The 57,671-nt window shown below is 29.4% G+C and carries 47 protein-coding genes (2 of these 47 cut by a window edge); 44 read left to right on the forward strand and 3 right to left on the reverse strand.

Features of this window, described 5'->3' with window-relative positions; all coding sequences use genetic code 11:
• From AC1XWJ_RS05010 to AC1XWJ_RS05140, 27 genes are all read left to right on the forward strand, one after another.
• On the forward strand, window positions 1-1,152 hold the 3' portion of the coding sequence (locus tag AC1XWJ_RS05010) for a phosphoglycerate kinase (RefSeq protein ID WP_483334788.1). Its footprint begins 45 nt before the window's first position; only the last 1,152 of its 1,197 coding nucleotides appear in the window; its start codon lies off the left edge, out of view; the stop codon is at window positions 1,150-1,152.
• Window positions 1,153-1,167: 15 nt separating this feature from the next.
• Complete coding sequence (gene tpiA / locus AC1XWJ_RS05015) at window positions 1,168-1,923, forward strand: triose-phosphate isomerase (RefSeq protein ID WP_483334789.1); 756 nt, start codon at window positions 1,168-1,170, stop codon at window positions 1,921-1,923.
• A 31-nt stretch (window positions 1,924-1,954) separates the two neighbouring features.
• Window positions 1,955-3,271 (forward strand): phosphopyruvate hydratase, encoded by a 1,317-nt coding sequence (eno, locus tag AC1XWJ_RS05020; RefSeq protein WP_483334790.1) that lies wholly within the window; start codon window positions 1,955-1,957, stop codon window positions 3,269-3,271.
• A 173-nt stretch (window positions 3,272-3,444) separates the two neighbouring features.
• Entirely contained in the window at window positions 3,445-5,358 is a 1,914-nt protein-coding gene (locus AC1XWJ_RS05025; RefSeq protein WP_483334791.1) for an ABC-F family ATP-binding cassette domain-containing protein, read from the forward strand.
• Window positions 5,358-5,738, forward strand: coding sequence for a DUF1934 family protein (locus AC1XWJ_RS05030; RefSeq protein ID WP_483334792.1), 381 nt, complete (start codon window positions 5,358-5,360; stop codon window positions 5,736-5,738). Before AC1XWJ_RS05025 ends, AC1XWJ_RS05030 begins: the two co-directional genes overlap by 1 nt.
• 11 nt (window positions 5,739-5,749) lie before the next feature.
• Window positions 5,750-7,387, forward strand: a complete 1,638-nt coding sequence (gene argS / locus AC1XWJ_RS05035) for an arginine--tRNA ligase (RefSeq protein WP_483334793.1) — start codon at window positions 5,750-5,752, stop codon at window positions 7,385-7,387.
• A 15-nt stretch (window positions 7,388-7,402) separates the two neighbouring features.
• Window positions 7,403-7,861, forward strand: a complete 459-nt coding sequence (gene rpoE / locus AC1XWJ_RS05040; RefSeq protein WP_483334794.1) for a DNA-directed RNA polymerase subunit delta — start codon at window positions 7,403-7,405, stop codon at window positions 7,859-7,861.
• Between the two features lie 292 nt (window positions 7,862-8,153).
• A complete protein-coding gene (gene purE / locus AC1XWJ_RS05045) occupies window positions 8,154-8,630 on the forward strand; it encodes a 5-(carboxyamino)imidazole ribonucleotide mutase (protein WP_483334795.1) in 477 nt (158 codons plus the stop codon).
• Window positions 8,627-9,670: a 5-(carboxyamino)imidazole ribonucleotide synthase gene (locus tag AC1XWJ_RS05050; RefSeq protein WP_483334796.1), complete on the forward strand. Its 1,044-nt coding sequence runs from the start codon at window positions 8,627-8,629 to the stop codon at window positions 9,668-9,670. The genes purE and AC1XWJ_RS05050 overlap by 4 nt, the downstream gene beginning before the upstream one ends.
• A complete protein-coding gene (locus AC1XWJ_RS05055) occupies window positions 9,663-13,337 on the forward strand; it encodes a phosphoribosylformylglycinamidine synthase (RefSeq protein WP_483334797.1) in 3,675 nt (1,224 codons plus the stop codon). Before AC1XWJ_RS05050 ends, AC1XWJ_RS05055 begins: the two co-directional genes overlap by 8 nt.
• 1 nt (window position 13,338) lies before the next feature.
• Complete coding sequence (gene purC, locus AC1XWJ_RS05060) at window positions 13,339-14,046, forward strand: phosphoribosylaminoimidazolesuccinocarboxamide synthase (RefSeq protein WP_483334798.1); 708 nt, start codon at window positions 13,339-13,341, stop codon at window positions 14,044-14,046.
• Window positions 14,033-15,499, forward strand: a complete 1,467-nt coding sequence (gene purF, locus AC1XWJ_RS05065; RefSeq protein WP_483334799.1) for an amidophosphoribosyltransferase — start codon at window positions 14,033-14,035, stop codon at window positions 15,497-15,499. The genes purC and purF overlap by 14 nt, the downstream gene beginning before the upstream one ends.
• Entirely contained in the window at window positions 15,483-16,487 is a 1,005-nt protein-coding gene (gene purM / locus AC1XWJ_RS05070; RefSeq protein ID WP_483334800.1) for a phosphoribosylformylglycinamidine cyclo-ligase, read from the forward strand. Before purF ends, purM begins: the two co-directional genes overlap by 17 nt.
• Complete coding sequence (gene purN / locus AC1XWJ_RS05075; RefSeq protein WP_483334801.1) at window positions 16,484-17,050, forward strand: phosphoribosylglycinamide formyltransferase; 567 nt, start codon at window positions 16,484-16,486, stop codon at window positions 17,048-17,050. The genes purM and purN overlap by 4 nt, the downstream gene beginning before the upstream one ends.
• Window positions 17,047-18,567 (forward strand): bifunctional phosphoribosylaminoimidazolecarboxamide formyltransferase/IMP cyclohydrolase, encoded by a 1,521-nt coding sequence (gene purH, locus AC1XWJ_RS05080; RefSeq protein WP_483334802.1) that lies wholly within the window; start codon window positions 17,047-17,049, stop codon window positions 18,565-18,567. Before purN ends, purH begins: the two co-directional genes overlap by 4 nt.
• Window positions 18,567-19,802 (forward strand): phosphoribosylamine--glycine ligase, encoded by a 1,236-nt coding sequence (purD, locus tag AC1XWJ_RS05085; RefSeq protein ID WP_483334803.1) that lies wholly within the window; start codon window positions 18,567-18,569, stop codon window positions 19,800-19,802. The genes purH and purD overlap by 1 nt, the downstream gene beginning before the upstream one ends.
• 79 nt (window positions 19,803-19,881) lie before the next feature.
• Window positions 19,882-21,186, forward strand: coding sequence for an adenylosuccinate lyase (gene purB, locus AC1XWJ_RS05090; protein WP_483334804.1), 1,305 nt, complete (start codon window positions 19,882-19,884; stop codon window positions 21,184-21,186).
• Window positions 21,187-21,244: 58 nt separating this feature from the next.
• A complete protein-coding gene (locus AC1XWJ_RS05095; protein WP_483334805.1) occupies window positions 21,245-22,900 on the forward strand; it encodes a formate--tetrahydrofolate ligase in 1,656 nt (551 codons plus the stop codon).
• Window positions 22,901-23,107: 207 nt separating this feature from the next.
• Window positions 23,108-24,550, forward strand: a complete 1,443-nt coding sequence (locus AC1XWJ_RS05100) for an amino acid permease (protein WP_483334806.1) — start codon at window positions 23,108-23,110, stop codon at window positions 24,548-24,550.
• Window positions 24,551-24,679: 129 nt separating this feature from the next.
• Window positions 24,680-26,119: an amino acid permease gene (locus tag AC1XWJ_RS05105; protein ID WP_483334807.1), complete on the forward strand. Its 1,440-nt coding sequence runs from the start codon at window positions 24,680-24,682 to the stop codon at window positions 26,117-26,119.
• Between the two features lie 189 nt (window positions 26,120-26,308).
• Window positions 26,309-27,085, forward strand: coding sequence for a 6-phosphogluconolactonase (locus AC1XWJ_RS05110; protein ID WP_483334808.1), 777 nt, complete (start codon window positions 26,309-26,311; stop codon window positions 27,083-27,085).
• Window positions 27,086-27,108: 23 nt separating this feature from the next.
• Entirely contained in the window at window positions 27,109-28,458 is a 1,350-nt protein-coding gene (locus tag AC1XWJ_RS05115; protein WP_483334809.1) for a hypothetical protein, read from the forward strand.
• A gap of 1 nt (window position 28,459) precedes the next feature.
• Window positions 28,460-29,350, forward strand: coding sequence for a DMT family transporter (locus tag AC1XWJ_RS05120; protein WP_483334810.1), 891 nt, complete (start codon window positions 28,460-28,462; stop codon window positions 29,348-29,350).
• Between the two features lie 27 nt (window positions 29,351-29,377).
• Complete coding sequence (gene rho, locus AC1XWJ_RS05125; RefSeq protein WP_483334811.1) at window positions 29,378-30,649, forward strand: transcription termination factor Rho; 1,272 nt, start codon at window positions 29,378-29,380, stop codon at window positions 30,647-30,649.
• Window positions 30,650-30,657: 8 nt separating this feature from the next.
• Window positions 30,658-31,251: a beta-class carbonic anhydrase gene (locus tag AC1XWJ_RS05130; protein ID WP_483334812.1), complete on the forward strand. Its 594-nt coding sequence runs from the start codon at window positions 30,658-30,660 to the stop codon at window positions 31,249-31,251.
• A 79-nt stretch (window positions 31,252-31,330) separates the two neighbouring features.
• The gene (gene leuS / locus AC1XWJ_RS05135; protein ID WP_483334813.1) at window positions 31,331-33,757 is read left to right on the forward strand and encodes a leucine--tRNA ligase; all 2,427 of its coding nucleotides are present in this window, start codon (window positions 31,331-31,333) and stop codon (window positions 33,755-33,757) included.
• An 11-nt stretch (window positions 33,758-33,768) separates the two neighbouring features.
• On the forward strand, window positions 33,769-33,993 hold the full coding sequence (locus AC1XWJ_RS05140) for a KH domain-containing protein (protein ID WP_483334814.1): 225 nt from the start codon (window positions 33,769-33,771) through the stop codon (window positions 33,991-33,993).
• Between the two features lie 34 nt (window positions 33,994-34,027).
• On the opposite strand, the gene AC1XWJ_RS05145 is transcribed toward AC1XWJ_RS05140, so the two are convergent.
• Complete coding sequence (locus AC1XWJ_RS05145; protein WP_483334815.1) at window positions 34,028-34,735, reverse strand: UTRA domain-containing protein; 708 nt, start codon at window positions 34,733-34,735, stop codon at window positions 34,028-34,030.
• Window positions 34,736-34,926: 191 nt separating this feature from the next.
• On the opposite strand from AC1XWJ_RS05145, the gene malQ reads away from it, so the two are divergent.
• Genes malQ through AC1XWJ_RS05165 form a run of 4 tightly spaced genes read left to right on the forward strand, consistent with a single transcriptional unit; the run spans window position 34,927 to window position 41,111 of the window.
• Complete coding sequence (malQ, locus tag AC1XWJ_RS05150; protein WP_483334816.1) at window positions 34,927-36,423, forward strand: 4-alpha-glucanotransferase; 1,497 nt, start codon at window positions 34,927-34,929, stop codon at window positions 36,421-36,423.
• Window positions 36,424-36,428: 5 nt separating this feature from the next.
• Entirely contained in the window at window positions 36,429-38,690 is a 2,262-nt protein-coding gene (glgP, locus tag AC1XWJ_RS05155; RefSeq protein WP_483334817.1) for a glycogen/starch/alpha-glucan family phosphorylase, read from the forward strand.
• A 26-nt stretch (window positions 38,691-38,716) separates the two neighbouring features.
• Window positions 38,717-39,508, forward strand: coding sequence for an endonuclease/exonuclease/phosphatase family protein (locus tag AC1XWJ_RS05160; protein ID WP_483334818.1), 792 nt, complete (start codon window positions 38,717-38,719; stop codon window positions 39,506-39,508).
• 13 nt (window positions 39,509-39,521) lie between these two features.
• Complete coding sequence (locus tag AC1XWJ_RS05165) at window positions 39,522-41,111, forward strand: alpha-glucoside-specific PTS transporter subunit IIBC (protein ID WP_483334819.1); 1,590 nt, start codon at window positions 39,522-39,524, stop codon at window positions 41,109-41,111.
• 61 nt (window positions 41,112-41,172) lie between these two features.
• On the opposite strand, the gene AC1XWJ_RS05170 is transcribed toward AC1XWJ_RS05165, so the two are convergent.
• Both AC1XWJ_RS05170 and AC1XWJ_RS05175 read right to left on the reverse strand, forming a co-directional pair.
• Complete coding sequence (locus AC1XWJ_RS05170; protein ID WP_483334820.1) at window positions 41,173-41,913, reverse strand: hypothetical protein; 741 nt, start codon at window positions 41,911-41,913, stop codon at window positions 41,173-41,175.
• On the reverse strand, window positions 41,906-42,760 hold the full coding sequence (locus AC1XWJ_RS05175; protein ID WP_483334821.1) for an ATP-binding cassette domain-containing protein: 855 nt from the start codon (window positions 42,758-42,760) through the stop codon (window positions 41,906-41,908). The genes AC1XWJ_RS05170 and AC1XWJ_RS05175 overlap by 8 nt, the downstream gene beginning before the upstream one ends.
• Window positions 42,761-43,116: 356 nt before the next feature.
• Between AC1XWJ_RS05175 and pyrR the strand changes: the two genes are divergently transcribed.
• The 13 genes from pyrR to AC1XWJ_RS05240 all read left to right on the forward strand — a co-directional run.
• A complete protein-coding gene (gene pyrR / locus AC1XWJ_RS05180) occupies window positions 43,117-43,644 on the forward strand; it encodes a bifunctional pyr operon transcriptional regulator/uracil phosphoribosyltransferase PyrR (RefSeq protein ID WP_483334822.1) in 528 nt (175 codons plus the stop codon).
• A gap of 152 nt (window positions 43,645-43,796) precedes the next feature.
• Window positions 43,797-44,678 (forward strand): aspartate carbamoyltransferase catalytic subunit, encoded by an 882-nt coding sequence (locus AC1XWJ_RS05185; RefSeq protein ID WP_483334823.1) that lies wholly within the window; start codon window positions 43,797-43,799, stop codon window positions 44,676-44,678.
• Between the two features lie 9 nt (window positions 44,679-44,687).
• Complete coding sequence (locus AC1XWJ_RS05190) at window positions 44,688-45,962, forward strand: dihydroorotase (protein ID WP_483334824.1); 1,275 nt, start codon at window positions 44,688-44,690, stop codon at window positions 45,960-45,962.
• A 29-nt stretch (window positions 45,963-45,991) separates the two neighbouring features.
• A complete protein-coding gene (gene carA, locus AC1XWJ_RS05195; protein WP_483334825.1) occupies window positions 45,992-47,071 on the forward strand; it encodes a glutamine-hydrolyzing carbamoyl-phosphate synthase small subunit in 1,080 nt (359 codons plus the stop codon).
• Between the two features lie 26 nt (window positions 47,072-47,097).
• Window positions 47,098-50,274 carry a carbamoyl-phosphate synthase large subunit gene (carB, locus tag AC1XWJ_RS05200; RefSeq protein ID WP_483334826.1) on the forward strand — a complete coding sequence of 1,059 codons (3,177 nt, stop codon included), beginning with the start codon at window positions 47,098-47,100 and terminating at the stop codon, window positions 50,272-50,274.
• A gap of 59 nt (window positions 50,275-50,333) precedes the next feature.
• Entirely contained in the window at window positions 50,334-51,098 is a 765-nt protein-coding gene (locus AC1XWJ_RS05205; RefSeq protein WP_483334827.1) for a dihydroorotate dehydrogenase electron transfer subunit, read from the forward strand.
• Between the two features lie 12 nt (window positions 51,099-51,110).
• Window positions 51,111-52,025: a dihydroorotate dehydrogenase gene (locus tag AC1XWJ_RS05210; protein ID WP_483334828.1), complete on the forward strand. Its 915-nt coding sequence runs from the start codon at window positions 51,111-51,113 to the stop codon at window positions 52,023-52,025.
• Window positions 52,026-52,045: 20 nt separating this feature from the next.
• Window positions 52,046-52,744, forward strand: coding sequence for an orotidine-5'-phosphate decarboxylase (gene pyrF, locus AC1XWJ_RS05215; protein ID WP_483334829.1), 699 nt, complete (start codon window positions 52,046-52,048; stop codon window positions 52,742-52,744).
• Window positions 52,745-52,766: 22 nt separating this feature from the next.
• Window positions 52,767-53,384, forward strand: coding sequence for an orotate phosphoribosyltransferase (gene pyrE, locus AC1XWJ_RS05220; protein ID WP_483334830.1), 618 nt, complete (start codon window positions 52,767-52,769; stop codon window positions 53,382-53,384).
• A gap of 293 nt (window positions 53,385-53,677) precedes the next feature.
• A complete protein-coding gene (ylqF, locus tag AC1XWJ_RS05225) occupies window positions 53,678-54,544 on the forward strand; it encodes a ribosome biogenesis GTPase YlqF (protein WP_483334831.1) in 867 nt (288 codons plus the stop codon).
• A complete protein-coding gene (locus AC1XWJ_RS05230) occupies window positions 54,534-55,319 on the forward strand; it encodes a ribonuclease HII (protein WP_483334832.1) in 786 nt (261 codons plus the stop codon). Before ylqF ends, AC1XWJ_RS05230 begins: the two co-directional genes overlap by 11 nt.
• A gap of 30 nt (window positions 55,320-55,349) precedes the next feature.
• Window positions 55,350-57,035 (forward strand): ribonuclease J, encoded by a 1,686-nt coding sequence (locus AC1XWJ_RS05235; protein WP_483334833.1) that lies wholly within the window; start codon window positions 55,350-55,352, stop codon window positions 57,033-57,035.
• 28 nt (window positions 57,036-57,063) lie between these two features.
• Window positions 57,064-57,671: the 5' portion of a DNA polymerase IV gene (locus AC1XWJ_RS05240; RefSeq protein ID WP_483334834.1), read on the forward strand. It continues 598 nt past the right edge of the window; 608 of the gene's 1,206 nt are visible here — the first part of the coding sequence; its start codon is at window positions 57,064-57,066; its stop codon lies off the right edge, out of view.

Consider the following 57,671-nt stretch of genomic DNA (forward strand, 5'->3'; position numbering starts at 1 on the left):
GTTTTGATGCGTGTAGATTTTAACGTTCCTCTAAAAGATGGGAATATAACTAACGATAATCGTATAACGGCTGCTTTACCTACAATAAATTATGCATTAGAACAAGGTGCTAAAGTTGTGGTATTTACACATTTAGGACGTGTAAAAGAAGAAGCTGATAAAGAATCAAAAACTGTAGCCCCAGTAGCTAAGAGATTATCGGAAGTACTAGGAAAGAATGTAACTTTTGTACCTGAAACAAGAGGAGAAAAATTAGAAAAAGCTATAAAAGATCTTCAAAATGGAGAAATCTTAATGTTTGAAAATACACGCTTTGAAGATGTTGACGGGAAAAAAGAATCTAAAAATGATGAAGAGTTAGGAAAATACTGGGCTTCATTAGGAGATTTATTTGTTAATGATGCTTTTGGAACAGCACATCGTGCTCATGCTTCTAATAAAGGTATCGCTTCTAATATAGGAGAAGGTAATTCTGCTTACGGATTTTTAATTGAAAAAGAAATTCAATTTATAGGAGAAGCTGTAGATAATCCTGTTAGACCATTAGTAGCTATTTTAGGAGGAGCTAAGGTTTCTGACAAAATAGCAGTAATAGAAAACCTGTTAACAAAAGCTGATAAAGTAATTATCGGTGGAGGAATGGCATATACGTTTTTGAAATCACAAGGTAAAGAAATAGGAAAATCACTTTGTGAGAATGATAAAGTTGATTATGCGCGTGAACTTCTAGAAAAAGCTGGGGATAAAATTGTACTTCCTGTCGATACAGTAGTGGCTAAGGAATTTTCTAACGATGCTCCTAGTCGTATAGCTACAAATGACATTCAAGCTGATGAAGAAGGTTTGGATATTGGACCTGCGTCTGTAGAGTTATTCAAAGAAGTATTACAAGGAGCAAAAACTGTAATTTGGAATGGACCTATGGGTGTATTTGAAATGCCAAACTTTGCTAAGGGAACTATAGGTGTTTGTGAAGCTATAGCTAATTTATCTGACGCTACTACAATTATCGGTGGTGGAGATAGTGCTACTGCCGCTATTCAATTAGGATATGCAGAAAAATTCTCTCATATATCTACTGGTGGAGGAGCTTCTTTAGAATATCTAGAAGGAAAAGTATTACCAGGAATAGATTCATTATCAAATAAATAAAAGGAGGCTCTATTTATGAGAAAACCAATTATTGCAGGAAACTGGAAAATGAATAAAACAGTAGCAGAAGCTATTGAATTTGTCAATGCTGTAAAAGATCGATTACCTTCAGAAGATGTAGTTGATTCAGTAATAGGAGCGCCAGCACTATTATTAAATGGGGTAAAGCATTTTAGTACAGGAAGTGTTTTAAAAACAGCGGCACAAAATTGTTATTTTGAGGATGAAGGTGCGTTTACTGGTGAAACTTCGCCTAAATCTTTAGCTGCTTTGGGAGTTGATTATGTAATTATAGGACATTCTGAGCGTCGTGATTATTTCCACGAAACAGATGAAGATATTAACAAAAAGGCTCATGCAATATTCCGTAATGAAATGTTACCAATAATTTGTTGTGGTGAAACTTTAGAACAATATGAATCAGGAAAAGCAGTAGATGTAGTATCTAATCAAGTTTCTAAAGCCTTAAAAGGACTAACAGCAGATCAGGTAGCTGTATCTGTAATAGCTTATGAACCAATTTGGGCAATAGGAACAGGAAAATCAGCAACTCAAGATGATGCACAAAAAATGTGTAAAGCTGTACGCGATGTAATAGCTAAAGATTTTGGTCAAGAAGTAGCTGATAAAGTTCGTGTACAATACGGTGGATCAGTTAAACCTGAAAATATTAAAGAATATATGGCTTGTCCAGATGTTGATGGAGCTTTAGTTGGTGGGGCATCATTACAACCAGATTCATTCATAGCCTTATTAGAAGGTTTAAAATAAAATAAATTACTCAAATAAAAGGAGAACTTAAATGTTACAAAAAACTTTCGATATTATTTCAGAAGTATATGCAAGAGAAGTGTTGGATTCACGTGGTAATCCAACTGTAGAAGTAGAAGTTACAACAGAAACGGGAGCATTTGGACGTGCGTTAGTACCATCTGGAGCTTCAACTGGACAATACGAAGCAGTAGAATTACGTGATGGAGAAAAAGATCGTTATTTAGGTAAAGGTGTATCTAAAGCAGTTGCTAATGTAAATGAAGAAATTGCACCTTTATTAGAAGGAAAATTTGATGTATTTGAACAAGTAGCAATTGACCGTGCTATGATAGAGTTAGATGGTACTGAAAATAAAGGACGTCTAGGAGCTAATGCAATATTAGGTGTATCTTTAGCAGTTGCACATGCAGCAGCTGACTCATTAGGAGTACCTTTATATCGTTATTTAGGGGGAGTTAATTCTAAAGAATTACCAGTTCCAATGATGAACATCGTAAACGGTGGATCACACTCTGATGCTCCAATAGCTTTCCAAGAATTTATGATTTTACCAGTAGGAGCACCATCATTTAAAGAAGCACTACGTTGGGGAGCAGAAATATTCCACAATTTAGCTAAAATCTTAAAATCACGTGGATTAGCTACAGCAGTAGGTGATGAAGGAGGATTTGCTCCTAAATTTGAAGGAACAGAAGATGCTGTTGAAACTATCTTAGAAGCAATTAAAGCTGTGGGATTAGAACCAGGAAAAGATGTATTCTTAGGATTTGACTGTGCTTCTTCAGAATTTTATGTTGATGGAGTTTATGATTATTCTAAATTTGAAGGAGAAGGTGGAGCGAAACGTACTTCAGCTGAGCAAGTAGATTACTTAGAACAATTAGTAAATAAATATCCTATCTTAACAATAGAAGATGGTATGGACGAAAATGACTGGGACGGATGGGAATTATTAACTAAACGTATCGGTGATAGAGTTCAATTAGTAGGTGATGATCTATTCGTTACTAACACTACTAAACTATCTCAAGGTATCGAACGTGGAGTAGGTAATTCAATCTTAATTAAAGTTAACCAAATCGGTACTTTAACTGAAACATTAGAAGCTATAGAAATGGCAAAACGTGCTCGTTATACTGCAGTAATTTCTCACCGTTCAGGAGAAACAGAAGATTCAACAATTGCAGATATAGCAGTAGCAACTAATGCTGGACAAATCAAGACAGGATCTCTTAGCCGTACAGATCGTATTGCTAAATATAACCAATTATTACGTATAGCAGATGAGTTAGATGCAACTCAAGTTTATGCAGGATTAAACGTATTTTACAATGTAAAACGTTAATTAACGGTAATTAATACAAAAGATAAAGAAGATATAGTCTATTGACTGTATCTTTTTTTATGTAAATTTTATAATAAATAAATTTATAGTAATTTATTAACCACTAGTAAATCTTTAGCATTTTTGGTATAATACTAAGGTTATATTAAAAAATAATTAAGAAAGGAGAGGCAATGTTAATTCAATTAAATAATATAAGTAAATATTTTGTTGTTACAGAAGTTTTTTCTAATGTAAAGTTAGAAATAAATAACAATGATAAAATTGCTATAGTTGGACGTAACGGTGCAGGAAAGTCTACATTGTTGAAAATTATTGCTGGTATTGAAAGCTATGATTCTGGTGTAAGAACTGTTTCTAAAAATACGACAATAGGATATTTATCACAAGAATTTATTGTCAAAGAAGATAAATTAGTTTGGGATGAAATGATAAGCTGTTTTTGTGATATTATTAAATTAGAAAAAGATTTAGAAACTATGTCGGTAATGTTGACCGAAGAAAATATAAATAAAGATAATAATTTATTAGATAAATATGACAAACTGCAAAATAAAGTACTGACTCATAAGGACTATCACTATAAAAGCAAGATAAGAAGTGTTTTATTTGGATTAAATTTTTCTGAAGAAGATTTTTATAAGAGTATAAGTAATTTTTCTGGTGGAGAAAAAACTAGATTGTCTATGGCGAAACTATTGCTTAGTGAACCAGATGTTCTTATTCTTGACGAACCTACTAACCATCTTGATATGAAGAACGTTGCTTGGCTTGAGAATTATTTGAATTCGTATGCTGGAGCAGTAGTTATAGTCAGTCACGATCGTTATTTTATAGATAAAATAGCTAATGTTGTCTATAATGTTGAATTTGGTCGAGTAAAAAAATATGTCGGTAACTATACTAAATTTATTAAGCAATATGAAGAAGATTTTGAAAAACAATTAAAAGACTACATAAGTCAGCAAAAAGATATAAAAAAATTAGAAGAGTTTGTCCAGAAAAATATTGCTAGATCTTCTACTAGTGGGCGGGCAAAAAGCAGACAGAAAATATTAGATAAAATGGAACGACTAGACAATCCAAGAAAAGACGATAAAACAGCTAATATTGAATTTAAAATTAAAGAACAAAGTGGACGTGATGTTCTTCGTGTTAATAACTTAAGTGTGGGTTACGATAATATTTCCATCGGAACAACATATAATTTTGATGTTTACAAAAAAGATAGGATAGCGATAATAGGGGAAAATGGAATAGGAAAATCTACTTTAATAAAAACTATAGCCAAAAAACAACGGGCATTAAACGGAGATATTTATTATGGTAGTAAAGTATCTTTAGGCTATTATGATCAGAAACAAGCAGAATTTGAATCATCAAAAACTATTTTAAATGAACTTTGGGATATGTATCCTACTATGAAAGAATCTGAAATTAGAATGATTCTCGGACGATTTTTATTCGTCGGTGAAGATGTTATGAAAATTGTTAGAGATTTATCTGGAGGAGAAAAAGCTAGATTACAACTTGCTAAACTTATGCTTGAAGAAAATAATCTTTTGATACTAGATGAACCTACTAACCATTTAGATATAGCTAGTAAACAAGTATTGGAAGAAGCTTTAGAAAATTATGAAGGAACTTTAGTGTTTGTCAGTCACGATAGATATTTTATTAATAAAATTGCTAATAAAGTTCTTGAGATAAATAACGACAGTTTCAATATATATTTAGGAAACTATGATTACTATTTTGAAAAAAAAGAACAAGAGAAAATTTTGTTATCACTAGAAAAAGAAGAAGTAATTGAAACAAAATTAAGAGAGAATAGCTATAAAGCAGATAAAGAAGAAAGAAAATTAATTAGAAAACTTGAAAGAGAACGTAATAATATTGTCGAGAAAATAGATGAATTGGAAGCTAACGTTAAAGAAATTAATGAAGAGTTAGTAAAAGAAGAAGTTTATACTGATTTTGAAAAAACGAAGTATTATAACGAAAAACTACAAAGTATTAATGAAGAATTAGATGAACTCAATAATAAATGGTTAGAATTAGAAGAAAAATTAGAAGAGGTAGAATAATGAATATAAATTTAACTACTTATATTGATAATAAAAAATTATTGAGTGAAAAATATGTTGGAACTTATGAAGAAAATTTAGAAAACTATATAATAAACTATTTCGATAAAAATAAAAAAAAATTTAAAATAATTGTTGACAAAAACAAAGATAATGTTAGTATATTAAAAGAAGGTACTACTATGAACATTTCTAAAAATAGAGGTTTGTCTGAATACATAACTGAATATGGGGTTATTAGTATAGAAACAAAACTTCTAAGTATAGAGAAGATGGAACGAAATAGTTTTGTCCGATTAGATATAATTTATAACTTATATTTTTCTAAATTTGATAGTCAAGAAAATAAGTTACAAATATTAATTAATATTAATTCTTAAAGGAGAAAATAATGAAATATAAAGTAATAGAACTACTAGAAAAATCCGTAGGTAAAGTTACAAATGAAGTAGTAAATATTTATGTAGAAACGCCTAAAGATTCGGGAAACGGTGATTTTTCTAGTAATATTGCTATGCAATTAACTAAGATTTTAAGAAAAAATCCCAGAACTATTGCAGAAGAAATAGTTGGAAATATAGAAGATAATGATTTTGTAGAAAAAATAGAAATAGCAGGTCCAGGATTTATTAACTTTTATGTTAAAAAAGCTAGTTTAGGAAATATTTTAACTGCAATTTTTGAATTAGGAGATAATTTCGGAGAAAATAATATAGGTAATAATGAGAAAGTATTGTTAGAATATGTATCGGCTAATCCAACAGGTGATCTTCATGTTGGTCATGCAAGAAATGGAGCTGTTGCAGATTCATTAGTAAGAATAATGAAAAAATCTGGCTATCAAGTTACAAGAGAATTTTATGTTAATGATGCAGGAAATCAGATTAATAATTTAACACTATCTGCAGATGCTAGATATAGACAAGCGTTAGGATTTAATGTAGAAATGCCAGAAGATGGATACAATGGTAAGGATATAGTAAAGTTAGGAGAGCTGCTTGCTAAAGAATACGGGAATAGTCTTTTGGATAAAACTAGAGATGAATATATGTTATTCTTGCGTGAATATTCTGTAAATTATCAATTAGAAAAATTAAAGAATGATTTATCTGATTTTCGTATAGAGTTTGATAATTTCTTTAGTGAAACTTCTTTATATAATGATGGTAAAATAATAGAAACGTTAGCTACATTAAAAGATTTAAATCATCTTTATGAATTAGATGGTGCTACGTGGTTAAGAACAACGGAATTAGCTACTGGCGATGATAAAGATAGAGTTCTAATAAAAGCTGATGGAAGCTACACTTATTTTACACCAGATATAGCCTATCATAAAGATAAATTAGATCGTGGCTACGATAAATTAATTAATTTGTTTGGTGCAGATCATCATGGATATGTTCCACGCTTAAAGGCTTCTATTGCAGCTTTAGGATATAGTCCAGACAAACTGAAAGTACTTATTATGCAATTAGTACGTCTTTTAGAAAATGGACAAGAAGTAAAAATGAGTAAAAGAACAGGTAAATCAATAACTTTACGTGATTTAATAGATGAAGTAGGCACAGATGCCGCACGTTACTTCTTAGTAATGAGAAGTGCGGATACACATTTAGATTTTGATTTTACACTAGCTAAAGAACAATCTAGTGATAATCCGCTATATTATGTTCAATATGCTCATGCTAGAATTTGTTCAATATTACGTCAAGTAAATAGTGATGAATACAATGATTTTGGATATAATCCTAATTTATTAACAGATGAATATAGTGTAGAAATATTGAAATCTTTAGCTTATTTTCCAGAAGTAGTTGCTCAAGCAGCTAAACATTATGAACCACATAGAATTTGTAATTATATGCAATCTTTGGCAACAACATTCCATAAATTTTACGGTAACAATAAGGTAATATCAGAAAATAAAGAACAAACAGAAAGTTATTTAGCATTAATAACAGCAGTAAAAATTACAATAAAAAATGCACTTGACTTAGTAGGAGTGAGTGCTCCAGAGAAAATGTAGATAGGAGATATATAAATGACAGAATTAAAACAAAATAGTTTATCAATAGTAGATCGCTGCTATCAGTATATGGTTGATAATAAAATAACAAATTTAAATGTATATGATTTTATAGATTATATAAAGCCACAAATTAATTTATCAGAAGATGAGTTTAACACTCAAATGTCTTATTTCTATACAGACTTAAATTTGGATGGACGTTTTGTATGTGTTGAAGATGGAAGTTGGACATTAAAGGATAAATTAACAGTAGAAGACTTTATGAACTTTGTAGAGCCAAGTATCCATAAATTTGAATTAGAAGATGAAGAAGAAATTAAATTGTTAGAAGACGAAGAAGATGTTACTGATGATGTTGACGAATTACTTGAGGATGAAGAAGGCGATGATTCAGAAGAGGATTATTATGAACTGAATGATGAAGGAATAGTATCTAAATATAAAATTAATCCGGAAGATGAAGAATTTTAATAGAATAAAGAATAAAAAAGGTAGATTATATTTTTTAATCTACCTTTTTTATTATAGGTGATAGTTTGTTTTTTAAGTTGTTATTGTGTTTAAATCATAAAAAAACAAGCAAAATATGAATGATATTAATTAAAAAATGTATATTTTACTGAAAAAATTCGATTTTTATTAGAATATTCCTTGATTTGTTTTTAATAAACAAGTATAATTTGAATATAAACGTATTTTATTTTTAATTTTATTATTATTTATGTTTTAAGACGAACTTTATGTGTAAAAAGGAGTTAATTTTATGAAAATTGCAGTTATTATGGGTTCAAATTCGGACTATAATACAATTATAGAAACTTGTAAGTTATTGGATAAATTTGAAATTTCATACGATAAAAAAGTTGTTAGTGCACATAGAACACCAGATTTATTGGTAGAATTTTCAAAAAATGCAAAGAAAAATGGTTATTCTTTAATAATAGCAGCAGCAGGAGGAGCTGCTCATTTGCCGGGAATGGTCGCTTCACTTACAACAGTTCCTGTAATAGGAGTACCTATAAAATCTAGTGTTTTAAGTGGTGTTGATTCACTGTACTCTATAGTACAAATGCCAGCAGGGGTACCTGTTTTAACTATGGCTATTGGAGTTGCTGGAGCAAAAAATGCGGCTATAAGTGCATTATCAATTTTAGGAATTACAGATGAAAAGTATGCACAAAAGTATAAAGAGTTCAAAAAAGAACAAGAAAGAATAGTATTGGAAGATATGAAATTATGATAAAGACAATTTTACCCGGAAGTACGATAGGAATTATTGGTGGTGGACAACTAGGACGTATGTTAGCTATGAGTGCAAAAGAGATGGGATATAAAATAGTTATTTTAGATCCTAATGATAGTTGTTGTGCAAAAATTTTTAGCGACAAGTTTATTAATGCAAATTTTGATGATTTCGAAAAAATAGAAGATCTATGCAAATTAAGTGATGTTATTACATTTGAATTTGAAAATATTAATGTTGAAGTACTAGTTAAATTAGAAAAAAAATATAATTTAGTTCAAAGTTCAGAAGTTTTAAGAATTACGCAACATAGATATTTAGAAAAAGAATTTGCTAAATCTTTAGATATTCCTACTGTAAATTATATTCATATAGAAGAAGATACTAATGTAGAAATAAAAGAGACATATCTTATGAAAACATTAAGATTTGGATACGATGGAAAAGGACAAAGAAAAGTTTCTAAAAAAGAAGAAATAGAACGACATACTATTTTAGAAGAGATTGTTCCTTTAGATAAGGAAATTTCCGTTGTAGCTTCTAAAGATAAATTTGAAATTCAAGTAATAGCAGTTGTAGAAAATGAACATAGGAATAATATTCTATATCGCTCTAAAATTCCTACTTCAGCAACAAGCAAACAAGAAAATCTAGCAATAGAATATACAAAAAAGATTTTAAATAATATTGATTATTACGGTGTACTAACGGTAGAGTTCTTTATAAGTGAAGGAAAAGTAATTTTTAATGAAATCGCACCAAGAGTTCATAATTCAGGGCATATTACTATGCAATCAGCAAATAAAAGTCAATTTAGAGCACATATAGAAGCTATTTGCGGTCTTAGGGTAGGAAATATTACAAATAAAGAAACGACTCTTTATAATATATTAGGACAAGATGAACAATATTTTAAAAATTTAATTACAAAGAAACAAGGATATTTACACTTATATGAAAAAGAACCACGAGATAATAGAAAAATTGGTCATATTAATTTTGCTGGTGACGTATATTTAGGAGGTCATAATGAATAATAAAAGAATTTTTGTCAGAAAACGCAAAGGATATAATCAAGAAGAATTACAACTTAAAAATACTTTGAATTTGGAATATAATTTAGAGTTGACTGATGTGAATGTGTATGTAATTTATGATATTTACAATATTGACGAAGAAACTTATAGATTAGCTAAGAATTCTGTTTTTTCTGAAGTAGTAGTCGATGAAGTTTTTGAAGATATAGATCTGGAAGAAGGAAAGTATTTTGCGTACGAAGTTCTTCCCGCTCAATATGACCAAAGAGCTGATAGTGCTACTCAATGTATAAAATTACTTAATGTAAAAAGTAATGTCATTGTAAGAAGCGGAAAGTTGGTAGTTTTTGATAAAGAATTAAATGATAATCAAATGAAGCTAGTAGAAAAGTATCTAGTTAATCTTATTGAAGCTAGAACAAAAAATTTAGACGTTTTAGAATTTTCTTTAGATTCTAATCCAAAACCATTAAAAAGTTTACCTAACTTCTTAGAATACAAATCTAAAGAGTTAGAAGAGTTAAAAATGGAATTTTCTTTAGCAATGAACATTGAAGATTTAAAATTTATTCAAGATTATTTTAAAACTGAAAAAAGAGTACCTACTGAAACAGAAATTTACGTTCTTGATTGTTACTGGAGCGATCATTGCCGACATACTACATTCGAAACTGTTCTTGATGAAGTTAATATAGAATCAGAATTGTTTAAAAAAGAAATGCAAGATGCTTTTGACTATTATTTGAAAGTTAGAGGTGAGTTAGGTAGAGATAATAAACCTATTACTTTAATGGATATGGCAAGTATAATAGGAAAATATCACGTAAGAATATTAAATGATGAAAATATTGAAGTTAGTGAAGAAATTAATGCTTGTTCATTCTTTACAACAATACAAAACAAAGGAAAAGAGGAACGATGGTTAATACAATTTAAAAATGAAACTCATAATCATCCGAGTGAAATTGAACCGTTTGGAGGAGCTAGTACTTGTATAGGAGGAGCTATAAGGGATCCACTATCAGGAAGAAGTTATGTTTATCAAGCTATGCGTATTTCAGGAAGTGGGAACATACTTGAAAAACGTGAAAATACTATGGAACATAAATTACCACAGGTAGATATAGCTAAAGGAACATCTCATGGAAACTCATCTTATGGGAATCAGATAGGTCTTGCGACTACTTTTGTAAGAGAAATATATGATAATAGTTATGTTGCAAAACATATGGAAGTTGGAGCAGTAGTTGGTGCTGTTAAAGAAGATAATTATAAAAGAGAAAGTTTAGAAGCTGGTGATATTGTTGTTATGATTGGTGGACGTACTGGTCGTGATGGAATTCAGGGAGCAAGTGGTTCTAGTATTGAGCATACTAATTCTTCATTAGTAACAATGGCTAGTCAAGTTCAAAAAGGGAATGCACCAGAAGAGAGAAAATTACAAAGGTTATTTAGAAAACCAGAAGTAACAAAACTTATAAAAAAATGTAATGATTTTGGTGCTGGTGGTGTTTGTGTCGCTATTGGAGAGTTATCTGACGGTATAGAAATTTATTTAGATAAAGTTTTAACTAAATATAATGGATTAAATGCAACAGAATTAGCAATAAGTGAATCACAAGAGAGAATGGCTGTTGCAATAGATAAACAAGATTATGCTCAATTTGTTAGAGAATGTGAAAAAGAAAATATTGAATATGCACATGTCGCAACAATAACTGACAAAAGACGTTTAGAAATGTATTATTACGATGAAAAAGTAGTTGATATGAGTGCTGATTTCTTAGAAACTAGTGGAGTTAGACAACACGCAGTTGCTAATTTAGAAGATAATAAAGGGGAAAATCCATTTAAAAATAAAATATTTACTAGAAATAATGTTCTGGATGAATTAGGTGAGTTAAATGTTACTTGTCAAAAAGGTTTAGTATCGAAGTTTGACTCATCAATTGGAGTTAGTACTGTACTTATGCCATTTTCTGGTAAACATAAGATGACACCAGTTCAAGCGAGTGTACAAGCAATTCCTACGCTTCATTCAACTAGTGACACAGCAACAGTGCTTACTTATGGATTTATTCCTAAAATTTCTCACTATTCACCATTTCTTTCTTCTATATATGCAGTTTTAGAGTCAGTGGCAAAAGTTTATTCTATAGGAGGAAGTAAAGAAAGTTTATATTTTTCATTCCAAGAATATTTCGAAAAATTAGGAAAAGATAAGAAAAAATGGGGAAAAGTTACTCAAAGTTTATTAGGTAGTATTTACGCACAAAAAGAAATAGGTAGACCAAGTATAGGCGGAAAGGATAGTATGTCAGGAACATTTAATGACTTAAATGTTGTCGAAACATTAATATCTTTTGCTTGTTCGTCAGTAAAAATAAATGATGTTATTACACCTGAGTTAAAAACGGTAGGCAATAAATTGTATTACGTACCAGTAATAAGAAATGATGAAGGTTATCCTGACATAACTAAAACATTAGAAAATTATGAATTAGTACATAAGTATATAAAACAAGGAAAAATTGTTTCTGCTTATGTCCAAGAAGAAGGTAGTATTTCAGCTTCTTTAGTAAAAATGTCATTAGGTAACGGTTTAGGATTTGAAGTAGAGAAAGAAAATATTTTAAATTTTGATCCAGCATCTTTAGTAGTAGAGGCAACGGAAGAATTACCATTTGAAAAGTTAGGAACAGTTAGTAACAGAATTATTATCAATGGTGAGTTGTTTACTAATGAAGATATTTATAAAGCATATACTAATACATTAAATGAGGTTTATCCCATTTATTATAATGAAAACAAAGGTAATGTAGAGAATTTGCATACAGAAAAAGAAAAAAATAGTTATTATCCTGAATTTGTAGAAGATGTAAAAGTAGTTATTCCAGTATTTCCAGGAACAAACTGTGAATATGATAGTGAAAAAGCATTTATAGATGCAGGGGCTATTCCTACGACAGTAGTTATTAGAAATACTAGAAAAAATGATATTAATGATTCCATTGACGAGTTTGTCAAAGCAATAGAACAATCACATATAATAATGTTTCCGGGAGGATTCTCAAGTGGAGATGAACCAGACGGAAGTGCTAAATATATAGTGAATTTCTTGAAAAACGAAAAGGTAAAAAATGCAATTCATAAACATTTAAAACAGAAAAAATTAATTTTAGGCATTTGTAATGGATTCCAAGCGTTGTTAAAATCTGGACTGCTTCCTTACGGAGAAATACGAGAATTATCAGCAGATGATTTAACACTCTATAGAAATGATAGTTATGAACATATCTCAACAACAGCATTTACTCGTATATCAAATACAAATTCTCCTTGGGTGCAAGATTTTAATATTGGTGATAAGTATGAAGTAGTATTTAGTCACGGTGAGGGTAAATTAGTAGGACTTAACATAGATAAATTTAAACATTTAATAGCTTTCCAATATTGTGATTTTGATGGAAATGCTACACTTAATGGAAAATTTAATCCTAACGGATCAGCACTAGGTGCAGAAGGTTTAATAAGTGAAGATGGTTTAATTCTTGGAAAAATGGGACATAGTGAAAGATTCGGAGAAACTTTATATAAAACAAATACACTAAAAGAAAAACAAGATATATTTAAAAACGGTGTAAATTATTTCAAAGGGGCAAAATAGAATGAAATTATTATACGAAGGAAAAGCAAAGCAACTTTTTGAATGTGAAAATAAAGATGAAATCTATGTACATTACAAAAATAGTGCAACAGCATTTAATGGCGAAAAAAAAGAAGAATTCGATAACAAAGGAATTTTTAATAATAGTATAACTTCTTTGATTTTTGATTATTTAGGAAGAGAAGGAGTAAAAACTCATTTTATTAAAAAAATTAATGAGACAGATCAACTTTGTAAACACGTTAAAATTATTCCGTTAGAAGTAATCGTAAGAAATATAGTTGCGGGTTCAATGGCTAAAAAATATGGTTTACAAGAAGGAGAAAAGTTAAAAAAAACTGTTTTTGAACTTAGTTATAAAAATGATGAGTTAAATGATCCGCTAATTAATGATGACCATGCAGTAGCATTAGGAATAGTTACAGAAGAAGAACTTCATATTATAAAAGATCAGGCATTAATTATTAATACTTTGTTACAAAAATTATTTTCAAATATAAATTTAGTATTAGTAGACTTTAAAATAGAATTTGGAAAAGATAAAAACGGAAAAATTATTTTAGCAGATGAGATTTCGCCGGATACTTGTCGTTTGTGGGATAAATCAACTAATGAAAAATTAGATAAAGATAGATTTAGAAGAGATTTAGGATCCGTAATGGAAGCATATGAAGAAGTTTTAAGGAGATTAGAAAATGCGAAATCTTAATGAAGAATGTGGAGTATTCGGAATTTGGGGTCATGCCGCAGCTAGTAATGTTACATATTTTGGATTACATAGTTTACAACATCGTGGACAAGAAGGAGCAGGAATAGTTACAACTGATGGTGAAAAATTACGTGGACACAGAGATTTAGGTTTAATATCTGAAGTGTTTCGCGATACGAATAAATTAGAAAGATTAACGGGAAATGCCGCCGTTGGTCACGTTAGATACGCTACTTCTGGGAGTAATAGTATCCAAAATATCCAACCATTCTTATTTCATTTTTATGATATGAGTGTTGGAGTTTGTCATAATGGTAATTTAATTAATGCAAAAACACTCAGAAGAGAATTAGAACAAGAAGGAGCAATTTTTCATTCGTCATCAGATACAGAAGTATTAATTCATTTAATTCGTAGAAGTAAAGAATTAACATTTAAAGAACAATTAAAAGACGCGTTGAGAAAAATTAAAGGTGGATTTACTTACTTATTATTAACTAAAGATACGTTGTACGGAGCAGTTGATCCAAATTGCTTAAGACCTTTAGCAGTAGGAAAAACAAAAACTGGCGCATATGTTGTAGCTAGTGAAACTTGTGCAATCGATGTTGTAGGTGCAGAGTTTGTTTGCAATGTTGGGGCAGGAGAGATGGTAATTATTACTAACGATGGAGTTCGTATAGAGAAGTATACAGAAGATACAAAAGTAGCTATAGCTGCTATGGAATATGTTTATTTTGCAAGACCAGATTCTAACATCGCAGGAGTAAATGTTCATACGGCGCGGAAAAGGACAGGGAGAAGATTAGCGCTAGAACATCCTACGTTACATGCAGATATGGTAATAGGTGTTCCAAACTCATCATTATCAGCAGCGAGTGGTTATGCTGAAGCAAGTGGATTACCTTATGAGATGGGACTTATTAAAAATCAGTATGTAGCTAGAACTTTCATTCAACCAACACAAGAGTTGCGTGAGCAAGGCGTAAGAATGAAACTTTCCGCAGTAAAAGGTGTAGTAAGTGGAAAAAGCATTGTTTTAGTCGATGACTCAATAGTTAGAGGTACAACATCAAAAAGAATCGTTCAACTTTTAAAAGAAGCAGGAGCTAGAGAAGTTCACGTAAGAATAGCGGCCCCACCATTAATGTTCCCGAGTTTTTACGGAATAGATATTTCTACAACTGAGGAATTAATATCTGCTAATAAAACAACAGAGGAAATTTGTGAAATAATTGGAGCGGATTCGTTAGGATTTTTAAGTGAAGATGGATTAGTAGAATCTATAGGATTAGATTATGAGTCACCATATAAAGGGCTGTGTATGGATTGTTTTAATGGAGATTATTCAGCAGGATTGTATGATTATGAAGAATCTTACTTTAACTCGATGACAGATATTCAAATAAAATTTTTACGAGAAAGAGGTAGGTATGATGAGCAAAAAATATGAAGAAAGTGGTGTCAGTTTAGAAGCGGGCTATGAATCAGTAGAACTTATAAAAAAACACGTTGCACGCACAAAAAATTTAGGAATGTTGTCAACTATTGGAAGTTTTGGAGGATGTTTTGATTTAAGTGCGTATAACTTTAAAAATCCAGTATTAGTTAGTGGTACTGACGGCGTAGGAACAAAATTAAAACTTGCATTTGAACTAAATATTCATAATACAATAGGTATTGATGTTGTGGCAATGTGCGCAAATGATATTTTAGCTCAAGGAGCAATTCCATTATTCTTTTTGGATTATCTAGCAGTAGGGAAAAACTATCCTAAACAAATTGAAGCAATAGTAGAGGGAGTAGCAGAGGGCTGTGTTCAAGCAGGATGTGCTATCGTAGGAGGAGAAACAGCAGAAATGGCTGGCTTTTACGAAGATGGAGAATATGATATAGCAGGTTTTTGTGTAGGAGCACAAGAAAAAGAATTATTGTTAAGTCCCGAAAATACAAAAGTAGGACAAGTTGTTATAGGCTTACCTTCTAGTGGTGTTCATTCTAATGGATTTTCATTAGTAAGAAAGATTTTAAAAGATAATAATATAGGCTTAGACCAAAAATTTGGTAATAGTACCATAGGAGAAACACTATTAACACCTACAAGAATTTATGTAAAAGAAGTATTAAAAGTATTAGAGAAAGTTAAAGTTGTAGGTATTTCACACATAACAGGTGGAGGTTTTCACGAAAACTTACCTCGCTGCCTAGCTAAAGGTTTAGGTATGAGAATAAATAAAAATTCATATAAAGTACCAGAAATTTTTAAATACCTAGAAGAGAAAGGAAATATTCCAAACGATGAAATGTATAATGTTTTCAATATGGGAGTAGGTATGGTTCTTGTAGTTAATAAAGAAGACGTTGACAAGACTTTATCACTGTTAAGTGATGCTTTCGTATTAGGAGAAGTAACTAATAAGAGTGGAATAGATATAATATGAAAAAAAGAGTAGCAATATTTGCATCAGGAACAGGTAGTAATTTTGAAAAAATTGCTGATAATAAAAAATTAAAAGATAAAATACAAATTGAACTTCTAGTATGCGATAGAAAGAGTGCTGCAGTGATAAAAAAAGCAAAAGATAGAAATATACCTACGTATGTATTTTCAGCAAAAGATTTTTCTAAAAAAGAAGATTATGAAAAAGAGATTTTAAAGAGAGTTCAGCATTTAGATTATATTTTTTTAGCGGGATATATGAGAATAATTTCTTCATACTTTTTAAAAGAATATACTAAGCCTATTATTAATCTTCATCCATCATTGCTACCAAAATATAAAGGAAAAAATGCAATAGAACAAGCATACAATGCCGGAGAAAAAGAGATAGGAATCAGCATTCACTATGTTAACGAGGAACTAGATGGTGGTGAAGTAATCGCACAGAATTCTTTTATTATATCTAAAGGAGATACTTTAGAAGATGTAACAGAAAAAATTCATAAATTAGAGCATAATCTTTATCCAAATGTTATTTTAAAACTAGTAGAGGAGGAACTATGAAAAAAAGAGCTTTAATAAGTGTTAGCGATAAAACAAATATTGTAGAATTTGCTAAAGGATTAGAAAAATATAATTTCGAAATTGTTAGTACAGGAGGAACTTTTAAATATTTAAAAGACAATGGTATAAATTGTATAAGCATTGAAGATGTTACTAATTTTCCGGAAATTTTAGAGGGAAGAGTTAAAACTCTTCATCCTAAAATACATGGAGGACTGCTTTCAAAAAGAGGAGATGAACTTCACAATAAACATGTTGAAGAAAATAATATTGAATATATTGATTTGGTATGTGTGAATTTATATCCATTTGAAGAGACTGTAAAAAAAGCTAACGTTAGTGAAGACGATATTATTGAAAATATTGATATTGGCGGTCCTAGTATGTTGCGAAGTGCAGCAAAAAACTTTAATGATGTAGCAGTAATTACAGATGTTGCTGACTATAAATTAATTTTAGATGAATTAGCGTTAGGAGATATAAGTTTATCAACTCGTAGGAAACTTGCTATTAAAGTATTTAATACGACAGCAAGTTATGATGCTGCTATTGCTAATTATTTTAATAAAGCCGATAATTTAATTCCAGAAAAATTAACTTTAACATATAAACTGCAAGATACATTAAGATATGGAGAAAATCCTCATCAACAGGCATATCATTATGTACAAGACAATAATGAAAGTTATGCAATTCAAAACGCTGTACAGCTACATGGAAAGAAAATGTCTTATAATAATATTCAAGATGCTTCAGCTGCATTAGATATCTTGTCAGAATTTAACGAAACTGTTTGTGTTGTTGTAAAACATATGAATCCTTGTGGCGTAGCGGTAGGAGAAGATGTTTTCGATGCATATATGCGTGCTTATGAAGCTGATCCTATTTCAATTTTCGGAGGAATTGTTGCAATCAACGGAAAAATTGATAAACGAACAGCAGAAAAAATGAATAACATATTCTTGGAAATTATTTTAGCAGAAGATTATGATGATGATGCTCTAGAAATATTAACTAAGAAAAAAAATCTTCGTATTTATAAATTAAGTGAGAAAAATAATAATTATGAAAAACAAGTTAAGAGTGTAAGGGGTGGGATATTAATTCAAGATTTTAATAATAAATTAGCTGATAATTATGAAAATGTTACAGAGAAAAAAGCCACTTTAGCTCAAAAAGAAGATTTAGAATTTGGATTAAAAATCGTAAAACACGTTAAATCTAATGCAATAGTTGTTGTAAAAAATAAACAAACATTAGGGATAGGTGCTGGTCAAATGAATCGTGTTGGCTCTTGCAAAATTGCTCTCGAACAAGCAGGAGAAAAAGCCCAAGGTGCGGTATTAGCTTCTGATGCTTTCTTCCCGATGCGTGATAGTGTTGATCTTGCATCAGAATATAAAATAGCAGCAATAGTACAACCCGGAGGCTCAATAAGAGATGAAGAAAGTATTGTTGCTTGTAATGAGAAAGGAATGGCGATGTTATTTAGCAAAATTCGCCATTTTAAACACTAATGAGTAGAGTATTGGTAGTAGGCTGTGGTGGAAGAGAGCACGCTATTGCTTACAAGTTTCATAAAGAAGGTCATGAGATTTATATGGTTGGAATTAATCCAGCCGTAGAAGAATTTGGAATCTGCGTAGAATTAGAAGAAAAGGACATACCAAATTACGCATTAGAGAACAAAATAGATTTAGTATTCGTTGGTCCAGAAGTACCACTAGTTAATGGTCTAGTAGATAGATTACAAGAACATAATATAAAAGCATTTGGTCCAAGTAAAAAAGCAGCACAACTAGAAGGTAGTAAAGTATTTTCCAAAATGATGATGAAAAAATACAATATACCTACTGCTAAATATGAAAGCTTTAGTAATTATGAAAAAGCTAAAGAATACTTATTAAGACAAAATATGCCGATAGTATTAAAAGCTGATGGTCTAGCTGCAGGAAAAGGTGTAGTTATATCTCATAGTATGGAAGAAGCTCAGTATGAGCTTAAAGAAATGATGTGTAATGCAAAATTTAATAAAGCAGGAGCAAGTGTAGTAATTGAAGAATTTCTTCAAGGAGAAGAATTTTCGTTAATGTGCTTTGTCTCAGATAAAAAAGTTTATCCAATGGAAATAGCCCAAGATCATAAACGTGCATTTGACAACGATAAGGGCTTAAATACAGGAGGAATGGGTGCATATTTACCACTGAAAAAAATTACGCAAGAAGATATTAATGAGGGATTAGAGAAAGTAGTTCAGCCAATGATTAATGCTATGAGTGAAGAAGGAATGCCTTTTTATGGAATACTTTATGCAGGTCTTATGAAGTGCGAGGACGGAGTTAAAACTATAGAATTTAATGTGCGTTTCGGGGATCCAGAAAGTGAAATTTTATTATTAAAATTAGAAAGTAGTCTATATGAAATAGCTAATAATATAATTGATGGTAGAGAAGTAGAACTAAGATGGAATGATGATGCTTTTATAGGAGTTGTAATGGCGGCTAAAGGATATCCAGAAGAAAGTAAAAAAGGTGGCATAATAAAAGGATTAGAAAATTTAACAACTCCAGTATTTCATATGGGAACAAAAAAAATAGATAATGAAATTGTTATTAATGGTGGACGTGTTTTATTGGTATGTGCAAGTGGAAAAAATTTAGTAGAAGCAAGACAAAAAGTATATGATGAAATATCAAAAATAGAGAGCGAGGATTTATTCTTTAGAACTGATATTGGTCATTTATCTTTATAAGTATATTCTTATTGATAAATTCGTTAGTAAAATATATAATACAATAGTAGCAATTAAAATAAAATTAGGAGATACCTTAATGATAGAAAGATATAGTAGAGAAACTATGAGAAATGTTTTTAGTGATGAAAATCGATTTAAAGCATACTTAGATGTAGAGCTTTATGCAACAGAAGCGTGGAGTAAACTTGGTGTTGTACCAGAAAATGATGTTAAAAAATTATTCCAAAATGCAAAGTTTGATATAGACGGTATATTAGAGCTAGAAAAAGAAACAAAGCACGATATAGTTGCCTTTACAAGAAACGTATCAAGCTACTTAGGAGAAGAAAAAAAATGGGTTCACTATGGACTTACATCTACTGATGTTGTAGATACTGCTTATGGATATTTGTATAAACAAGCGAATGACATCTTATTAGAAGATTTATTAAAGTTTCAAGAAGTTTTGAAAGAAAAGGCACTTGAATATAAATTTACACCTTGTATAGGTAGAACTCATGGAGTACACGCTGATATAAGTAGTTTTGGACTTAAATTTGCTTTGTATTATGATGAATTTAATCGTCATATAAAAAGATTTAAAGAAGTTAGAAAGATTATCGAGATAGGTAAGATTTCTGGAGCAGTAGGAACATTTTCTAATACACCACCAGAAGTTCAAGATTATGTTTGTGAAAAATTAGGAATAGAGTCTAGTAATATTTCTACCCAAACTTTACAACGTGATAGGCATGCAGATTATTATGCTACTTTAGCATTAATAGCTAGCTCAATCGAAAAAATAGGTGTAGAGATAAGACATCTTCAACGTACAGAAGTTAGAGAAGCAGAGGAGTTTTTCTCAAAAAATCAAAAAGGATCTAGTGCAATGCCGCACAAAAGAAATCCTATTTCAAGTGAAAATATGGCAGGATGCGCAAGAATTATGCGTGGTTATATGTTAGCAGCTTACGAAAATATTCCGTTGTGGCACGAAAGAGATATATCACACTCTAGTGCAGAACGCATATTAAGTAGTGACGCTACAACTTTATTAGATTATATGTTAAATAGATTTACAAATGTTGTAAAAAATTTAACAGTATTTACTGACAATATGATTAAAAATATTTATGCAACAAATGGTGTTATTTTTGCTCAAAGAACTATGAGTAATCTAATAGAAAAATATAATTTCTCTCGCGAAGAAGCGTATGACTTGGTACAACCATTAGCAATGAAATCTTGGTTTGAAAATATTCCGTTTAAATCATTGTTAGAAGAAAATGAAACATTAAAAGAAGTTATGACGAAAGAAGTATTAGACAGCTGCTTTGATTTAGATGTTCATCTAGTAAATATAGACAAAATCTATAGTCGTATCCCTGGATTAGAAGATTAATAAAAGTAGTAGATATTTTAATATAATAAACAAAGTTCCTAAAAAGAGAGGTAATAAAATGAAGTCGGATTTTCAAATTTCAAATGAATGTGAAAAGAAACATATTTTAGAAGTTGCAGCTAAGTTAGGTATTAAAGAAAATGATTTAATACTTTATGGAAACTATAAGGCAAAAATTCAAACAAAAAATATAAAAAAAAATATTAATGAAAAATCAAAATTAATTTTAGTTACAGCTATAAATCCAACATCAAGCGGTGAAGGAAAATCAACAGTAACTATAGGACTATCTGATGCATTAAATAAAATCGGAAAAAAATCATGTGTAGCACTTCGTGAACCATCTTTAGGACCTGTTCTAGGAAGAAAAGGAGGGGCAGCTGGCGGAGGATATGCACAAGTAGTTCCTATGGAAGAAATTAACTTGCATTTCACTGGAGATATGCATGCAATCACTACTGCCCACAATGCGATAGCAGTTTTGGTTAACAATCACGTTTTTCAAGGGAATGAACTTGATATAGAAAAAATAGTTTTCAATCGTGTAATGGATATGAATGCAAGAGATCTTCGTCATATAAAAGTTAATGCAGGAACAGATCTTGAAAGAGAAGATGGTTTTGATATTACAGTTGCTAGTGAAATAATGGCTATATTATGTTTATCAGAAAGCTTGGGAGATTTAAAAGAAAAATTAAAAAATATTTTAGTTGCATATAATTCAAAAGGAGAACCTATTTTCTTAAAAGATTTGAAAATAGAAGGTGTAATTACATCATTATTAAAAGACGCAATTAAGCCAAATATAGTTCAAACTTTAGAAAATAATCCAGCAATTATTCACGGTGGCCCATTTGCAAATATTGCGCACGGCTGTAATTCAATTTTAGCGACTAAAACAGCTTTAAAATATGCAGATTATGTTATAACTGAAGCTGGTTTTGGTGCTGATCTTGGCGCGGAGAAATTTTTAGATATTAAGTGTCGCAAGTCTGGTTTACGCCCTAAAGCTGCAGTAGTAGTAGCAACAATAAAAGCATTAAAACTTCACGGAAATATTGATGAACAAAATTTGAAAGAAGAAAATTTAGAAGCGTTAGCCAAAGGTGTAGAAAATTTAGAAAAACATATAGAAAATCTAAAAAAATATAATTTACCAATAGTAGTAGCTTTAAATGTTTTTGTTACAGATACAGAAAATGAACTTGCATTTTTAGAAGAGTGGGCAATTAAGCAAGGAGTTAAACTATCAAGAACAGAAGTTTGGGAGAAAGGTGGAGAAGGTGGTATTGACCTTGCACAAAAAGTAATTGAAGTAGCAGAAAATAACACTGAAGATTTAAATTTACTTTACAGAGATGAATTATCAATTATAGAAAAAATTGAAACAATTTGTAAAGAAATTTATGGTGCAGATGGAGTTAATATTTCTGATAGTGCAAAAGAACAGATAACTGAAATAGAAAAATTAGGATTTAAAAATTTACCGGTGTGTATGGCTAAAACCCCTGCTTCATTAACTGATAATGCAAAAATAAAAGGGCGTCCACAAGGATTTAATATTACAATAAATGATGTTAAGTTAAGAAGCGGTGCAGGTTTTGTTGTTGCATATGCTAATAAAGTATTAACAATGCCAGGATTACCTAAGATACCGAGTGCATTAAATATTGATATTGATGAAGAAACTGAAACTATTTTAGGAATTTTTTAGACTAAATAATAATTTAATTTATTTTGTAAATAACAATATAAATTAAAAAATGAAGAATGATTAAAACTAGAAGATTATTTTTCTTCTAGTTTTTTAATTTACTTCTACTATTAAGATAATTATCAATATTTAGTATTAAATTGTCTTTACAATAAACAACAATTGTTGTATAATTAATTTTAATTTTTTTATAAAGGAAGTGATTTTATGGAACATACAAAAATGAAGAGAAATTTAAAATCTCGTCATGTTTCAATGATGGCAATAGGAGGAGCTATTGGGACAGGACTATTTATGGCAACTGGAGCTATGTTTAGTCAAGCTGGATCATATTTATCAGTAATATCATATATATTTATAGGTGTTTTTATTTATTTACTGATGTCGGCTGTTGGAGAATTAGCTAGTTTTTATCCTGTTTCTGGATCGTTTAGTTCTTATGCAGAAAGATTTGTAGATCCATCATTAGGCTTTGCTTTAGGATGGCTATATTGTATAATGTGGATATTGGTTGCAGGTATAGATATTATAACTTTAGCAAAAGTGTTGCAATTCTGGTCGTTTTTCCAACAATTTTCAACTATGAGTCTATGTTTGTTTTTTTTGTTAGTCCTTTGTGTTGTTAATATAGCTAGTGTAAGATTTTTTGGAGAAGTCGAGTATTGGTTAACTACAATAAAAGTTTTGGCAGTTATATTTTTCTTAATAGCAGGTGTAGGATTGATTATAGGTATTTTGGGAGGAACAACTCACGGACTACATACTTTTATAAATAATAGTAAATCAGCAGAATTACAAGGATTTTTAGGATTCTTTGCTATTTTGTCTACGGCGGCTTTCTCATTTGGGGGTACTGAGTCAGTAGCTGTAGCATCGGGAGAATCGAAAAATCCAGAAAAAACAATGTCTAAAGCGGTAAATAGAGTATTTTGGCGTATATTGATTTTTTATGTGGCTACTATATTTATTATAGCAGCGGTAATACCGATAACTGATCCAAGATTGTTAGATACTTCCAATATATCAGCCTCACCGTTTACTTTGGTTTTTGAAAATGCAGGATTTTTACTAGCTGCGTCTGTAATGAATGCTGTGATTTGTGCTTCTGTATTATCAGCAGCTAATTCTGGAATTTATTTCTCTAGTAGACAATTATTTTCTCTTAGTACAAGAGGATTAGCACCTAAAGTATTTTCTAAGTTAAGTACAAATTCAAGTCCTCAATCAGCAGTATTATTTTGTATAGGTTTTATTATATTGACATTTCTTTTTGAAAAATATAATGCTTCTGGTTATTATATGCTGTTATCTTTAGTAGGTTTAATAATTGTTTGTGTTTGGATAATAGCACTATTTTCTCAAATTAGATTAAGAAAAGCTATTGTTAAACAAAATAAAAATATAGAAGATGTTCTACCATATAGAGCTAAGTTTGAAATTACAGGATCATATATTGCATTAGTAGCATTTATACTTTTAATTGTTTTACAATCATATTCTGATTTTGTAACTAAAGGTATGTTAGCGGGTATTTATGATTTAATACCTATTGCAACTATTTTAGTTTTATATTTTGGATATAAGTTAATGACTAAAAGTAAAATTGTTAAATTAGAAGATATAGATTTACAAAAAAATTTAGAGAATTAGAAATAATATTAAATTATTAGAATGTAACATAAAAATTAAAGTTTTATTTAGCACACTAGATTTTATATTTATTATTATATTTAGTTGTGCTTTTTAATTTAGATTATTTTAAGAAAGGAAGTGTATTTTATGTCTAAAAACAAAATGAAGAGAAACCTAAATTCCCGTCATGTATCTATGATGGCAACTGGTGGCTCTATAGGTACAGGGATTTTTATGGCAACTGGGGCTATGGTTAGTCAAGCTGGGTCTTATATATCTGTTGCAGCGTATGCTTTTATAGGAGTTTTTGTTTATTTTCTTATGACCGGTGTAGGAGAGCTAGCAAGTTTTTACCCTGTTTCTGGTTCTTTTAGTTCTTATGCTGAAAGATTTGTAGATCCTGCTTTAGGTTTTTCATTGGGATGGTTATATTGGTTTATGTGGATTTTGATAGCAGGTATAGATATTATAACTTTATCTAAAATTTTGCAATTCTGGGAGTTTTTCCAACAATTTCCTGCTTGGATATTAAATTTATTTTTTTTGTTATTGTTGTTTATTATAAATATAGCTAGTGTTAGAATTTTTGGAGAAATAGAATACTGGCTAACAATAATTAAAGTTTTAACAGTTGTAATATTTTTAATAATAGGAATATTAATAATATTCGGCGTCTTGGGTGGAAAATTTTATGGATTAAACACTTTTATAGCTAATTCTCAAGGTAATTCCTTGCAAGGAATGTTAGGTTTGTTTGGTATTTTATCTACGGCAGCATTTTCTTTTGGAGGAACGGAATCTGTAGCAATAACATCTGGTGAATCAGAAAATCCACAGAAAACTATCCCAAAAGCAGTAAATAAAGTTTTTTGGCGAATTTTAATTTTCTATGTAGGTACAATTTTTATAATAGCTTCAGTTGTATCAGTTACAGATTCGAGATTGTTAGATACATCTAGTGTCTTAGCTTCGCCATTTACTATAGTCTTTGAGAATGCGGGATTTTTATTAGGAGCGTCTGTTATGAATGCTGTTATTTGCTCATCGGTAATATCAGCAGGAAATTCAGGAATTTACTTTGCGAGTAGACAATTATTTTCTTTAAGTATGCGAGGATTAGCTCCTAAGCAATTTTCTAAACTTAGTTCAAATTCTGCACCCAAATTAGCAGTACTTATATCTGTAATCTTTATAATTGCGAGTTTTATTTTTGAACAATATAATGCTGCTGGATATTATCTACTTCTATCTTTGGTTGGTATAGTAACTATATGTGTTTGGATAGTGGCGGTATTATCACAAATCAGGCTTAGAAAAGCTATAATTAAACAGAATAAAAACATAGAAGATGTTTTGCCGTATCAATCTAAATTTGGTTTGATTGGAGCATACATAGCTTTAGTAGTTTTTTGTTCTTTAATAGTATTACAAATTTATGCTGATATATCTTTAAAAGGTTTCTTGGCAGCATTTTATAACTTATTGCCGGTGATAATTATGTTGTTAATTTATTTTGGTTATAAATTTACTAATAAAACCAAAATAGTAAAATTAGAAAATATGAATTTAGATAATAATTTAGAATAATTTATTAATTTAAAAACGAATGATGACTTTTACTTAATAATCTTTGTAATAGTCATCATTTTATATTTAATTATTAAATTGAAATATACATTAATTTATTGAAAACATACTCAGTTTTGTTATAGGGTTAAAATATGATATAATAAGTCTTGATTATAAAAAAATTTACTTAGAAAAGGAGTGATAAAATTGAAATATATAGTGTGTAATAGTGAGAATGCAGTTTATAATAGAGTGTACGATGAATTAGAAAAATATATAGAAGATGGAGCTGTTTTTTCATTTTCAGAATTATTGATTAATACACAATTTACTAAAAGAATTATTGACGAATACCAAAATGGTAAATATAAGTATAATCATATAATATTTTTGGGACAAAGAGAATTTGCTTTTGTTGAACCAGAAGAGGAAGAAAGTTTTTACAAAGTTATGAAAAAATATTTTTATTCTCCATTAAATATTGATTATAAAAATATTTTCTTTCCAAAATATTTTAACGAACAAGATTTGGAAGATTATAAGAAAGTTTTGGACGATAATTTAATCGATGTAGTTATTTTGACTGTCAATAATTCAGGAGATGTTTTGAATTATACAGAAGTTACAGAAGATAATGTAGATGTTCACATATATCAAACATCATCTCGTGAGAAAAATAATATTAGACAAAAATATAATCTTACTTCTGAGAATGATATAGTTAGTATAGGTTATAATAATGTAATGAATGCTCGTAATATATTCTTAATAGTATTAGGAAAAGACAAAAGAAGATATGTTGAAAATATTTTTGAAGAAGACAATAATGATAATAGTGTTCTGTCATTATTAAAAACTCATAAAAATTTAACCATTTTTGTTGATAAAGAGGCGGGATATAAAACGGAAGAGGAAGTAAATAGAATTATTAAAGCTAAAAATAGAAAGAAAGCGATAGAAGAGCTTCGTCATTTGGAAAAATAAATTCAAATTATGAAAGGTTGGCTATGAAACAGTATGAAAAAATTTACAATTATGATTTTAGTGAATCTGTAATTGGAGATAAAGTAGTTGTTAAATTTACAATTAATAATAATATTTCAGCTTATGATTTTTTAACTTTGTTCAAAGATAAAAAAGGAGAAAGATTTTCTATAAAAAAGCCAAATAGTAGAGAGATAATAATTGGAATTGGTCATGAATATACGTGGAATTTAGATACTAATGATTTTTTAAAGACGTATGATAATACTAGTATTTTAGATGATTTTGCTAATTTATTAGATCAAACTACTTTTATAGAAATTGATAGTCATAAAGAAGATTATTTCGGTTTATACGGTGGTATATCAGACGGTAATAACAAAAAATCTCAAGAGTGGGTTGATTTTAGTGATACTATGTTTGTTATACCTAATATTTTGGCAGTTTTTAATGAAGGCGAAATATATTTTACTATATTTTTCAAAAAGAAGAAGGATATAGATATTTATACTCAATGGAAAGATATGGTATCATTTTTGGATAGAATAGATGATAGAACTCAAATATTATTGGAAGATCCAGAAGTAAAAGTAGTTAGAGAAATTTATCCAGAAGTTTGGCAAAATAATATAAAATTAGCTTTAGATGAAATAGAAAATGATAGTTTTTCACGAATAGCATTATCAAGGAAAAATCAATTAGTTCTGGAAAAAGATATATCTTTGCCAGCAGTAGTAAAATACTTTCTTAATAAGAAACTGCCATATATAGCATTTGAATCGAAAAAAAGTATGTTTGTAACTAGTAATCCGTTATTATCATTGTCAAAAAAAGATGCTGATTTGAACGTTTATATGTATTTACAAAAAGAAAATTTATTTAATGGATATGTATCTATAGATTTTAATGAAGATGATATTGAGAAAGAGTTTAAAAGTAAGTTAGAAAGTAGAACGGGATATAATTTTAATGTTCAGAAAGATAAAAGATTAATTGGAAGCAATCTAGATATTTATTCAATGTTTTCAACTAAAGGTTCGAACTCTATAAAAGATATAAAATTGCTTAGTCTACTATATCCACTATCTATAATAAAAGGGCATCCTAAAGATATTACAAAAAAATTTTTATTAGATAAAGAAGATGGAAGCTATGGATTTTGGTATTATCCTTTTGGATTTATTAGTAGCAATATGAATTGCGATTTTTATAGTTGTGGCAATATGTTGGTATCATTTAGTAATATAATAACACTGTTTACGACTATTTTAGTTAATAAAAATTCGAATTATGAGGATGTGTTATTAAGTAGTGATGAATTGGTATTAAAAAATTTAAGATTATTTACTGATAGTGAGAATAAGGAGGGGTAATTTGAAAAATTTTTTCTTAACTCAAAAAGGTATTGTTATGGCTTTTTTGGGAGCAACTCTTTGGGGACTATCAGGAGTAGTTGGAGAATATCTTCTTAATGTCGCGAAAATAGACTCTGTTTGGCTAATAAGTAATAGATTATTTTATTCTGGAATAATAATGTTGACTGTTATTTTATTCAAGAATAAAGATAGATTTTTTGAAATATTTTCTGACAAAAAAGATATTATTAAGTTATTATACTTTTCGTTTTTTGGTTTATTAGTATGTCAAGCAACATATTTTTTAGCTATAAAATATACTAACGCAGGAACAGCAACAGTTTTGCAATATGTAGGGCCTATTATAATAATGGGGTATTATTGCTTATCTCTTAAAAGATTACCTAAAGCAAACGAATTTATTGCTATGTTATTATCAATTTTTGGAACGATTATAATAATTTCTCATTTTAATTTTGAAAGTTTGGTAATTTCTAAAGAAGGTTTATTCTGGGGGATTTTCTCTGCTATTGGATTAGCAACTTATAATATTTTATCAATTAATTTAATTTCAAAATATGGAGCTATATTGACTGTAGGTTGGGCTATGTTTTTATCAGGAATAATTGTACAAATAGTTACTAGAAGTTTTTATATCCCATACAATTTTGGTATTAAAGAATTAATATTTTTTGTAATAGTTGTAGTTTTTGGTACAATATGTTCGTTTACGCTTTATTTGTATGGAGTTCAACTTATAGGAGCGGTAAAGGGCAGTATTATAGCTTGTTTTGAACCTATAGCAGCAATTTTATTTTCATTGTTACTTATAGGAACTAAATTTAGTATGTATGATATATTAGGATCAGGTTTTATATTATTAGGTGTAGTTATTTTAAATAGAAATTAAAATTATTAATTTTAGGAAGAGGCACAAATGAATTATCAAAGTTTTGATGATATGTATAAGAGTAAAACTACCAAAGAGTTGACGCTTAGAGCCAAGGAATTAGGGGTTTTACGATATTCTACATTAAATAAAAAAGAATTAATTTTAGCAATATTAGAAAAAGAGATGGAAAATGACGGTAATTATTATTTAACTGGGGTGTTGGATGATATTCATTCAGAGCAAGGATTTGGCTTTTTACGAACAGTTAATTATAACAAAGGAGAAGTAGACATCTATATTTCTGCTTCACAGATACGTCGCTTCGAATTAAAAAAAGGTGATGAAGTAACAGGTAAGGTTAGAAAACCTAAGGAAAATGAAAAGTATTATGGATTATTACAAGTAGATTTTATTAATGGTGTTAATGCCGAGGAAATAAAATCTAGGCCGCATTTTCAAGCGTTAACACCAATTTATCCAAACGAAAAAATAAAATTAGAAACTACAAAAGAGAGGTTGGCAACTCGTTTTATAGATTTAGTAGCGCCTATAGGTTTTGGACAACGTGGTCTTATTGTTGCGCCTCCTAAAGTAGGTAAAACAACTTTATTAAAAGAAATAGCAAATGCTATAAGAAAAAATTATCCCGATAAAAAATTAATAATATTATTAATTGATGAGCGTCCAGAAGAAGTTACTGATATGGAACGTTCTGTACACGGAGCAGATGTTGTAAGTTCAACATTCGATGAAAAACCGGAAAATCATGTAAGAGTTTCAGAATTGGTTATTGAACACGCTAAAAGAAGAGTAGAATTAGGACAAGATGTTATTATTTTGATGGATAGTATAACAAGATTAGCTAGAGCGTACAATATAGTATCTCCTAGTAGTGGAAAAGTATTATCTGGTGGGGTAGATCCATATAGTTTACAAAAACCTAAATCATTTTTTGGTGCAGCACGAAATGTTGAAGCGGGAGGCAGTTTGACGATAATAGCTACTGCACTGGTAGATACTGGATCTAGAATGGATGATTTGATTTTTGAGGAGTTCAAAGGTACCGGAAATATGGAACTTGTATTATCTCCAGAATTAGCAATAAAAAGAGTATTTCCTTCTATAGACTTTTCTAAAAGTTCTACAAGAAAAGATAATCTTTTATTATCAGATGAGGAATCTTTAGTAATGTCACAAACTAGATATAAATTATCCAGTGTAAGTGAGCCTACAATCGGAGTATTAAATCATCTAAAAAAATATAATTCAAATTCAGAGTATGTTGAAGAATTAATAAAATTTGTTAATAAAGATTAGGAGAGATGATGAAATTATTAGACGAAATATTAGCTTATAATAAAAAATTTGTAGAACAGAAAGAGTATGAACAATACCAAACAGAAGATAAGTATCCGGCTAAGAAAGTTGTTATGTTAACGTGTATGGATACTAGATTAGTTGAACTTTCTACAAAATCACTTAATTTAAGCAGTGGAGATGTAAAAGTTATAAAAAACGCAGGAGCAATACTTAGTCATCCTTATGGATCTATAATGCGTAGTTTAATTATTGCTGTGTACTTACTAAAAGCTGATGAAATAATTGTTATGGGTCATTATGATTGTGGTATGCAAAATGTGGATACTAATTTGCTAATTAAAGAAATGTGGGAGAGAGGAGTCACTTCGGAAACATTTAGAATTTTAAAATATTCTGGGATAGACTTAAAAGAATGGTTACATGGGTTTGACGAAGTAAAAGAAAGTGTATTACATGATATAGATATTATAGTAAATCATCCATTAATTCCTAAAAATGTATATGTCCACGGATTAATAATTGATCCTAATACAGGAAAAGTTGATTTAGTAGAAAATGGTTATGATAGAAGATTTAATGACGCACAGTTAAATGCATAGTCTAGATATTAAAGTAATATTGATAATGATAAAAAAAATTGCTATAATTAAGTAATAATTATTGAATGGAGTGAAAAGAGTGTTTAACCATAGAGTAATAGAGAAAAAATGGCAAGATTATTGGAAAAAAAATAAAACATTTAAAACAGAAGATAATACAGATAAGAAAAAATTTTATGCTTTAGATATGTTTCCTTATCCTTCAGGAGCAGGACTGCACGTTGGGCATCCAGAAGGATACACTGCTACTGATATTTTGAGTAGATATAAAAGAGCTAATGGGTATAATGTTTTACATCCTATGGGGTGGGATGCATTTGGATTACCAGCAGAACAATACGCATTAGATACAGGAAATGATCCAAGAGAATTTACAAAAATAAATATAGATAACTTCCGCAGGCAAATTAAAGAGCTAGGATTTTCTTATGATTGGGATAGAGAGGTAAATACCACAGATCCTAATTATTATAAATGGACACAATGGATATTTATTCAGTTGTATAACAAAGGGCTTGCTTATGTAGATGAAGTTCCTGTAAACTGGTGTGCAGCATTAGGAACAGTATTATCAAACGAAGAAGTAGTAGATGGAGTTTCAGAACGAGGAGGTTATCCTGTAGAAAGACGCCCAATGCGTCAGTGGGTTTTAAAAATAACAGAATATGCCGAAAGATTACTTAATGATTTAGACGATTTAGATTGGCCAGAAAGTTTGAAGTCTATGCAACGCAATTGGATAGGAAAATCAGAAGGTGCTGAAATATTCTTTAAAGTAGCCGAAACAGATTTTGAAATAAGAGCTTTTACAACAAGACCTGATACGTTGTTTGGAGCAACTTATTGTGTACTTGCTCCAGAGCACAAGTTAGTAGAAAAAATAACGACAAAAGAACAAAAACAAGAAGTAGATTTCTATGTGGAAATAGTGAAAAGAAAATCTGATTTAGCTAGAACAGATTTAAATAAAGATAAAACAGGAGTTTTCACAGGAGCATACGCTATAAATCCTTTCAATAAGAAAAAAATACCTATTTGGATAGCTGATTATGTATTGAATTCTTATGGTACTGGAGCTGTAATGGCTTGTCCAGCACACGATGAACGTGACTTTGAGTTTGCTAAAAAATTTAATTTGGATATAATTCCAGTTATTGAGGGTGGAGATTTAGAAAAATCTGCTTATATTGGAGATGGTAAGCATATTAATTCTGAATTTTTAAATGGTTTAAATAATGAAGAAGCAATAAAATTAGCCATAGAACATTTAGAAAAAGATAAAGCTGGAGAAAGAAAAGTTACTTATAAATTACGTGATTGGTTATTCTCACGTCAGAGATATTGGGGAGAGCCTATTCCAGTTATTATGTGGGAAGATGGTACTATGACTACTGTTCCAGAAGAGGAATTACCATTACTATTACCTGTAATAGACAATATAAAACCTTCAGGCACAGGAGAATCTCCTTTAGCTAATTTGACTGATTGGGTAAATGTTACTTGTCCAAAAACTGGAATGAAAGGTAAGAGAGAAACTAACACTATGCCTCAATGGGCAGGATCTTGCTGGTATTATTTACGTTATATAGATCCTAACAATGATAAAACTTTCGCTGATTATGATAAATTAAAATATTGGCTACCAGTTGATACTTATATTGGTGGAGCTGAACACGCAGTTTTACATCTTTTATATGCAAGATTTTGGCATAAAGTTTTATATGATTTAGGACTTGTACCAACTAAAGAACCTTTCCAAAAATTATTTAATCAAGGTATGATTTTGGCGGAGAGCAAAAATGGAAAAGCAGAAAAAATGTCTAAATCTAAAGGAAATGTGGTAAATCCTGATGATATAGTAAAATCACATGGGGCTGATACATTAAGAGTATATGAAATGTTTATGGGACCACTTGATGCTTCAATAGCTTGGAGTACAAATGGACTTGATGGTTCTCGAAGATTTTTGGATAGAGTTTATCGTCTATTTGTGAATGAAGAAACTAATAAAGTAAATGAAAAAGTTATAGATAAAGATAACAAAGAATTAGAAGTATCATATAACTACACAGTTAAAAAAGTAGGAGAAGATATAGAGAACTTACAATTTAATACAGCTATATCTCAATTGATGGTATTTGTTAATGATTGTAATAAAGCTGAGTATATACCTAGAAAATATGCGTTAGGATTTATTCAACTTATTGCACCTTTTGCTCCTCACTTAGCAGAAGAAATGTGGAGTATTTATGGTCATAATGAAACAATATCTTATGTTCCGTGGCCAACTTACGATGAAAGTAAATTAGTAAGTAATAGTGTGGAAATAGTAGTTCAAATTTTAGGAAAAGTTAGAACTAAATTAGAAGTTACTAAAGATTTATCAAAAGAAGAATTGGAAAAAGTTGTCCTTTCAAATGAAGAGGTAAAAAGTTTAATAAAAGGAAAACAGCTAGTAAAAGTAATTGCAGTCCCTAATAGATTAGTGAATCTAGTTGTAAAATAAGGAGTATTATTATGGAAGAATTAATTTATAATATTGTTAGTGAAATAGTATACTATAAAGATGATATAAAAATAGATAAATATATAAAGAATGGAAGAGAACATTATCTACTTACTGTTCATCCAGATGATTGTGGTCGTGTTATAGGGAAAAAAGGCATGACTATAAATGCAATAAGAACAGTAATAAACTCTACTAATTTTTCTAAAAAAGTTTATCTTAATATAGTTGAATAATAAAAGAGCTGAATATTCAGCTCTTTTATTATTTTTATCTTTTTGCCATTGTAACAAATGTAAATTTATCTGGTCTATAGCTCACAGAACCATATTGGAAAATATTACCATTAGATAGATAAGTAGTGCTTTCTACAACAGCAACCATATCGAAATTAAGTAGATCCATATTTTGTTTTTCTTCTTCTGTAGCATACCTAAAAGAAATTTCTCGACGTGAATGAGCAATTTTGAGACCTAATTCTTGTTCTAAATAATTATAAATAGATGATTCTGCTATTTCTTTATTTAAGAATGGAACTATTCTTCTATCGAAATAAGATACTTCGTACTCTAATTTTTCTCCATTAATTACACGCGCTCTAGAAACACGATAAAAATCGACACTATCTGAAACTTTGAAAATAGACATAAGTTTTTCTTCACCTTGAACTATATATAAATTTGATAGTTCTGTTGATATATTGTATCTACCATCTTTATTTAATTCTGATGATGTTTTTAGTTCAGCTATATAATTATTTTTTGTACGTCCTCGTCCTAATACTATTGAGTTTCTACCACGTAATTTTTGAATGTATCCATCACTTTCAAGAAGTGATAAAGCTCGTCTTATAGTATCTTTAGAATATCCGTATTCAGCCATTAATTCATTTTCACTAGGAAGTTCATCGTTTCTTTTTAAAATATTACTATCAATTTTATATTTTATGTCATTATAGACAGCTTTATATTTACTCATAATTTCCTCCTAAATTTCCTCCTTTATTATATAACTTTTTTTTACAAATAACAACAAAAAATATAAAACTCACATATAAATACGTAAATAAAAATAATTTAATCAACAGTTTTACGTAAAACTATTGATTTTAAAATTTTATTGTTGTATAATATATTTGTAATTAACAAGATAGAAAGGAGATTAGTAATATGAATTCTAGAACGAGTGGAGTTTTAATGCATATTACTTCTTTACCAGGAGAATTTGGTATAGGAACGCTAGGGAGAGAGGCATATAAATTTGTGGATTTTCTGGAAGAAACAGAACAAACCTATTGGCAACTTTTACCTCTTACTACTACTAGTTACGGAGATTCTCCTTATCAGTCTTTTTCTGCTGTTGCAGGGAATACTAATTTGATAGATTTTGCTTTATTAGTAGATCAAGGATTATTGAATAAAGATGATTATAAGGATGTTAACTTTGGATATAGTGATGAAGATATAGAGTATGGACTATTGTTTAAAGTAAGGCGACCAATTTTAGATAAGGCAGTAGCTAATTTCTTGGCTAATGAATCTAACGTAGAAAAATTAAATGAGTTTAGAAATGATAACAGACGCTGGTTAGTAGATTATGCAGAATATATGGCTATAAAAGAAAGTTTCAATCACTCTTCTTTACAATCTTGGCCAGATGAAAAAGCGAGAAATAGAGATGAGCTAACACTAGATAAATATCGTAAAGAACTTAGAGATGTTATATCATACTATGAAGTTACACAATATTTCTTTTTTGAGCAATACTTAGCATTAAAACAATATGCTAACTCAAAAGGAATAAAAATTATAGGAGATATACCTATATATGTATCTGCAGATAGTGTAGAAATGTGGACAATGCCTTATTTATTCAAAGTTGATGAAAATAATAATCCGTTGGCTGTATCTGGAGTTCCTGCCGATGATTTTAGTCCAGAAGGACAACTTTGGGGTAATCCTATATATAATTGGCAAAAACATAAAGAAACTTCTTATGAATGGTGGGTAAATCGTGTAGAAGAAAGTTTCAAAATTTATGATGTATTAAGAATAGATCACTTCAAAGGATTTTCTGATTACTGGGAAATAGATATTAAATCTACGAGTGCTAAATATGGAACTTGGCAAGAAGGTCCAGGTATTGAATTGTTCGAAAAAATAAAAGAACGCTTGGGAGAATTACCTATTATTGCAGAAAATCTTGGTTTTATTGATGCAAAAGCAGAAAAATTATTGGTAGATATTGGCTATCCAGGAATGAAAATTTTGCAGTTTGCATTTGGTGGAGAAGATAATTTAGACTTACCTCATAACTATACTCCTAATAGTGTAGCTTATACGGGGACACACGATAATGATGTAATTAACGGTTGGTACAATGAGCAACCAGAAGAAATAAAGCAGTACATAGATAAATATATAAATAGGCAAAGATATGAATCTGTTAGTAAGGCTATGCTTCGTACTTTATACGCTAGTGTGAGTAACACAGCAATAGTTACTATGCAGGATTTACTTGAAAAAGGTTCGATGTCTAGAATGAACACTCCTTCAACTGTTGGACAAAACTGGAGATGGAGAATGAAACAAGGGGAATTAACTCAAGATAAAAAAGATTTCTTAAAAGAGATAACTACACTATACAAGAGAGGACGTAAGAGGTAAACTAAATGACTAGAAAATTTACAACATATCTTGAAAAAACAAATAAAAATTTAGAAAATCTAACTAACGAAGAAATATATGTAGAGTTATTAAACTATGTTAAAGAGAAAGCTAATAACAAAACTAAAAATGATTCTAAAAAGAAAATATATTATATTTCAGCTGAATTTTTAATTGGAAAGCTTTTATCAAACAACTTAATTAACTTAGGAATATATGATGAAGTTAAAAAGGAATTAGCAGATGCAGGAAAAAATATAAGCGAAGTAGAAGATGTAGAATTAGAGCCATCGTTAGGTAATGGTGGGTTAGGACGTCTAGCATCATGTTTTATTGACTCTATGTCATCTTTAGGTATAAATGGAGAAGGTATTGGACTTAACTATCATTGTGGGCTGTTTAAACAAGTCTTTGATAAAAATCAACAAACGGCAGTTCCTAATTTTTGGATAGAAAAAGAAAGTTGGTTGAGAGATACGGATATTAGTTACGACGTACAATTCAAAAACTTTACATTACGTTCAAAATTAAAAAGAATAGATGTATTAGGATATAACAAAAACACGAAAAATTATTTGAATTTATTTGATTTAGAGAGTGTTGACTATCAACTTGTTGAAAAAGGAATTGAATTTGACAAATTAGAAATTGATAAAAACTTAACTTTATTCTTATATCCAGATGATAGTGATAAAAATGGTGAATTATTACGTATCTATCAACAATATTTTATGGTATCTAATGCTGCACAATTAATTATCGATGAAGCGCTAGAGAAAGGAAGTAATTTACTTGACTTATCAGATTATGCTTACGTTCAAATTAATGACACGCATCCTAGTATGGTAATTCCTGAATTAATAAGATTATTAACAACAAAACATAGTATATCATTTGAAGATGCTTGTAAGATTGTTGAAAATATGACAGGTTATACAAACCATACTATTTTGGCAGAAGCATTAGAAAAATGGCCATTAGAATATTTGGAAGAAGTTGTACCACAAATTGTAGATATTATAAAACAACTAGATAAAGTAGTTAGAGAAAAATATAGTGCAGAAAATCTACAAATAATTGATAAGACAAATAGAGTTCATATGGCACATATGGATATTCACTTCTCTAATAGTGTAAATGGAGTTGCTAGACTACATACAGAAATTTTGAAAAATAGTGAATTAAAACATTTCTACGAAATTTATCCTGAAAAATTCAATAATAAAACTAATGGTATAACATTTAGACGTTGGTTGGAATTTTCTAATCAGGAATTAGCAGCTTATATTAAAGAGCTAATTGGAGATAAATATTTAGAAGATGCAACAGAATTAGAAAAATTATTAGAATATGTAGATAATAAAGAAGTGCACAAACAGTTGCAAAAAATTAAATTCAATAACAAATTAGTTCTGAAAAAATATTTAAAAGATAATAAAAATATTGATTTAGATGAAAATAGTATAATTGATACACAAATTAAGAGATTCCACGAATATAAACGTCAACAAATGAATGCACTTTATGTAATTAATAAATATTTAGATATTAAAAAAGGTAATTTACCGCCACGTAAAGTAACTATTATATTCGGAGGGAAAGCAGCACCAGCTTACACAATAGCGCAAGATGTTATTCATTTAATTTTATGTTTATCAGAATTAATAAACAATGATCCAGAAGTGAATAAATATTTGAATGTTTTCTTAGTTGAAAACTATAATGTAACTGTTGCTGAAAAATTAATACCGGCTTCTGATATATCAGAACAAATATCACTAGCTTCAAAAGAGGCAAGTGGTACTGGAAATATGAAATTTATGTTAAACGGAGCATTAACATTAGGAACAATGGATGGAGCTAACGTAGAAATTGCAGAATTAGCAGGAAAAGATAATATTTATATTTTTGGTAAAGATAGTGATCATGTAATCGAATTGTATGAAAAAGAAGGGTATAATCCAAGAGAATACTATGAAAAAGATAATATTAAAGAAGTAGTTGATTTCATAGTTGATAGTAAACTTGTAGCTCTTGGTAGTGAAGAAAGATTAACAAGACTTCATAATGAACTTGCAAATAAAGATTGGTTTATGACATTAATAGATTTTGAAGATTATGTCCAAACTAAAGAAAAAATGTTAGAAGATTATGAAGATCAAAATCTATGGTATGAAAAAGTAATAAATAATATAGCAAAAGCAGGATTCTTCTCATCTGATAGAACTATATCTCAATATGAAGAAGAAATTTGGCGAACAAAATAAATTATAAAGGAGCAAGAAGCACATATATGAAATTATTAACATTAAATGTTCATGCTTGGTTAGAAGATAATCAGTTAGAAAAAATAAATACTCTAGCAAAGGCAATAGCAGAAAACGACTATGATGTTATAGCATTACAAGAAGTTAATCAGACGATAACAGAAGATGTAGTTGAAAATGGTTTAAAAAAAGATAATTATTTATTTGTGCTTCTTGAATTTTTGAAAAAATATACAGATACTACATATAAATATTTTTGGAGTAATTCTCATATAGGTTATGATAAATATGATGAAGGAATAGCTATTTTAACTAAAAATAATGCTAAATATGATGAATTTTACTGTACAGAAACTACAGATGTTAATTCTATAGAAGCTCGAAAAATAGTTTCTGCAGCATTTGATTATAATGGCAAAAATATTGAATTTTATAGCTGTCATATTAATCTTCCAACTAGCAAAAAAGAAAATCAACTTGATAATATTAAAAATATTATAAATAGAACTACTAATGATAAATTGAAGTTTTTTATGGGAGATTTTAATACAGATGCCATAAGTAACGAAGAAGATTATAATAATATTTTGCAATTAGGTGTTTATGATACATATAATTTGGCAAAAGATAAATGTTCAGGAATTACTGTTGGTAATAATATAGATGGTTGGAAAAATGATAAAGGTGAAAAGAGATTAGACTATATATTTACTAACAAATTGGTAGAAGTAGAGTATAGTAGAGTTATATTTAATGGCTATAATTATAATGTAGTGTCAGATCATTATGGGTTAGAAATAAAAATAAAAATAAAGTAAAGGAGAAGTAACAATGTTACAAAAATTACAACGTTTTGGTGGAGCGATGCTGATGCCTTCAGTTTTATTCGCTTTTGCGGGGTTAGTTGTAGGACTAACTTCTATATTAAAAAACCCTGACTTAGTAGGTAGTATTGCTCAAGAAGGAACTACTTGGTTTAAGTTTTGGTTTGTAGTTGAGCAAGGAGGATGGACATTATTTAATCAAATGCCGATAGTTTTTGCTCTAGGTATTCCTGTAGGACTTGCTAAAAAAGCAAATGGTCGTGCAGCGTTAGAAGCATTCGTTATTTATATGACATTTAATTATTTTATTAATGCTTTCTTAACACAATTTTCATTCTTCGGTATAGAAATACCTAAAGAAGGAAAGTTACCTACAGGTCTTACTAGTATTGGTGGGGTAACTACATTAGATACATCAATTATAGGTTCTATTGTAATTGCTTCTATAGCAGTATGGATTCATAATAAATATTTTGATAAAAAATTACCAGAACTTTTAGGTATTTTCCAAGGTACATCTTTCGTTATTATCGTAGGTTTCTTAATAATGTTACCAGTTGCATTTTTAACTGCATTACTTTGGCCAAAAGTTCAGTTAGGAATAGGAGCATTACAAGGTTTATTAAAAGCGTCTGGAGTGATAGGGGTATTCTTCTATACTTTACTAGAAAGATTATTGATACCTACAGGATTACATCACTTTATTTATGGACCATTTATGTTTGGACCAGCAGTAGTAGAAAATGGAATTACAGCTTATTGGGCAACTCATATTCAAGAATTTGCTAACAATGTAGCACCACTTAAAGAGCAATTCCCACAAGGTGGATTCTCATTACATGGTAACTCTAAAGTATTTGGATTGCCAGCTGCAGCATTAGCAATGTATGTAACAGCTAAAGATACTAAGAAAAAAGTAGTAGCGGGGTTATTATTACCAGCAGCTCTTACTGGATTCTTAACAGGAATAACAGAACCTATTGAATTTACATTCTTATTTGCAGCTCCTGTATTATTCGCAGCTCATGCAGTTTTAGGAGCATTAATGTCAAGTATTATGTACTCACTAGGTGTTGTTGGTAACTTCGGAAGTGGACTTTTAGATTTCCTTTCTTTAAACTGGTTACCAATGTTTGCTAACCATTCTGGACAAATGTTTGTTCAAATTGGAGTGGGATTAGTATTCTCTGCAATTTACTTCTTTGTATTTAGATTCTTAATTCTGAAATTAAACCTAAATACACCAGGACGTGAGTCAGAAGATAGTGAAACTAAACTTTATACTAAACAAGATTATAGAAATAAAGATAACAAAGACAATAAAAATGATAAAACTGTTGTTAGAGATGATGCTGCAACTCACGCAGATCAAGCTGCTATTATCTTGGAAGGTTTAGGTGGTAAAGATAACATTGCAGAAGTAACTAACTGTGTTACACGTTTGAGAGTAAATGTTAAAGATGAAACTTTAGTAAAAGATGACAACTTCCTAAAACAATCTGGAGCATTAGGGGTAGCTCGTAATGACAAAGCTATCCAAGTAATAATAGGATTCTCTGTAGGACAAGTAAGAGAAGAGTTTGAAAAATTACTATAAAAGAAGTATTAAATATTTCTAACTAATAAAAAAAGTGATAATACATTAGTATTATCACTTTTTAATTTATAAATTTAAAACAATTTGAAAATTTTAAACTAATAGTTCCAATTAAAGTTTTTGCTTTTTGCAAAATATATTTAAAAGAAGATAGTCCAATTATTAACCATAATAAACTTATTAAAATTAAATATATGTAATTTTCTATATTAATAATATTAATATTTTTGATAGTATATGTTGCATAAGATAAAGGGTTACTATAAATTAAAATATGAGGAATATCTAAAAATGTACCAGATAAATATAATAAAATATAGCTTATTACAGCTTCAAAAGAAGCAACTTTAGTATATATTAATGTTAAAACTGCAAGTATAAGATAGAAGCCGAATATTCCTAATATTGTTATAGGAAATATAATAATTAGATGTAAATTAAAAATGCCTTTTAAATTATAAAATATCGATAAGATTAATAAAATAGCAACAATTTTTACAGTATTTATTATTATCCATGATATAGTTTTGTTAGTTATGGTAGATAATATAGATACAGGTTTAATCATTAGGTTTTGAAGGGTTCCTAGTTGTTTTTCTGTTGATATAGTTATGGATGCTTCACTAATAACTCCGCTAACAATTATCCAAAGAACAAAACCTAAAATAGAGCTAGTTGATTGATTGTTATTAAAAAATATAGTAAATAGTATTATATTAACGATAATACTAACAATGAAATCAGGATAATATGTTAAAGTTTCATTAAGTATTTTTCTAAATTCAGTAAAAAAATTATTCATACAATTTCTCCATTATTATTTTTTCTATATCTTGCTCTTTCTTTGAAATATTTAAGATTTCATATTTTTTATATTTATTATATATATCTGAGAAGTTAACTCCACATTCAATTGTTGTGCACATATTGTTAAGGTCATCTATATATTCAATTTCATAAGTTTCTTCAAAGTTTAATAGTTCATTGATATTATTATATTCTTTAACATTTCCATCTATCAAAAACAAAAGTTTACTATTTATTACTTTTAATATTTCTACTTGATGAGTTGTTAATAGTATACTGACTCCTCTTTCTTTTACTATATTACTTAATATATCTAAAACTTGATATTTTGTTTTAATATCTAAACCTATTGTAGGTTCATCTAAAAGTAATAATTTTGGTTTAGATAGGAGTGCGATAACAATCGCTAATTTTTGTTTCATACCTCTTGAGTATAGACCGACTTTTTTTTTTTTTTGTGTATGATCTTGTAAATTAAATAATTTAAGTAAATAATTCATATCTTTTTCGTATTCATAATATTTAAAATTCGATAAACCTAAAAAATATCTTATATTTTCTAATCCACTTATATAGTCATAAATATTATCGCTAGATTCTAAAACTACTGAAATATTAGAATAGTATTTTTTGTTTGTAATATTATTGATGTTGTTATTTTCAAATTTTATAAGTCCAGAGTCTAACTTATGTAGCTTTAAAATACAGTTAATTAATGTAGTTTTACCAGCGCCGTTTGCCCCTAGCAATGTAATAATCTCACCTTTTTGTATATTAAAACTTACATTATCCAAAATAACCTTGTTATTAAATTTTTTTGATATGTTATTTATTTCTAGCATTAACTAACTCCTTAATCAATTGTATATAGATGTCTTTATATATTAGCGAATTTTTAAAGTATTTATGATTATAATATAACAGAACATATTATAAATCAATCTATTTATAAAAATATTTGTTATATTTTCTATCTGTATTATTAATTTTCATATAATAAATAATATATTTTGATAATTAAAATTGGTTATTCTTAATTGACATTTATAAATAAATACTGTATAATATTGAAAGTTTAATATAAATTCTTTAAAGTAGTCCAGAGAGGCTAAAAGAAATATTTTATAGATAAAGTATTGATTTAGGTATTTAACTCTGACTATATATGTCAGAGTTTTTTTAATAATTGGAGGATAATATGAAAGAAAAAGTTTTATTTGATGAAGAGGCAATATTAAGAATGATTACACGTTTATCACATGAGATTCTTGAAAAGGGTGATAATCTTGAAGAAATTGTTTTGGTAGGGATAAAAACAAGAGGGATTTATTTAGCTAAAAGAATAAAAGAAAAAATAAGAAATATAGAAGGGGTTAATGTTGCAGTTGAAGTTTTAGACATTACTTTCTATCGTGATGATTTGTCCACAGAAAATATAGATCCATCAGTAAACAATGTTAATTTTAAGCTTAATTTAACTAATAAAGTAGTAGTTATAGTTGATGATGTTCTATATACTGGAAGGACAGTTAGAGCGGCAATTGATGCTATAATGGAGCAGTATAGACCAAAGGCTATAAGGCTAGCTATTCTAATAGATAGAGGGCATAGAGAACTTCCTATTAGAGCAGATTATGTAGGAAAAAATATTCCAACATCTAGTGAAGAAAATGTAAAAGTACAATTGCTAGAAGTAGATAATTTAGATCGCATTGTGCTTATGTAATTTAATAAATATCTTTTTAAGATAGTCCTGAGAGGCTAATAAGAGATTAGTTAGGAGTATTGTGTTTTGTTTTGCACAAATATACTTCTTACAAATACCTTGTTAGCAAACAAGGTATTTTTTTTGAAAATTAGAAAAACGAAGAGGTAACTATGAAAAATTTAGTTTCTATGAACGATTTGAGTAATGAAGAAGTGTATGAATTAATAAATAGAGGACTAGAGCTTAAAAATGGCGCTAATGTTCTAATTAGAGATGACTTATTTGTAGCTAATTTATTTTTTGAAAATTCTACAAGAACAAAACATAGTTTTGAAGTAGCAGAACAAAGGATGAAATTAAAAGTAATTAATTTTGAAACAAATACATCTTCGATAAATAAAGGAGAAAGTTTGTATGATACTTGTAAAACATTAGAGATGATAGGTTGTTCTATTCTTGTAATTAGACATTCTGAACGAGAGTATTACAAGAAGTTAGAAAATTTAAATATACCTATTGTTAGTGGAGGAGACGGAAGTGGAGAGCATCCTAGTCAATGTTTATTAGATCTTATGACTATTTATGAGCATTTTGGTAAAATTGAAGGCTTGAAAATAGTAATAGTTGGGGATATAAAAAATTCTCGTGTGGCAAGAAGTAATTTTAATATTTTGACAAGGTTAGGGGCAGATGTAAAGTTTGTTTGTCCGGATATTTTTAAAGATTTTACTTTAGGAGAAGTTGTAGATTTTGATAGTGTGATAGAAGACATTGATATTTGTATGCTTCTTAGAGTACAACATGAGCGTCATGATGGAGAGATAATGTTTGATAAGGATAGTTATCATAGAAATTATGGTTTAACATACGAAAGATACAGTAGACTAAAAGATAGTGCCATAGTAATGCATCCAGCGCCTGTCAATAGAGGAGTAGAGATAGCAGAAAATTTGGTTGAGAATGAAAAGTCTGTAATTTTTGAGCAGATGAAAAATGGTATGTTTATGCGTCAAGCTATATTAGAAAAAACAATCAAAGAAAATAATTTATAAGGAGAAGTTATGCTACTTTTAAAAAACGGAAAATTATTAGACAATGGAAAATTAGTAAAAAGAGATATTTTAATAGATGAAAAAACTATTGTTGCTATTGAAGAGAATATTGACAAAGAAGTTTTTGAAGTTATTGACTTAAAAGGTAAGTTTGTATCCCCTGGATTTATAGATGTTCATGTTCATTGGAGAGAACCGGGATTTAGCTATAAAGAAACTATTTATAATGCTTCTCGTGCTGCTGCGAGAGGAGGATTTACGACAGCAATGCCTATGCCTAACTTAGATCCTGTACCAGATACTTACGAGAATTTAAAAATACAGCTAGATTTAATAGAACGAGATAGTGTTATAAGAGCAATACCTTACGGAGCAATTACAAAAGGAGAGTTAGGAGAAGATTACGCGGAATTTGATGAATTAGCTAATTATGTATTTGCCTTTAGTGATGACGGAAGAGGTGTTCAAAATGCTAATATGATGTATCAATCTATGAAGATTGCCGCTAAATTAAATAAAGCCATAGTTGCACATTGTGAGGATAATTCTTTAATACTAGGTGGATGTATGCACTGTGGTAAGCGTAGTAGAGAATTAGGACAAAAAGGAATTCCTTCAGTATGTGAATCTGTCCAGATAGCAAGAGATGTCTTATTAGCAGAAGCAATAGGATGTCATTATCATGTCTGTCACGTTTCAACTAAAGAATCTGTTAGAATTATTCGAGAAGCAAAAAAAGCAGGAATAAATGTAACTTGTGAAGTATGTCCACATCATTTAATAAGTGATGAAAATGATATAACCGAAGCTACTGGTATGTGGAAGATGAATCCGCCATTAAGAGCAACAGAAGATAGACAAGCACTTATTGCAGGGGTACTTGATGGAACGATTGATATTATAGCAACTGATCACGCCCCACATGCACTACATGAAAAAGAATTACCTATGTCAGATTCAGCTTTTGGAATTGTAGGAAGTGAAACAGCTTTTGCTCAACTGTATACTTATTTTGTTAAAACAGGAATATTTACACTAGAACAAGTAGTTAATATGATGAGTAGCAAAGTGTCTAAAATATTTGATTTACCTTACGGAAAACTGGGAATAGGGGAACTTGCGGATATTGTAGTTATTGATTTAGATAAAAAAGAAACTATAGATCCAAATAACTTTTTATCTAAAGGAAGAAATACACCTTACAAAGGAGAAGAAGTTTATGGAATACCTGTACTAACTTTATGTGAAGGTAACATAGTTTATTGTGATGAAGCTAGCTTATAATTAAATAAATGCTTAGAAAGGTGAAAGAAATGTACAAATATAATAAGCAATTAATTTTAGAAGATGGAACAATTTATAAAGGATATGGGTTTGGAAGTGATGTAGAGATGACAGGGGAAGTTGTTTTCAATACTGCTATGACTGGTTATCAAGAAACACTATCTGATCCATCTTACAACGGTCAAATAATAACATTTACATATCCATTAGTAGGAAATTATGGAATTAATCGTGATGACTATGAAACTATTAATCCTAGTATAAAAGGAATGGTTGTTCGTGAACATTGTAATAAACCTTGCAATTTTCGTTGTGAATATACACTAGATGAAGTTTTGAAATCTTTGAATATACCAGGAATATCAGGTATAGATACAAGGAGCTTAACGAGAAAAATTAGACAATTTGGAACTATAAAGGGAGTTATTACAGATATAGCTAATGATAGTTCAGAGGTTCTAGCTAAGTTGAAAAATACAGATTTACCTACAGATCAAATTAGTCAAGTATCAACATCAAAATCATTTTTATCATCTGGACGTGGACATAGAGTAGTGTTGCTAGATTGCGGTGCAAAATCGGGAATTTTAAGAGAGCTTAATGCTAGAGATTGTGATGTTATAGTTATGCCCTATAATACTAGTGCTAAAGAAATTTTACGACAAAATCCAGATGGAATTATGTTAAGTAATGGTCCTGGAGACCCAGAAGATGTTATGGAAACTGTAGAAACTATTAAGGAGTTGGTAGGGAAAGTTCCTATTTTTGGTATTTGTATGGGACATCAATTATTAGCTTTAGCTTGTGGTGCAAAAACTTATAAATTAAAGTTCGGACATAGAGGAGCTAATCAACCTGTAAAAAATCTTCTGACAGGAAGAGTTGACATAACGTCACAGAATCATGGATATGCCGTAGATATAGAGTCTCTAAAAAATACAGATTTAGAATTGACACATGTAGCAGTAAATGACGGTACTTGTGAAGGATTAAGACACAAAGAATATCCATTATTTTCTGTTCAATATCATCCAGAAGCATCTCCTGGACCACATGATTCAAGTTATCTTTTTGATGAGTTTATCTCAAATATGGAAAAAGCAAAATAATCTACTAGTAACTAAGGAGCAAAATTATGCCAAAAAGAGAAGATATAAAAACAATATTAGTAATAGGATCAGGACCTATAATAATAGGACAAGCAGCAGAATTTGATTATGCAGGGACTCAAGCTTGTTTATCTTTAAAAGAAGAAGGATATAAAGTGATATTAGTAAACTCAAATCCTGCAACTATAATGACCGATAAAGAAATTGCAGATAAAATTTATATTGAGCCACTAACACCAGAATTTATAGCAAAAATAATAAGAAAAGAACGACCAGATGCCTTATTACCAACATTAGGGGGACAAGTTGGTTTGAATATGGCGGTAGAATTACATAAACAAGGTATTTTAGATCAATATAACGTAGAACTATTAGGAACCAAATTAGATTCTATAAAACAAGCAGAAGATAGAGAGCTTTTTCGTAATTTGATGTTTGAATTAGGTGAACCTGTTCCTGAATCAGAGATTGTTAATAATTTAGAAGAAGCATATAAATTTGTAGAAAAAATAGGTTATCCCATTATTGTTCGCCCAGCCTTTACAATGGGAGGAACTGGAGGAGGTATATGTAATAACGATAATGAGCTAGAAGAAATAGTAAGTAACGGGCTACATTATTCACCAGTAACGCAATGCCTTTTGGAAAAATCTATTGCAGGATATAAAGAAATAGAATATGAAGTAATGCGTGATAGTAACGATACAGCGATTGTAGTTTGTAATATGGAAAATATTGATCCAGTAGGTATTCATACAGGAGATTCTATAGTCGTTGCACCATCTCAAACACTAACAGATAGAGAGTATCATATGCTACGTGATGTTTCTCTAAAAATTATTAGAGCGTTGAAAATAGAGGGTGGATGTAATGTTCAATTAGCACTAGATCCTAATTCGTTTAAATATTATATTATAGAAGTCAACCCACGTGTATCACGCTCATCAGCGCTTGCTTCTAAAGCAACAGGGTATCCAATTGCCAAAATAGCAGCAAAAATTGCGATAGGATTAACGTTAGATGAAATAATAAATCCAGTTAATCAAAATTCATATGCTTGCTTTGAGCCAGCTTTAGATTATGTTGTAAGTAAAATTCCTAGATTTCCATTCGATAAATTTGAAAAAGCTGATAGAAAATTAGGGACACAAATGAAAGCTACTGGAGAAGTTATGGCTATGGGAAGAACGTATGAAGAAAGTTTATTAAAAGCTATTAGATCTCTAGAGTACGGAGTTTATCATCTTGGGCTACCAAATGGAGAAGATTTTGATTTAGATTATATATTAGATCGTATTAAACAAGCCAGCGATGAAAGATTATTCTTTATAGGAGAAGCGTTACGTCGTGGAGTTACACCAGAAGAGATAAAAGACATAACACAAATAGATCTATTCTTCCTAGATAAAATGCAAAATATTATTAATATAGAGCATGAACTAAAAGATAATAAATATGATTTAGAATTATTAGAATATGCGAAAAAGTATGGTTTTTCTGACAAGACTATTGCTCATCGCTGGAATGTTACAGAAGAAGAAATTTATGATTTGCGTAACAAGAATAATATAAAACCTGTATTTAAAATGGTTGATACTTGTGCGGCAGAATTTTCATCAGAAACCCCATATTTCTACTCTACCTATGAATATGAACAAGAGTCAGTAGTTAGTGATAAAGAGAAAATAATAGTTCTAGGATCAGGTCCTATACGTATAGGTCAGGGTGTTGAGTTTGATTACGCAACAGTTCATACAGTGAAAGCTATTAAAGAAGCTGGTTATGAGTCTATAATTATTAATAACAATCCAGAAACTGTTTCGACAGATTTTTCTATATCGGATAAATTATATTTTGAACCATTAACTACAGAAGATGTTATGGCGATAATAGAACATGAAAATCCTTTAGGAATAGTTGTTCAATTTGGAGGACAAACAGCAATTAATCTAGCAGATAGTCTGGCGAAGAAAGGTGTAAAAATTTTGGGTACATCTTTGGATGAGATTGATAATGCAGAAAACAGAGATAAATTTGAGAATTTATTAAGAAATTTAAATATACCGCAACCTTTAGGGAAAACAGCGTTTACTATAGAAGAAGCGGTAAAACATGGAAAAGAAATAGGTTATCCAGTATTGGTAAGACCATCTTATGTGTTAGGTGGAAGAGCTATGGAAATAGTTTATAAAGAAGAAGAGTTACGTCATTATATGCAAAATGCAGTAAAAGTTTCTCCAGAACACCCAGTATTAGTAGATAGATATTTAATAGGTAAGGAAATAGAAGTTGATGCGATATGTGACGGAGATACTGTAGTAATTCCGGGGATTATGGAACATATAGAAAGAGCAGGGGTACACTCTGGTGATTCTATTGCAGTATATCCACCACAGAATATAAAGCAAGAAACTATTAATACATTAATAGATTACACTATTAGATTAGCTAAAGGATTAAATATTATAGGCTTACTTAATATTCAATATGTAATAAGTAATGATGAAGTTTTTGTATTAGAGGTCAATCCTAGAAGTTCAAGAACTGTACCATTCCTAAGCAAAATTACAGGAGTACCGATGGCAAAATTAGCTATGGAAGCAGTAATTGGAGAAAAATTATCTGAAAAAGGTTATGTAACTGGCTTAATAGAACCATCTAATAAGATATATACTAAAGTTCCTGTCTTTAGCTTCCAAAAATTAAAAGATGTGGATACTACATTAGGTCCTGAAATGAAATCAACAGGAGAAGTTATGGGTGTTGAATTAACCCTAGAAAAATCTCTATATAAAGGATTGGTAGCATCTGGTATAAAAATAAAAGATAGTGGAAATATTTTGTTTACGGTTAGTGAAGATGCCAAAGAAGAATCATTAGAGTTGGCTAAGAGATTTGCAGAAATAGGATATAATTTGATTGCAACTGAAGGAACTGCAAAATACTTTGTTAAACATAATCTAAAAGTAGAAAAAGTTAACAAAATATCAGATGACAAAAATACAGTATTAGATGCAATATATTCAGGAAATATAGATATAATAATAAATACTACATCGAAAGAAAAGAAAAGTACAAGTGATGGATTTAAAATAAGAAGAGCAGCTAGTGAACAAGATGTAGTTTGCTTAACATCTTTGGATACAGCTAATGCTTTATTAAATGTGTTAGAGTCAATGAGTTTTATTATTACAGAAGTATAAGTTATAAGAAGTTTTCTAAAAAAGTTAATAAATTATGAAAATAATTAAGGAGAGATACGATGCAAGTTCAACTAACAACAGTTATAAGTAATGAGAATATTGCCCGTAATATTTTTAAATTAACATTACAGGGTGATATCGTTCAAAGTATGAATGAAGCTGGACAATTTGTAAATATAAGAGTTAATAGTAGTAGTGAATATTTGTTACGTAGACCAATTTCTATTTGTGAAATAAATAAGGATAGTAATACTTTTGTAGTTATATATAGAGCAGAAGGAGATGGGACAAAAATATTATCTAATTTAAAAGAAGGAGAATTAGTAGATATATTAGGTCCACTAGGAAATGGATACAATATAAAAAGTTTAACTACAGGACAAACAGCTTTGTTAGTAGGAGGCGGTATAGGAGTTCCTCCCCTATATGAACTTGCCAAAAAATTTAATGAACAAGGAATAAAAACTATTCACGTTTTGGGATTTAACAATAAAGAAGATGTTTTTTATAAAGAGAAATTTCTAGAGCTAGGAAATACCTATGTAAGTACAGTAGATGGATCTTTTGATGAAGTTGGGTATGTAACAGACGTTATAACTAAGTATAATTTACAATATGATAAATATTATAGTTGTGGTCCACTTCCTATGTTAAAGGCATTAAAGGATATGAATAATCAAAAAGAAGGTTATTTATCACTTGAGGAAAGAATGGCTTGTGGAATAGGTGCTTGTTATGCTTGTGTTTGCAAAACAAAAGTAGATGATACAGCCCGTATTTGCTATGATGGACCAGTTTTTAAAGCTGAAGAAATAATTTTTTAGGAGTATGCTATTATGAATGATAGATTAAGAGTACAGTTACCAGGCTTAGATTTAAAAAATCCAATTATGCCAGCATCAGGGTGTTTTGCATTTGGCTTGGAATATGCACATTTTTATGACTTATCTGAACTGGGAGCTATAATGATTAAAGCAGCAACAAAAGAAAAAAGGAATGGTAATCCAACGCCACGAGTAGCAGAAACATCTAGTGGTATGTTAAATGCTATTGGATTACAAAATCCTGGAGTTCACGAAATTATTACTGATAAATTGCCAAAGTTAGAGAAATTTGATGTTCCTATAATAGCTAATGTTGCAGGTAGTGACGTGGAAGATTATATTTATGTTGCTGAACATATTTCTAAATCAAGAAATGTAAAGGCGTTAGAGTTAAATATATCTTGTCCTAATGTTAAGTCTGGAGGTATTCAATTTGGGACAGATCCTGAGGTAGCAAAGGAGTTAACTAGACGAGTTAAAGAAGTTTCTAGTGTCCCAGTATATGTAAAACTTTCTCCTAATGTAACTGATATTGTAGAAATGGCGAGAGCAGTTGAAGATGGTGGAGCAGATGGTATAACTATGATAAATACATTAGTAGGTATGAGATTGGATAAAAAGACTGGTAAACCAATTATTGCTAATGTTACAGGAGGATTATCAGGTGCTGCAATAAAACCAGTAGCCATAAGGATGGTTTATCAGGTCTCACAAAATGTAAATATTCCTATAATAGGAATGGGTGGTATTATGAATGAATGGGACGTTATAGACTTTATTTCTGCTGGTGCTAGTGCGGTAGCTATAGGAACGGCGAATTTTACTGATCCATTAGTTTGTCCTAAAATAATCTCTAAATTGCCTAAAGCTCTTGACGAATTAGGAGTAAATCATATTTTAGAATTAAAGGATAGATCTTGGAAATAATAAAAAGGAGAAATAAAATAATGACAAGAGAAATAATTGTAGCATTAGATTTTCCAAATTTAGATTTAACTTTAGAATTTTTGGATAAGTTTGAGGATAAAAAATTATTTGTTAAAATAGGTATGGAATTGTACTTGCAAAATGGTCCAAAGGTTATTGAAAAAATAAAGGAACGTGGACATAAAATATTTTTAGACTTGAAATTACATGATATACCAAATACAGTATATGGAGCATCATTAGGTTTAGCTAAATTTAATGTTGATATATTAACTGTTCATAGTGCTGGTGGCAAAGATATGATGAAGGCAGCTAAGAGAGGTATGATAGATGGCGGAAGTTTGGATACTAAAGTTATAGCTATTACACAATTAACATCAACCTCAGAAGAAAAGATGCAAGAAGAACAATTAATAACTACTAGTTTAAGAGAAAGTGTATTAAATTATGCGAAACTATCTAAAGAAGCAGGCTTGGATGGAGTTGTATCTTCCGTTTACGAAGTTAGCGATATACTACTAAAATGTGGTAAAGAGTTTTTAGCTGTAACTCCAGGTATAAGACTTGCATCTGATGATATAGGCGATCAAAAAAGGGTGGCAACTCCATCTTTAGCCAAGGAACAAGGATCAACTCATATAGTAGTAGGAAGACCTATTACGAAGTCGTCAAATCCAGTACAAGTGTATAAAATTTTTGAAGAACAATTTACTAAATAATTAATCTATGGAAGGTAATATAATGGAAAATTTAGAAAGAAATATTGCAAAAAATTTATTAGATATAAAGGCTGTGGAGCTTAGACCGAACGATTATTTTACTTGGACATCAGGATTAAAATCGCCTATTTACTGTGATAATCGTCTAACTATGTCTTATCCTGATGTACGTCGTAGTATAGCACAAGGATTAGCACAAATAATAAAAGATAAATATCCTCAAGCTACAGTAATAGCAGGAACGGCTACAGCAGGAATACCACACGCTGCTTGGGTTAGTGAAATATTAGATTTGCCTATGTCTTATGTAAGGGATTCGAAGAAAAAACATGGAAAAACTAATCAAATAGAAGGAAGAATAACTAAAGATGATAAAGTAGTAGTTGTAGAAGATTTAATTTCTACTGGTATATCATCTATAAATGTTGTAAAAGCACTAAGAGATACTGGATGCGAAGTATTAGGAGTAGTTGCAATCTTTAGTTATCTAATAAACAAATCAAAAGAAGCGTTTGAAGAAGAAAATATATCGTATGAAACTTTGACTAACTACGACGCCTTAATAGATGAAGCAAAAATTCAAGGATATATTAAAGAAGATGATATTGCAGAACTTGTAGCTTGGCGTGATAATTTATAAACAATAGACAAAATGGAAGAGGAATGTTCTTCCATTTTTTATTTTTATAAAAAATAATATCCACAAGATTAATTATTTTTGTGTGAAATAAATTTTTAATATTAAAAAGTATATCTTTTATTTCGTAATTTAATAGTTGAGGATAAGTGTGAAAAATGTTATAATATTCTAGTATAATTTAGGATAGATAGATTTAATTTTTAAACTGTGAATGCTAATTGTTAATTAAGTTAGTCACAGTTTTTTATCTAGTGTACGTATTAAAATAAATTAATTTTTGAAAGGATATTATTATGGTAATTCAGTGGTTTCCCGGTCATATGGCTAAAGCTACTAGAGAAGTTAAAGAAAAATTAAAACTAGTAGACATTGTATTTGAATTAGTCGATGCACGTTGCCCATTGTCTTCACACAATATGTATTTAGATGAAGTTGTTAAAGATAAAAAGAAGATAATTATTTTTAATAAAATAGATTTATGTGATAAAAAAGAAACTGCTAAATGGAAGAAATATTTTGAAGAAAATGGTTATAAAGTAGTTTATGCTGATGCAAAAAATAGCAAAAACTTAAATGATGTTATAAGTTCAGCAAGAGAAGAGTTATCTGCAAAGTTAGAAAAGATGATAGAAAAAGGTATGAAACCTAGAGCTATAAGAACTATGGTAATAGGTATTCCTAATGTAGGTAAATCAACATTTATTAATAAAGTAATAAACAAAAATGTAGCTAATACAGCTAATAAACCAGGCGTTACTAAAAAACAACAATGGTTAAAATTAAATAAAAATATTGAATTATTAGATACACCGGGTATTTTAATGCCTAAGTTTGATAATCAAGAAATAGGGAAAAAATTAAGTCTAATAGGTTCTATAAAAGATGATATTACACCATTAGATGATGTAAGTTTATACTTAATTGAATTTTTGAAAAAATATCATTTAGATAAATTGAATAGTGTTTATAAAATAAATATTGATAACAATACAGAAAATATAGCTATAATGGAAGAAATAGCTAAGAAACGTTATAAATTAATTGATGGTGATTACGACTATGATAGAGCTATAAAATTGTTAATTCAAGATTTTAGAACACAAAAATTTGGTTTAGTAACTTTGGATAATTTTGAGGATATGATTAAAAATGAAAATTAGTGAAATAAAAGATAAATTAAATCAGTCTAATGTTAGTAAAGAGCTGTTGGTAGAATTATCTAAAGATAATAGAGTAGGTGTAAAGAAGTTATTAGAGAGTTATTATAAAAACTTAGAAAAAGAAAAATCTTTAAAAGAAGATTATTATAAAAGGACTATTTATGAACGAAAGTGTTATAGTTTGGGGTATCATAATGTTTGTGGAATAGATGAAGTAGGTAGAGGTCCTTTAGCAGGACCAGTAGTAGCTGCTGCAGTTATTTTGAAAAAAGATAGCTATTTTTCAGGACTTACAGATTCAAAAAAATTAACTAAGGCAAAACGAGAAGAATTGTATAATCAGATTTTAAATGATTGCATAGCTTATAGTATAGTAGAACTAGATAACAAACAGATAGCAAAGTATAATATTTATAATGCTACGAAGATTGCTATGACAGAAGCTGTCCAAAAATTATCAGTACAGCCAGATTTTTTGTTAATAGATGCTATGCCTTTAGAAATACCTAATATTAATAGTCATAGTATTATAAAAGGGGATGCGAAAAGTGTATCTATAGCAGCAGCATCTGTAATAGCAAAAGTTTATCGAGATAGATTAATGGAACATTATGCAGTAAAATATCCATATTATGATTTTGAAAATAATATGGGTTATGGAACGAAGAAACATTTGCTAGGATTAGAAAAATACGGAGTATGTGATATCCATAGAGAAGATTATGAGCCTATAAAAACTATGCTAAAAGTAAAAAAATTTATTAATAGTGATTAAAAGATAAGTTATTTATCGAAGGAGGATAGAATGAACAAAAAAAAGTATAAAAAAACCAATAATGAAAAAATAAGGATAACTCCTTTAGGAGGAGTAGAAGAAATAGCAAAAAATATGTATTTAGTAGAAATCAATGATGAAATGTTTTTACTAGATGCAGGGCTTATGTTTCCAGAAACAAAAATGATAGGTATAGACGCAGTAATTCCAGATATAACATACTTAGTAAAAAACAAACATAAAATTAAAGGGATATTTATTACTAATGGTCATGTTAGTGCAATGGGAGCTATACCATATATAGTAGATAAATTAAATTTACCAATATTTGGCTCTAAATTATCAATAGAGTTGTTAAAAAATCATTTAAGACAATTAGGTGTAAAAAAACGTCTAAAATTTAATTACGTAAATAGTAATAGTATTTATAAATTTGATAATACGACAGTGTCATTTTTTAAAACGACATATTCTATGCCTGATTCATTAGGAGTAACATTGTCAACTACTAGAGGTAATATTGTTTATACAGGTGAGTTTAAGTTTGATCAATCTGTTGCTAGAGAATATCAGGCAGATATGTTTGAGATTAGTAAACTTGGAAAAGATGGAGTACTAGCACTACTAAGTGATTCAACAAATGCTAATACTTTTGGATATAATATGCCAGAACAAGAAGCTTCTGAACAAATAGAATCTGCATTTTATCAAGCTAATAAAAGATTAATAGTAACTTGTTATGCATCTAATTTCTTAACAATATCTCATATCTTAAAAGCAGCTTTAATGCAAAATAGAAAAATACTTTTGGTAGGTCGAGCAATAGAAGATGCTATAAAGTCAGCACGTAAACTTAATTATTTAAAAATTGATGACAGTAAATTCATTTCATTAGAAGATTTGAAAAATTACCCTAAAAATGAAATTTTTATTTTATCTTCTGGTGAACAAGGAGAGCCTATAAAGGCTATGAAACAATTAGCAGAAAGAAAAATAAAAGGTATAGATATAGAACAAGGAGATACTATAATGGTTGCAGCCACTCCTTCTCCTACTATGGAAGTTATGCTTTATGATACCTTGAATTTATTAGTTAAGTTAGGAGCAAATGTTGTTGCTTCTTCAAAAAGATTACATGCTTCAAGTCATGCTACAAGAGAAGAATTGAAAATGATGTTAAATCTTTTAAAGCCAAAACATTTTATTCCGGTTCAAGGAGAGTATAGAAATTTAAAAATTCATACAGAACTAGCTGTTCAAACGGGAATTTCTGAAGATAATGTTCATCTATTGGAAAAAGGAAGTATACTAGAATTAATTGGAAATAAAACAAGAGTATTAAAAAATAATATACCAGTAGGAAATGTTTTAATAGATGGTAAGAGTGTAGGGACTATAGAAGAAAGTGTCTTAAAAGATAGAAAAGTTCTTTCAAACGACGGTATTTTTATTGCTTCTTATGCAATAAGTAGAAAAACAAAATCACTTTTAGGAAAACCGTGTATTCAAACTAAAGGATTTGTATATGTTAGAAAAAGTGCTGAACTAATAAAAGAAGCTGAACAAAAAGTTGCTGAGTATATAGAGAATAATCCTATAAAATCTTTAAGAGAATGTTCAGCAATTAAATCGGAAATTAGAACTATGTTATCTAGTTTATTGTACGACAATACAAAAAGGAAGCCAATAATAGTTATTAATTTTTCTATAGTTTAATTAATATAAGTTTAAGGAAGTTTGTTGAATGAATAGAGTAATAGCGCATATAGATATGAATTGCTTTTATGCTAGTGTAGAAGAAAAATATAATACTAAATTAAAAGGAAAACCTATTGCGATAGCAGGGTCTATAAAAGATAGACATGGTATAATAGTAACTTCAAATTATGTTGCAAGAAGTTACGGAATAAAAACGACTATGAGAGTAGGAGAAGCAAAAAAGCTTTTTCCTACTCTTAAACTAATGAAACCGAATTTTGAAAGATACCAAGAAGAGTCAAAGAAAGTATTTGATTTAATAAAAACATACACCCCTTGTGTTGAAATAGTTTCTATTGATGAAGCTTATATAGATTTAACTGACCTTAAAGAGCCTATAAAGATAATGGCTTTAATTCAAAGAAGAATATATAAAGAATTAAAACTACCTTCAAGCGTAGGTGTTTCTTATAACAAATTTTTTGCCAAAATGGCTTCTAATATGAAAAAACCTAAAGGATTTACTATAATAAATAAAAAAAATTATAAAGATATACTTTGGGATATGGATATATCAGAGATGCACGGGTGTGGTAAAGCGTCTTCTGCTAAGTTAAAAAAACATGGAATCAAAACGATAGGAGATATAGCACA

This window comes from Gemelliphila sp. 1F1 (assembly GCF_056897515.1).

Coding starts and splice junctions, on each gene's coding strand:
- purE (WP_483334795.1), top strand. CDS start 8,154: ATGAAAATTGCAGTTATTATGGGTTCAAATTCGGACTATAATACAATT.
- AC1XWJ_RS05230 (WP_483334832.1), top strand. CDS start 54,534: ATGAAAATTAGTGAAATAAAAGATAAATTAAATCAGTCTAATGTTAGT.
- purF (WP_483334799.1), top strand. CDS start 14,033: ATGCGAAATCTTAATGAAGAATGTGGAGTATTCGGAATTTGGGGTCAT.
- AC1XWJ_RS05055 (WP_483334797.1), top strand. CDS start 9,663: ATGAATAATAAAAGAATTTTTGTCAGAAAACGCAAAGGATATAATCAA.
- purC (WP_483334798.1), top strand. CDS start 13,339: ATGAAATTATTATACGAAGGAAAAGCAAAGCAACTTTTTGAATGTGAA.
- AC1XWJ_RS05115 (WP_483334809.1), top strand. CDS start 27,109: ATGAAACAGTATGAAAAAATTTACAATTATGATTTTAGTGAATCTGTA.
- carB (WP_483334826.1), top strand. CDS start 47,098: ATGCCAAAAAGAGAAGATATAAAAACAATATTAGTAATAGGATCAGGA.
- purM (WP_483334800.1), top strand. CDS start 15,483: ATGAGCAAAAAATATGAAGAAAGTGGTGTCAGTTTAGAAGCGGGCTAT.
- ylqF (WP_483334831.1), top strand. CDS start 53,678: ATGGTAATTCAGTGGTTTCCCGGTCATATGGCTAAAGCTACTAGAGAA.
- AC1XWJ_RS05210 (WP_483334828.1), top strand. CDS start 51,111: ATGAATGATAGATTAAGAGTACAGTTACCAGGCTTAGATTTAAAAAAT.
- AC1XWJ_RS05025 (WP_483334791.1), top strand. CDS start 3,445: ATGTTAATTCAATTAAATAATATAAGTAAATATTTTGTTGTTACAGAA.
- AC1XWJ_RS05185 (WP_483334823.1), top strand. CDS start 43,797: ATGAAAAATTTAGTTTCTATGAACGATTTGAGTAATGAAGAAGTGTAT.
- AC1XWJ_RS05235 (WP_483334833.1), top strand. CDS start 55,350: ATGAACAAAAAAAAGTATAAAAAAACCAATAATGAAAAAATAAGGATA.
- pyrE (WP_483334830.1), top strand. CDS start 52,767: ATGGAAAATTTAGAAAGAAATATTGCAAAAAATTTATTAGATATAAAG.
- AC1XWJ_RS05145 (WP_483334815.1), bottom strand. CDS start 34,735: ATGAGTAAATATAAAGCTGTCTATAATGACATAAAATATAAAATTGAT.
- AC1XWJ_RS05050 (WP_483334796.1), top strand. CDS start 8,627: ATGATAAAGACAATTTTACCCGGAAGTACGATAGGAATTATTGGTGGT.
- purB (WP_483334804.1), top strand. CDS start 19,882: ATGATAGAAAGATATAGTAGAGAAACTATGAGAAATGTTTTTAGTGAT.
- purH (WP_483334802.1), top strand. CDS start 17,047: ATGAAAAAAAGAGCTTTAATAAGTGTTAGCGATAAAACAAATATTGTA.
- purN (WP_483334801.1), top strand. CDS start 16,484: ATGAAAAAAAGAGTAGCAATATTTGCATCAGGAACAGGTAGTAATTTT.
- rpoE (WP_483334794.1), top strand. CDS start 7,403: ATGACAGAATTAAAACAAAATAGTTTATCAATAGTAGATCGCTGCTAT.
- pyrR (WP_483334822.1), top strand. CDS start 43,117: ATGAAAGAAAAAGTTTTATTTGATGAAGAGGCAATATTAAGAATGATT.
- pyrF (WP_483334829.1), top strand. CDS start 52,046: ATGACAAGAGAAATAATTGTAGCATTAGATTTTCCAAATTTAGATTTA.
- rho (WP_483334811.1), top strand. CDS start 29,378: ATGAATTATCAAAGTTTTGATGATATGTATAAGAGTAAAACTACCAAA.
- AC1XWJ_RS05100 (WP_483334806.1), top strand. CDS start 23,108: ATGGAACATACAAAAATGAAGAGAAATTTAAAATCTCGTCATGTTTCA.
- AC1XWJ_RS05170 (WP_483334820.1), bottom strand. CDS start 41,913: ATGAATAATTTTTTTACTGAATTTAGAAAAATACTTAATGAAACTTTA.
- argS (WP_483334793.1), top strand. CDS start 5,750: ATGAAATATAAAGTAATAGAACTACTAGAAAAATCCGTAGGTAAAGTT.
- AC1XWJ_RS05165 (WP_483334819.1), top strand. CDS start 39,522: ATGTTACAAAAATTACAACGTTTTGGTGGAGCGATGCTGATGCCTTCA.
- AC1XWJ_RS05105 (WP_483334807.1), top strand. CDS start 24,680: ATGTCTAAAAACAAAATGAAGAGAAACCTAAATTCCCGTCATGTATCT.
- AC1XWJ_RS05140 (WP_483334814.1), top strand. CDS start 33,769: ATGGAAGAATTAATTTATAATATTGTTAGTGAAATAGTATACTATAAA.
- tpiA (WP_483334789.1), top strand. CDS start 1,168: ATGAGAAAACCAATTATTGCAGGAAACTGGAAAATGAATAAAACAGTA.
- glgP (WP_483334817.1), top strand. CDS start 36,429: ATGACTAGAAAATTTACAACATATCTTGAAAAAACAAATAAAAATTTA.
- AC1XWJ_RS05205 (WP_483334827.1), top strand. CDS start 50,334: ATGCAAGTTCAACTAACAACAGTTATAAGTAATGAGAATATTGCCCGT.
- eno (WP_483334790.1), top strand. CDS start 1,955: ATGTTACAAAAAACTTTCGATATTATTTCAGAAGTATATGCAAGAGAA.
- AC1XWJ_RS05190 (WP_483334824.1), top strand. CDS start 44,688: ATGCTACTTTTAAAAAACGGAAAATTATTAGACAATGGAAAATTAGTA.
- AC1XWJ_RS05095 (WP_483334805.1), top strand. CDS start 21,245: ATGAAGTCGGATTTTCAAATTTCAAATGAATGTGAAAAGAAACATATT.
- AC1XWJ_RS05030 (WP_483334792.1), top strand. CDS start 5,358: ATGAATATAAATTTAACTACTTATATTGATAATAAAAAATTATTGAGT.
- AC1XWJ_RS05175 (WP_483334821.1), bottom strand. CDS start 42,760: ATGCTAGAAATAAATAACATATCAAAAAAATTTAATAACAAGGTTATT.
- AC1XWJ_RS05130 (WP_483334812.1), top strand. CDS start 30,658: ATGAAATTATTAGACGAAATATTAGCTTATAATAAAAAATTTGTAGAA.
- carA (WP_483334825.1), top strand. CDS start 45,992: ATGTACAAATATAATAAGCAATTAATTTTAGAAGATGGAACAATTTAT.
- malQ (WP_483334816.1), top strand. CDS start 34,927: ATGAATTCTAGAACGAGTGGAGTTTTAATGCATATTACTTCTTTACCA.
- AC1XWJ_RS05160 (WP_483334818.1), top strand. CDS start 38,717: ATGAAATTATTAACATTAAATGTTCATGCTTGGTTAGAAGATAATCAG.
- purD (WP_483334803.1), top strand. CDS start 18,567: ATGAGTAGAGTATTGGTAGTAGGCTGTGGTGGAAGAGAGCACGCTATT.